Here is a 40776-nt window from a genome sequence, read left to right as displayed (position 1 = left end):
TTCGTTGTCCAAGAAACGGGAGGCAGTTCACTTCTCGGGTACCCGCCGGGGCTTCGCTGTATTCAGGCTTATCCGGCGAACGGGTTCGGCGTGCCGATGTACTGCAGCTCGGTGTACTCCTCCAGTCCCTCGGGGCCGCCCTCGCGGCCCATGCCGGACTGCTTCACGCCACCGAAGGGTGCCGCCGCGTTCGAGATCACGCCGGAGTTGTAACCGATCAGGCCGAATTCCAGCCCAGCAGCCATGCGCGTAAAGCGCGGGTGGTTGCTCGTGTACACATACGCCGCCAGGCCGTACTCGGTGTCGTTGGCGAGCTTCAGGGCGGTGCGTTCGCCCTCCTCGCCGTAGCCGCTGAACGTGGCGATCGGGGCGACGGGGCCGAAGATTTCTTCACGCCACACGCGCATCGAATCGGTCACGCCGGTCAGCACGGTGGGGGTCACGAAGTTGCCCTTGTTCAGGTTTTTGGGCATGCCTCCGGTATCGCTCGGAACGTTCTCCTCAAGCTCGGGAATGTAACCGCCGCAGGCGAGGAGCGCGCCCTTGCCCAGGGCGTCTTCAACCATAAAAAGCATGGATTCAACCGCTGAAGGTTGAATTAGCGGGCCGCATTCGGTTCCGTCGGCTGTTCCGTCACCCACGACGGTCGCCTCCATGCGCTCCACGAAGGCGCGGGTGAACTCTTCAGCAATGTCCTCGTGCACAATGAATCGGTTGGCGGCGGTACACGCCTCGCCCATGTTCCTCATCTTCGCTGCGTAGGCGCCCTCCACGGCGGCGGGGATGTCCGCGTCCTCAAAGACGATGAACGGGGCGTTGCCACCCAGCTCCATGGAGGTGCGCAGAACGTTCTGCGAGGCCTGCGCGAGCAGGGTGCGGCCCACGGCGGTGGAGCCGGTGAACGAGACCTTCCGCAGGCGCTCATCAGCCATCAGCGCTGAGACCACCTCGCTGGTTCGGCTGGTGGTTACGATGTTCAGCACGCCGTCCGGCAGGCCCGCCTCACGCATCAGGGAGGCGAAGTACAGGGAGCTGAGCGGAGTCAGGGAGGCGGGCTTGAGCACCGCGGTGCAGCCCGCCGCGAGCGCTGGGGCGACCTTGCGTGCCGCCATGGCGAGCGGGAAGTTCCAGGGGGTAATCAGCAGGCAGGGGCCCACGGGGCGGCGTACGGTGGTGATCTGTAGCCCGGATTCGGGGGCAACGGCGGTGCGGCCGAAGTTGCGGGCGGCTTCTTCGGCGTACCAGCGCAGGTAGTTCGCGGCGTAGGCGACTTCGCCGCGGGACTGGTCGAGGGGCTTGCCCATTTCGAGGGTCATGAGCCGGGCGATGACTTCGGTGCGCTGCGTCATGAGCGTGTAGGCGCGGTTGAGGATGTCGGCGCGTTCGCGGACGCTGGTTGCCGCCCATGAGGTGCGGGCGTCGCAGGCGGCGTCGAGTGCTTCGATGCCCTGTTCGACGCTGGCGTCGGCGACGTGCGCGAGGATTTGGCCGCAGGAGGGGTTGTGCACGGGGAAGGAGCCGTTGTCGCCGGTGACCCAGCTGCCGCCGATAAGCAGGTCGGTGGGCACGTAGAAGAAGGGGTAGGAGGGCCGCTCGTAGGGGTCGATGGGTTCGCGCTGCGGCATGTTGATGCTTTGCATGTGCGGTTCGGTGCGGCCTCGTAGCTGGGCGGATTTCGCGGCGGGCTTTGCGGCGGGACTCTCGGCGGAGCTTTCGGGTGAGGTGGTCATGGCGTGCCTTTCGGGTTGGGGCGGCCGGTGCGGTCGACTCTGACGCTTTTAATTCTAGTACCGCGCACTCCCCTACCCCTCGAACCGACCCGGCGGCTCTCTCCCCTGCCCCGCTCGCCCTATACACCCTTACGCGCCTACACGTCCCCGCTCGCACTCTCCCCACCCTGAGAAGGCCGCGGGCACGCCGAAGGGGGCCGCATCCGCTGTGGATGCGACCCCCTTCGGGGTGGATTCCCGCTCGGTGCGCGAGGGTCCTAGCTGGAGATTATGGAAGGCGTTGCCCGGAAGGGATGCTCGGTGTTACATCCGCTCTGCCCGGTATCCGTAATCTCACCGCTTAGCGGGCGGTGAGGCGGGCACCCAGGTGGACTAGGCCCACCGGTTCTCTCAGATCCAGGACTGGCGTGCCTCGATTCGAGTCAGCTCCAGAGGACCGCCATCGTTGGTGCCGTGGAAGCGGCCGAAGTGTACGTACGGGCCGCGGTAGGCGCTGTGGTTGATGGGGCTGGAGTATTGGCCGTTGACCGTGTAGTAGAAGCTGTTCTTGTTCACCACAATCTTGCAGTTCAGTGCCTGGCCGGTGGTGACCTTCTGGCGCAGCTTCATGGTGTGCAGCACGCGCGGGCTGGTCTGCTTGGGTTCGAAGCAGAGAATCTGCGCTACGGAGTTGCCGCGGTAGTTGGGGCGGATGGCGAGCACGTAGGTGCCGTCTTCCTGGTTTGCGGCGAACTTCTTGCCGATGCCGAAGGGGCCGTCGTGTTCGCGACCGAAAGCGACGTAGCCGTAGTGGCCGTCCTGCTGCGGCAGTGCACCGGTCCACTTCATGGAGAAGTCGAGGGTGTACTTTTCGCGGGTGGTGTAGTTCGCCAGCGGGCCGAGCAGTACGGATTCGTCGTAGCGCTGGTTGTGCACGATGGCTACGCCGGTCAGGTCGGGCATGTCCGCTGCGACGGAGGGGTCGGCGGGCAGCATGCCGTGGGGACGCTTGCCGGTCTTGATCTTGACGCTGGAGTCGAAGGGGTCACCGATTACCCAGTAGGGGTCGGGGCACATGAAGCCCTTCACGCCCAGTGCCTTGTACTTTTCGTAGGCGGAGCGGCGGTGGATTTCCCAGACGATGACTGCCTTGCCGAGGCCGGTGAGGGCGCGTACGTTCTCTTCGCTCATGGAGCCCTGGGAAGCGCCGGTCGGCTTCTCGTAGTAGGGTACGCCGATGGCGTCCACGTTTTCGTGGCGTGCCATTGCGGAAATCTTATCGATGGGGTCGCCGCCGTCGAAGTAGCACCAGGTGGCACAGCCTGCGGAGTTGGCAAGCTTCAGGTAGCGGGAGGTGGGCTTGAAGCCGCCGCTGCCGTCACGGTACATCTTGATGACGGTGCGGCGCTGCAGGCCGCGTTCGGTGATGAACTTGACGAGGCCTGCCTGTGCGGGGCCGTCCTTCGCTTCGAGGAACAGTACGACCTTCTTGCCGCCGACGGAGGCATATTCGCCGCCTGCGGGTACGGCGTCAACGGCTGCGATGGCTTCTTCGAGGGTGGGGATGTTGTACAGGTCGGTCTTTTCGCCCAGGTTCTTGCGCATGTTGACCTTGTGCTGGCGCAGTTCGGCGAGGGTGTGGCCGCGCACGTCCATGGATGCGCCGGTGGTGCGCTTGATGTTGGTGTCGTGCATGCAGACGAACTGGCCGTCGCTGGTGGTGCGTACGGAAATTTCGACGGCGAGGGCGCCGCGGCGTACGGACTCTGCGTAGGCGTAGGCGGTGTGCTCGGGGCTGATGTTGCCGGCACCGCGGTGGGCGATGAAGAATTCATCGGTCTTGTAGAGCAGCTGATGTGCGGGGGAGCCGCTGTGTACTGCCGCGAGCTGTGCGCGGGTGTTGGCTGCGGCGTGGGCTTCGCCTGCCTGGAGCATGAGGGCGGCGGGCGCCAGAGTGGAGGCGCCAATGAAGCCGCGGCGGCTCAGATTCTTGGAGATCTTCGGGAATGCAGTCACCGTAGTGGTCCTTTTTTCGTTTATGAGTTGAGCGTAATGTGTGTGGTTGGTCATTGAAGTTTTGGTTTATAGCTGAGGGTCCGGATTCTCTCAACTCAAACTGCAACTTCTATGTAGGATAACGATTTTTTATCGGTGATTCACTGCGTTCACAAGCAAATAGGGTATTATGTGCGCCTCATTCTTACCCGCTGTGCAATGCGGGTGAATGTGTTCCTCCTTTTCCGCCGCTTTTAATAGCGGCATTTCATGCGGCGTTAAAAAATTTCTCGTGTAACGAAAAAAGCCGCGCCTGTAGCCCGATTGAGCCTGCAGGACGCGACCTTTTGCGTTAAGTATTTTCGCGGGTTTTCACCGCAGTTGAAGCTGAGCTATTTTTCGCTGGTTCAGCTTACTTCTTGGATGCCTGAGCGACGCGGTCACCGGCTGCGACGGGGCGACGAGACTCAGAGTCCTTGGAGATGTTGAACTTTGCGGTGTTGGTAATCATCACCATGGTTTCCTTGGAGGGGATGCGGCCCTCGATAGCTGCCCAGTCGACCTCGATAATGGGTGCGCCTGCCTCAACCTTGTCACCTACGTTAGCGAGCTTGGTGAAGCCGTCGCCGCCGAGCTCAACGGTGTCGATACCGATGTGGACCAGTACCTCACCGCCGTTTTCAGTGCGGAGCATGAATGCGTGCAGGGTGTCCTGAATCAGTGCAATGGTGCCTGCAACGGGTGCGACGATGGTGCCTGCGGTGGGGTTCACTGCGTAGCCGTCGCCCATAACGCCCTGAGAGAAAACGGGGTCGGAGACTTCGCTCAGCGGCAGGTACTCGCCGGTAGCAGGTGCGACGTAGACGTCTGCGGACGATGCTTCCTGTGCGGCAGCTTCCTTCTTCTTCTTGCCGAAACCGAACATGTATGCTCCTTCTGGTCGTGTTGCGCTATGAATAGCGTGTATTTGTAGCGCTGATGCGTCCGCGTCGGATGCGGGCGTCGTTGCCTTCTTGGTTTCACACCGGGCGGCGCCTGCCTGAATTGCAGGGTTCGCACACTCCGGTGCATATGCACTCAGAATACAACACCTAAACCCGTAGCTCACGAGCTGAGGGTCATTCGACTCGAATTCTGCAAATATTCCGCAAATCTGGAACTTCAACTCACACTTCTGCACTCTTGAGGTCGCGAGTACACTTAGTGAAGGACTGGCACCCCTCCCCCGAGCCGGTGCCCATAAGAGAGAAAAGGCTGAAACTGATGACTGAAGCGGCTGAGACCGTTCTTGAAGTATTTATTCCGGGTCCCGGCGAGAACCCGGAGGATCCGCAGGATATGGAGCGCTCCGAGTTCCTGGGTGCCGCGCAGGAGGCGCTGGATTCGGGCGTGGACATTGAGGTGTACTCCACCGACTCCTACCCTTCCGCATTTGAAGAGTGCGCACCCGTGGCGGAGCAGATTGAGATGAACGGCCGCGAGGTTCTGCCGCTCATGCTCGTCAACGGTGAGGTGAAGGTGTCCTTCGCGTACCCGACTGCCGAGCAGATTAAGCGTTTTGCGCGCGCCCACCTGGTTGCCCAGCCGAAGGCTAATGCGGCAGCGGCTGCGTGCGGTCCCTCCGGCTCCCCGGCGGCGTCGATGATCCCGAACCTGAGCCCCCTGGCGGAGCCCGCCGGTTTCGCGGCGACCCTGGCGGGTAAGGCACCTCAGCCGGTCGGCGGCCCCGAGATTGGTAACCGCGTGAACCTCATGGGTGGCGACACCGGCGACGGTATCCCCACCTCCGGTTCGGTGGCTGTGAAGTCCGGCGGCTGCGGATGCGGTGGTTGCGGCTGCGGCGGTAAGTAAACCCGCCCGACTCTAGCTACATCAACAAAGAAGCGGTGCCCGCCTCCTCATGATGAGGAAGCGGGCACCGCTTTCGCTTAACGAAGCTTAGGTTCACACCCGGCAGCGGCTACAGGAGCCGCGGCGGGCGAACAGTACCTTACTTGATGGAGGTACCGACGGAACCGAGCTGCTGGCAAGCCTCGACCACGCGTGCGGCCATGCCTGCCTCTGCAGCTGCACCCCAAACGCGGGGGTCGTAGGTCTTCTTGTTGCCGACCTCGCCGTCAACCTTCAGCACACCGTCGTAGTTGCTGAACATGTGGCCAGCAACGGGGCGGGTGAATGCATACTGGGTGTCGGTGTCGATGTTCATCTTGATAACACCGTAGGACACTGCGTCTGCAATCTCCTGCTCGGTGGAGCCGGAGCCACCGTGGAAGACCAGGTAGAAGGGCTTGTCGCCCTTGCCGTACTTAGCGCCGACCTCGGTCTGGATTTCCTTGAGCAGCTCGGGGCGCAGGTGAACGTTACCGGGCTTGTACACGCCGTGAACGTTACCGAAGGTCAGAGCAGCCATGTAGGTGCCCTTCTCGCCCAGGCCGATTGCCTCAACGGTCTTGATTGCGTCTGCAACGGTGGTGTACAGGGAGTCGTCGATAGCGCCTTCAACGCCGTCTTCCTCGCCACCAACGGCACCAATCTCAACCTCGAGAACGAGCTTTGCCTTGGAGGTACGCTCGATCAGCTCAGCAGCAATCTTCAGGTTCTCGTCCAGGTCGATTGCGGAGCCGTCCCACATGTGGGAGTTGAAGATGGGGTCTTCACCGCGAGCAACAGCCTTCTCGGACTCTGCCAGCAGGGGCAGGACGAAGCCTTCCAGCTTGTCCTTGGGGCAGTGGTCGGTGTGCAGTGCAATGTTCACGTCGTACTGCTTAGCAACTTCGCGTGCGTATGCTGCGAAGGCCAGGGAGCCAACGACCATGTCCTTCTTGGAAGCGCCGGACCAGTATGCTGCACCACCGGTGGATGCCTGGATGATGCCGTCCGAGCCAGCCTCTGCGAAGCCGCGGATTGCAGCATTCAGGGTCTGGGAGGAGGTCACGTTCACTGCGGGGTACGCGAAGCCCTTTTCCTTCGCGGTCTGCAGCATTTCTGCGTAAACTTCGGGGGTTGCAATAGCCATATGCTGACTCCTTGGATAGATGCGACCGGTTACCGATGCTGGGCCGGTTCACCATATTTTGTTGGCGCGCGAGACGCCTCCTACTCGCACTATTTTACCAAGATACGACTTATTTATCGTTAATTTTTTGTGGGTTTTTTTGGGTTTACTGCAGCGAAATTTCCGCGAATTACCGCGGTAAAGTAGAGGTGTTAATGACTTGATGTCTTCTGTGCGTGCAGGGCAGCGTACACATCACCCGGACGCGATGAAAGGAACCTCCCATGAGCAAGGCGAGCGCTAAAAATAATCCAAAACAGCTCGACGCGAAACGTGAGAAGCGTGCCCGCCAGGCGCAGCGTCGTGCTGAGCGTGAGCATCCGAATGCGGCGGCTATTGCCCCGGTGCGCGCCCAGTTGGATGAGATTCTGGAGCGTAAGAGTCGGCATGTTTTGGGGCATGGCGATATGGCGAAATCCCTTGAGTTGATGGAGAAAATGCGTGATGAGGGTGCGAGTGACCACGAGATTGATGTGGCGCTTGCGGAGGCGAAGCTCCCCTCGGTGGTGCAGGTGGGCCGTAAGTCGTTGATGCGTTGGCCGAGCTGGTGGTGGTTGAATCGTCGCGAGCGTGCATTGCGGGCGAAGATTGATCGCCTGATGGAGGGCTAAGCCCCCGTTTTGAATAGGTTGTGAGAGCACCCCGTTGTGGGTGCTCTTGTGCTGTGTACTGGTGGGGGAATTGATTTTTTGGACTCAGAGTTCAATTAATCTATTTCACACAACAATGAAAACCACACAATACAACATGAACCAAATATATTCATAAGATATGCATTATATGTATATAAATTATTACGTGATGCGGGTTATATTTACCTAAATTACCGTGCTATAGTCGTTACAACCCGCAGACGTGTTCCCAACCACATTTCGTGTAGCACGTGCTTTAGACGTAACTATCCAAGGAGGCATAGCGTGAGCACCTCACCGAACAAGAACCCGCAGACTTCTGCAGCGGATCAATACACTAAGCCCCCCACAGACGACCCGTTCGCACACGAACAGGAAGGCTTCCACAAGGGGCTTGGCGCACGTCAGCTCCAGATGATCGCCATCGGTTCCGCTATTGGTACCGGCCTGTTCCTGGGCACCGGTAGCCGCCTGCAGGACGCAGGCCCCATGCTCGCCGTCATCTACGCCGTCATCGGCTTCTTCGGCTACCTGATCCTTCGAGCCCTCGGCGAGCTGATCCTTCACCGCCCCTCCTCGGGCTCCTTCGTCTCCTACACCCGCGAATTCTACGGCGAAAAGGCCGCATTCGTATCCGGATGGCTGTACTGGCTGAACTGGGCAATGACCGCCGTTGCAGACGCCACCGCTATCGCCATCTACATCAGCTGGTTCGGTCGATACAACCAGTTCTTCGCAGACATTCCCCAGTGGCTTAGCGCATTCATCGTCGTTATCATCACCGTGGCTCTAAACCTCATCTCCGTGAAGCTCTTCGGTGAGCTGGAATTCTGGTTCGCACTCATTAAGATTCTTGCCCTGCTGTCCTTCATGGCGGTAGGTATCTGGTACCTGGTCTTCGGTGAGCCCATCAACGGCGTCACCCCCGGCCTGAGCCTTATTGCAGCCAATGACGGCTTCTTCCCCAACGGCATTCTTCCCGCTCTTATCGTGGTTCAGGGCGTTGTGTTCGCCTACGCCGGTATTGAGCTGGTCGGCACCACCAGTGGTGAAACCAAGAACGTTGAGAAGGTTATCCCCCGCGCTATCAACACCGTGATCTGGCGTATCGCGATCTTCTACGTTGGTTCCGTGGTTCTGCTCTGCCTGCTCATGCCCTACACCGCATACAAGGATGCAGAGTCGCCGTTCGTGACCTTCTTCGACGCTATCGGTATTCAAGGCACCGCACCGATTATGCAGCTGGTCGTTATTACCGCGGCTGCTTCCTCGCTGAACGCTGGCCTGTACTCCACCGGTCGTATCCTCCACTCGATGGGTGTTGCAGGTTCGGCACCGAAGTTCACCACTAAGGTGTCCCGCTCCGGCGTTCCGGTGGCAGGTATTCTGCTGACCGGTGTGATTGGCCTCTTCGGTGTTGTGCTGAACTTCTTCGTTCCCGAGCAGGCGTTCGAGGTCGTGCTGAACATCGCCTCGGTGGGCACCATGGCTAGCTGGGCGGCTATCGCAATGTCGCACCAGAAGTACCTGAAGCTGGTCGGCGAGGGCAAGTACAAGCGCCCCAACTACCGTGCACCCGGCGGTCGTTTCAGCGACTGGGCTGTGATGGTCTTCCTGGCTGTTGTGCTGGTGCTGATGGCACTGGATTACCCGGTCGGCACCTACACCCTGGCATCGCTGTTGCTGGTTATCCCGCTGCTGATTATCGGCTGGTACACGGTTCGTGACCGCGTCAACGAGATTGCTCGCGTCCGTGAAGGCTACACCGGTTCCGTGCCCGTGATTGCTGCCCGCCCCGTGGTGAAGAAGCTCGTTTCGGAGCCTCGTACCCACATTGACCTGGGTGACCTTGAGGACGAGGACAACCCGAAGGGTAGCTAACCCGACCGGTTGCCTGTAATCCCGGTAATATCCCGGCGAAGGCGAATGAGGGGGTTCTAGACCCTAGCCCTAGACTCTAGGAGATCTAGGCTCTAGGAGCTCTAGACTCTAGAACCCCCCTCCCTGCACGTCTTTTCGTGTTCGTTCCGTATTACATCCGTGTAATACATAAAGCAAAGTACATATCTACAGCATTTCTAATACGGTGTGTCCTGCAATATATTTTGAGATAATAGATATCCGCAGTGACCACCAGATGCACAAAGAAGTTTTGTGCAGATATTCAAAGGAGAAAATCATGACTGAACGTCCTAGCGCACACGCGGTGGAATTTGTTGACGTCGCCTCGATGGCGAAGTGGATTCAGAAGGACGGCGTAGGCAACATCATTGCCGGCATGGTCGACTTCCTCGAAGAAGACTTCAAGAAGTGGCAGAGCTTCGACAAGATTCCGCGCGTCGCCTCCCACACCCCCTTCGGTGTGATTGAGCTGATGCCCACCTCCGACAACATCACCTACTCCTTCAAGTACGTGAACGGCCACCCGTCGAACCCGGCACGCGGCTTCCAGACCGTGACCGCATTCGGTCTGCTCGCTGACGTGGACAACGGCTACCCGGTGTTCCTGGCTGAGATGACCCTGCTGACCGCGCTGCGTACCGCTGGCGTGTCCGCCATGGTTGCTAAGCACCTGGCACGCAAGGATTCGAAGAAGATGGCAATGATTGGTACCGGCTCGCAGTCTGAGTTCCAGGCGCTGGGTATGCGCGCTGTGCTCGGCATTGAGGACCTGTCCGTCTACGACGTTGACCCGCACGCGATGGAGAAGTTCCGCCGTAACCTGGAGCCGCTGGGCTTCCGCATCCACCTGGCTAAGGACGTGGATGAGGCTGTTGAGGGTGCCGACATTATTACCACCTGCACCGCCGATAAGCAGCAGGCGAAGGTTCTGCTGGACCGCCAGGTAAAGCCCGGCGTGCACCTGAACGCTATTGGTGGCGACTGCCCCGGCAAGACTGAGCTGGAAAGCGAAATTCTGGACCGCTCCACTGTGTTTGTTGAGTTCCCGCCGCAGACCCGCATTGAGGGCGAGATTCAGCAGAAGGACCCGGACTTCCCGGTGGTGGAGTTCTGGAAGGTTCTGACCGGTGAGGAGCCGGGCCGCGTGTCGGATGAGCAGATTACCCTGTTTGATTCGGTGGGCTTCGCGATTGCTGACTTCTCGGGTCTGCGTTATGCCCGTGCGGCTACGCAGGACACCGACCTGCAGCAGTTCATTGACCTGGTTGCTAGCCCGGATGATCCGAAGGATCTGTACTCGCTGGTGAACGTTAACGTCCCGGTGGGTTAAAGGGCTAAGCAGCCTGACGCTGAGTGGCCTTGAGCTGGCTGGCATGTAGGTGCACCAGCTTAGGCTGCGAGGTTGAGAGTGAATAAAGTGAGGGCCGGGGAGTGGTGACACTCCCCGGCTCCTTCTTGTGCAATTTTTGTGTGGGCAGATTCTCTTGTGCGCAGATTTCATATGGGCAACCCGCGGGCGGTTCACCCGTTCTGCCCTTCAGCGGGTGTGGCTACTGGTGGGTGGCGATAATTTCGCGCGCCTTCGCTATCTTCGCATCACGATAGGCCTTCAAATCATTCAGCAGCGCCTGATTCTTCTCAATCAAAGGACCCTGATAGGACGCCTCAAGATCACCCAAACGCTGAGCCAACCTCACCTTCTCACTACATTGAGCTTCAATGGTTGCCAGGCGGATCTTCTCCTCCAACACTTTGGGATCATCAGCATTCAGATTGGCCGTTTCTTGGCTCGTCCATTCACCGTCCCCGGTGCGAGGCGTCAACCCTTTCTCACGCTGGCAGTCCCACCAATCTGAGCGGGCTTTCTTCCATTCAGGGTCACCCTGCGCACGCATGTACGCTTCACTACGGATACGACCGACAGGGCGGTACTTTTTCTCATCATCCTCATCAAAATAGAGCATATCCAGTTCTTCCCGATGCTCTTCGCGGCAGCTGACCCTGACGTCTTCAGGGATGCTCTTATAAATCCTTTCCTGCTCTTCTCCGACTTTGCTGGACGTAAAATGATTCGCCACATGCTTCACATTCCAGAGGCCATACTCGGAAGCGTTGCCAGAAACCAAGCCGTTTTCTAGAATTTCAAAATCGTATCCCTTTTTCGCGTAGCACTCTTTAAGAATCAACAAATACGCTCTATATGTTATATCTAGGGCCTGGTCACTCATGTCATATTCGTCGAGCGGAAGAGTAATATAGTTATTTTCAAAATCCAGCTGGGCTTTGAGGCTAGTATCTTTAGGCGCAGCGGCACAGGAACTTAAAGCTAAAGCAAAGCAGGCGAACAGAGCAGCAGATTTCTTCATTGTTACCGACTCCTTTCAGGGGAATGACGCCGCGGTCATTCATATCCACAACCCGCAACCATTGGCGAGCCGAAGCCAGGAAATCCATCGTACGCTCCGGCAGAAATCGAGCGTACAATTCTCATATCCTCTGTGACTTGCGTTAACACTAACACGCCTAGATAATTTCATGCGTGGTTTAAGCCGCCCAAACCACAACGAAAAAGGTTCCGACGCGCACACAACGCATCGGAACCTTTAAACACCTCATAAACAGCCGCCAAACTACGACGGAATCTGGCCAAACACATGGCGGCGAACCCACGCATGCATCGCAATACCCGCAGCCGTCGCCGCATTCATCGAACGCGTCGACCCAAACTGCTCAATCGACAGAGTATCCCTAGCCGCCGCATGCAACTCCTCCGACAAACCCGGGCCCTCCTGGCCAAAAACCAGCACACACTTCTTCGGCAGATCATACGTCTCCAGCGGCACCGAATCCGGAAAAATATCAATACCAATAATCTCCAGACCCTCACCCTGCGCCCACGCCACAAAATCCTCAATCGTCGGATGATGACGCACATGCTGATAACGATCCGTCACCATCGCACCACGACGATTCCAGCGGCGACGCCCAATAATATGGACCTCCTTCGCCAACATCGCATTCGCCGTGCGCACCACCGTGCCAATATTCAAATCATGCTGCCAATTCTCAATCGCCACATGAAAATCATGGCGGCGCGTATCCAGGTCAGCAATAATCGCGTCCATCGACCAGTAACGGTACTTATCCATCACGTTACGGCGGTCACCCTCACGCAGCAGCTCCTCATCCCAATGGTCGCCCTCAGGCCACGGGCCCTCCCACGGGCCCACACCCACCTCAAAACGGGCAGTACCCTGCTCAGTACCCTCAACAGCCTCAGCTACAGTCGCCTCCGCAGGCACAGCCTCAGCCGCCTCACGATTCTCAACCATCACAACCACCTTCACGCCAACAACCAGCGCCACACCGGCGCCCACAGAGCCATCTTACAGACAAAAACCCGCACCACCAGCCACACACAGCAGCCAGCGGCACGGGTTCACCCGCCGCAACGGGAACGTCTTAAAAATTCACGAGATCCTAGTCCAAGCCAGTAGAGACTAGTCCAGGCCCAGCTCATCCTTCGAGTACGCGTACAGGCACGGAACGCCCGCAACCTCTTCCACATGCTCCTTAGCGCCGGTCGCACGGTCAACAATCACAGCAACCGCCACAACCTCAGCGCCAGCCTTACGCAGCGCCTCAACAGCGGTCAGCGCAGAACCACCGGTCGTGGAGGTGTCCTCAACAGCAACCACGCGGCGACCCTCAACGCTCGGGCCCTCCACCTGACGGCCCATGCCGTAAGACTTCTGAGCCTTACGCACCACAAACGCGTCAATCGCACGGTCCTGATCGCCAGCGGCACGCATAATCGCGGTACCCACCGGGTCAGCACCCATGGTCAGGCCGCCAGCGGCCTCAAACTCGATGCCGTTCTTATCCAGCAGGTCCAGCATGACCTGACCGACCAGGCGAGAAGCCTCATGGTGCAGGGTGATGCGGCGCAGGTCAACGTAGTAGTCGGCTTCCTTGCCGGAGGCGAGGACCACGTGCCCGCGCACAACAGCCAGCTCCATAATCAGCTGGCGCAGGCGTTCACGGGCTTCTTCAATGGGGAGGTTTTCAGAAAGCTTAGTCATAGTTCAAGTGTAGCGGCTCACGTGCAGGCGGTGCAGGCTATTCCCTGTGCTATTCCAGCGCTAGGCTATTCCACCACGCGACCCACCGACGGCGGCAACGCGGCACGCAGCTTCGTCAGCATCTCCTCATACTCGGCGGTCGGGTCGGAATCAGCCACGATAGCGCCACCCGCGGCAAGAGTCACCGTGCCCTCATCGTGCGCCACGAGCGTGCGAATCACAATCGACAGGTTCGCCGAACCATCCACCGACACAAAGCCCAGAGCACCCGAATACACGCCGCGAGCGCGACCCTCCAGGCCCTCAATAATCTGCATGGTCGAGGGCTTCGGGGCACCCGTCATCGAACCACCCGGGAAGCACGCCCGCGCGGCAGCCACCGCGCTCACACCCTCACGCAGACGCGAGCTGACCGTAGACACCAGCTGGTGCACCGTCGAATAGCTCTCCACGCCCATGAGTACCGGCACGCGCACGGACGCCGGGTCAGACACCGTGGACAGGTCATTACGCAGCAAATCCACGATCATGAGGTTCTCGGCGCGGGTCTTCTCATCGGTACGCAACCAAGCTGCGGCCGCGGCGTCTTCCTCCGGGGTGGCCCCGCGCGGCACCGTGCCCTTAATCGGCTTCGTCTGGGCATTACGCTGCTCATCCACGCTCAAAAAACGCTCCGGCGAGGAAGAAAGCACCGAAAAATCACCGCACCGCAAATACGCCGCATACGGCGCCGAATTGTGGGCGCGCTGGCGGCGGTACAGCTCAAAGAAAAGCTCCGGGCTCGGGTTGGGGATGCGCGCGTTCGTCTGCGCGGTCAGGCACACCTCGTAGCTGTTACCCTCGTAGATTTCGTGCTGACTAGCGCGGACGGCGTCCATGTAGGCTTCCGCGGCGGGTGCCGGGAAGAGCAGGAGCTCGGTAAGCTCAGGGGCGTTGACGGGAGTATTTTCGGAGGCGCACTCCCCCGCCGCATTCAGCGCCGCGCTCAGCAACCGCTCCGCCGCCTCACACCACGGCTCATCGCCCACCAGCCAGCTACGCGCCGCAACCCCCGGGCGGGCATGCTCATGCACCAGGTAGCGGACCGCCGGCAACCACAGAGAATCCGGGGTCGGCGCCTCATGCGCCGGCAGGTAGCCGGGCACCGGGTAACCGTGCTCCAGACCCATGGCGGCACGCGCCTCATAGCCGAAATAGCCCACGTAACCGCCACGCAAACCCGCGGGCAGACCGGTCGCCGCCGCGGCATCCGGGTGCACGCGCGGTGCGCGGGCGAGCGCCGCCTCCAGCTGGGCAAAGGGGTCTTCCGTACCGGATTCAGCCGCCGCACGCGCCGAATCCACGCGCAAAGGCGACAGCTGCGCCGGAACCACACCCACATACGAGGCGACCGACATGGGCGACTCCTCGCGCGCCGAATCCAGCCAGAAGGAATACTCAGCGCCACCGCTCAGCAGCGGGTACGCCTCCTCGCAGTTCACCGCGAAAGGAAGCGGGCGCACGATAAGCTCCCGCGTCTGCGCATCCCACGGGATGCTCTGCAGAATACTCGGCAGGGCATGAGGGGACGCAGAAGCGGGAGCGTTCGGGGTAGAAAAAATACGGTCCGCGGAAGTTTCAGTCACGGACTCCATTGTATGGCGTACAGGCGAACTGGCGGTTTAGTGAACGACTGCGGGTGCTTCGCCGTTTTCGCTGGTCATCGGCAGACCGGCAGCGAACCATGCGCTGGTGCCGCCCGCAATGTTGTGTGCGGCGTAGCCGTGTTCGCGCAGGAAGGTTGCCGCGCGGTTCGAACGGCCGCCACCGTGACAGATGACGTAGAAGTCCTCGCCGGGTGCGGGCAGTTCTTCCAGACGCTCAGCGATGGTGCCGAGGGTGATGTGCTTGGCGCCGGTGGCGTGGCCGCCCTCCCACTCGTAGTCTTCACGCACGTCGATGATGGTTGCGCCGGCAGGAACGTCGCGGGGGTCAACCTGGGGTACAGCAGTCATGGGGTTCTCCTTTGAATTGAATGAGGACGGGCCGGTCGGCACGGTGGGGTGCCGGGTGGGCATAGTCGTGGTTCCACTCTAGCGCGTTGGGGGTGTGTGGCGCATCTAGCCCGGTATTTGGGGGTTTGTGAGATTCGGAAATGATGCATACGAAAAAATCGAAATGGTTTTTCATGCACTGATTGATAGTTCAATCTTTGAAATACAGGCACACACCATGTATACATATGCACCTATAAGGGTATAGACTTAAACACATATTGCCCGGGTCACATAGAACCCCGGGCTTGCACAGAAAAGAATTACCACCATGCCTCACACCATCACAGGTGCCGAACCCAAGGACACCAAGACCTTCTTCGGCCACCCGCGCATGCTCGCGAACCTGTTCACCGTAGAAATGTGGGAGCGCTTCTCCTTCTACGGTATGCAGGGCATCATGATCTACTACCTGTACTACACCGCCGACAAGGGCGGCCTGGGTCTCGACCAGGCCCTCGCCACCGGCGTTATCGGCGCGTACGGTGCAGTCGTGTACCTCATGGCAATTCTTGGCGGCATCCTCGGTGACCGCCTCCTCGGCCCCGAGCGTACCCTCTTCTACTCCGCTATCGGCATCATGGCGGGCCACATCTCCCTCTCCCTCATCCCCGGCATTCCGGGTGTGGTGATTGGTCTGCTGCTGGTCGCTATCGGCTCCGGTGGTCTGAAGAGTAATGCCTCCGTGCTGGTCGGCTCCCTCTACTCGGACAACGACCACCGCCGCGACGCGGGCTTCACCATCTTCTACATCGGCGTGAACACCGGTGCACTCATCGGCCCGATTCTGACCGGTTGGGGCTGGAGCACCGGCGGTTTCCACCTCGGATTTGGCCTGGCTGCTATCGGTATGGCTGCCGGCCTGATTCAGTACTCGCTGACCCGCAAGAACCTGCCCGCCTCCGTACACCACGTGGGCACCCCCTTCACCAGCGCTCAGAAGCGTAACTTCTTCCTGGCACTGGTCGGTATCGTCGTCGTTCTCGGTATCCTGCTGGCAACCGGCCTGATGACCGCAGACAACCTCAAGAACTGGGTCATGGGCTTCATCTTCATCGGCGCTATCGCCCTGTTCGCTCAGCTGCTGACCGCTAAGGACGTCACCGCGGATGAGCGTTCCCGCGTCACCGCATTCATTCCCCTGTGGATTGCAAACGCCGTGTTCTGGGCACTGTACCAGCAGCAGTTCACCGTCATGGCGGTGTACTCGGATGAGCGCCTCAACTGGAACATCCTGGGCATGGAACTGAGCCCGAACCTGGTCAACTCCATCAACCCGATTTTCATCATCGTCTTCGGCATGATGTTCTCCGCCCTGTGGACCAAATGGGGTGAACGTCAGCCGGTGACCACCGTGAAGTTCTCCGCAGCGCTGATTATTATTGGCCTGGCGTTCTGGATCTTCCTCGCTCAGGCGGGCGTTCAGAGCGTGAACGTCGGCTGGATTGTGCTGATTCTATTCGTCTGCACCATCGCTGAACTGATTATTTCCCCGGTGGGCATTTCGCTGGCGACCAAGCTCGCACCGAAGGCGCACCGCGTGAACATGATGGCGCTGTACTTCACCTCCGTGGCAATGGGTACCGTGCTGTCGGGTTGGCTGGCTCAGTTCTACAGCATGGAAACTGAAGTTCCCTACTTCACCTGGATGGGTATTATCACCATCGCGACCGGTGTGCTGCTGTTCCTGGTGCACAAGCCGGTTCAGAAGATGATGCGCGGCGTGAAGTAGCCACAAAGTTGCTTATCTACACTGCCAACTCGCTGCTTCGGGCAGCGTGAGCGTGTAGATGTGAGGGCCCAGAATCCTTGAATTACCAAGGGTTCGGGGCCCTTACTATACGCCCTGGTACATGCTCCAGTGTATGCCCCGGTGTATGCTCCCGGCAGTCGGAGCCCCGGAATGTCGAGGGGGGTTCAGGAGGGGCGTTCGGAGCATGTTCCTTAATGAGACAATCCGCGCAGATTTTCTTATTAAGCGCCTTAATAAGAAAATTGAAGTGTATTGTCTTATTAAGACCCCTCAAGCACGACCAGCATTAACGACACCCAGGAGGAGGAACCATGCCCTCAGCCACCACCTGGCCCGCCCTCACATGGGAGCCGCAAACCCCCTTGGTTCACCGGGACGCCCTCGCCTCCCGACGCGCAACGCGCCGCAACTCCGGCACCTTCTCCAGCGCCGTACCCGCTTCCATTGCCGCACTCAACGTCGAACTCAGCCCCGCACTGCGAGCGCGCCTCCAGGAGAACGCCACCGCAATGACCCGCTTCGATGAGCGGCTCCACCACATCGGCGGCATCCCCTTCTCTGCGGTTCTTCTGCGTGGCGAATCCGCCTCCAGCTCGCAGATCGAAAACCTCACCGTTAGTGCCCGCAAGCTCTCACTGGCTGTCCTGGGTGCAAGCGGGTCGACAGTTGGCGTTAACGCCGAGCTGGTGGCACGCAACGTTCACGCCATGCGTGCAGCCTTGAACACCGCAGAAAACATTAGCGTCGATAACATCCTCGCGATGCACCGCGAACTGACCCGCGGCCTACAGCAGGACTCCGGCGTACTCCGCACCCAGTGGGTGTGGATTAAGGGCGATTCGCCGGTAACCGCCGACTATGTGGCGCCGCATCACGAGAGGGTTCCTGCCGCCCTCGAAGACCTTGTAGCCTTCATGAACCGCCGCGATATTGACCCCCTCGCGCAGGCGGCTATCGCGCACGCCCAATTTGAAACGATTCACCCTTTCACTGACGGCAACGGCAGAACCGGGCGAGCCCTCATCTCCGCGCTCCTGCTCGCCCGCGGCGTCACCCGCCACGTGATTCTGCCCGTCTCCTCCGGGCTGTTGCACGATACCGATGGGTACATTCAGGCGCTCACCGACTACCGTGCAGGCGATGCTGAGCCCATCATCGAGCTCTTCATCGACGCCGCGCAGAAGGCAATCACCAACGCAGAACTCCTGGCGCAAGACATTGAAACCCTGCGCGATGAGGTGCTGTCCATTGCCCAGCGTAAAACCCCTCTCCTGCGTTCCCTCACCGACCTGTGCTGTACCGAGCCCGCCTTCACCGCACGCATGGTGGAGGAACACACGCGGGGGTCCCGGGCTAGTGTGTATCGCCTCCTCAACCGCATGGTGGAGTTGCAAATTCTGCGTGAAGAACGCGTCAAAATTCAGGGGCAAAAAGTGTGGACTGTCCCCGCTCTCAACCGCGCCCTCGACGACTTTGCAGCACGAGCGGGACGGCGCGGATAGATGCGCCTCCGGGTTCGATAACCCACGCGAAAATTCTGCGGCTGTAGGCGGGTTCCCATGCACGGAACTGTGACGATTTATGTCTCCGCATGAACACACATGACGAACATTAGAGTCAAAAAGGACGTATTAAGCCACGAACAGAAATCTACTAGACAGCCCTCAACCACGGGTCTAAGGTGAATCCATAACAAACCGGAAGGCCCCTTCCGGAACAACCCTTCAACCCTAAGCCGAGGAGAACATCATGGCACTTTACCTGGTAGAACTGACCCCCGCACAGCCGTCCAAGGACGAAGCAACCGCACTCATCGAGACCGTCAACTCGTCCCTGAGCCACGGCGCCGAGCTCATCGAAACCCAGGTCTCCGCAGACCACAAGATTGTCTTCGTCATCGTCGAAGCTGAGAGCACCGCATTCGGCCCCGACCTCACCGCAGCCATCGGTGAGCGCGCAGCCGTCGCAGGCCCCGACGCAGTCCGCCTGGTCGGCGCAGAGCTCGAAGACATCAAGAAGCTCAAGAAGGACGCAGACTACCTGGTTGAGTGGGACATCCCCGCAGAGATCACTATGGAACAGTACCTGACCCGCAAGAAGGCAAACGCGCCCAAGTACGCTGAAGTACCTGAGGTTTCCTTCCTGCGCACCTACGTTCGCGAAGACACCGCAAAGTGCCTCTGCTTCTACGACGCACCCGACGAAGAAGCTGTTGTTCGCGCCCGTAAGGCCGTCAGCACCCCCATTGACCGACTGTTCAAGCTGCACGCATAGATGTGACACTCCCCGCTTAGGAGAAACCCCATGTCCGAGTTCACTCTCGAACCCCTCTACGACTACCCCCAGCGCGAGCAGGTGCTCGCACTCGCCCGAACCCACGCTAGCGCGGTTGACCGTGGCGAGCGTTCCCCCTTCGAGAACCTGCGCGAAATCGCTAAGGACGGCCTGATTACCCTGGGCCGTGACGGCGACTCCCTGGTCCCCCAGGTTTCGGTAGCGTTCGACCTTGCCACCGAGGATGCCTCCACGGCGTTCTCCCTGTGGGCTCACCGCTCCACCATCGCGTTCTTTGACGCTGTGGGCCGCGAGCTGCCCGAGGGTCTGGCGGATGCAACCGTCAGCGGCACCACCGCGATGGCGGCAGCGTACAAGGAGGCTTCGGGCCTGGCACCGATTAAGGTTGAGGGCACTCTCGTTGAGGGCGGTCTGAAGCTGAACGGTTCCGTGTCGTGGGCGTCGAACCTGTACCCGGGCGGCGTGATTGTTCTTCCGGTGGCTGTGCAGAACGCCCCGGAGAGCCACCCGAACCGCTACATCGTGACGGTTCGCCAGAACGTTGAGGGTCTGAGCGTTGACTACCACCGCAACCTGCTGGCACTGAACGGCACCGAGTCTGGCACTCTGAAGTTCGAGGACGTTTTCGTTCCGAGCGAGGACATTCTGAGCGATAACATTGAGGCGTTCTTGCACGATGTGACCGCGCCGTTCCTGCTGGTTCAGTCGTCGTTCTGCTTGGGTCTTGCCGCTGGTGCTCTACAGGAGGCTGCTAAGCATCTGGACGTCTCCCAGGGTGTGTTCCGTCCTGAGTTCCCGCTGATTCTGACGGAGTACCAGAGCCTGCGTGAGGAACTGGTTCGCCTGGCGTCTGAGCCGGAGCGTGCTGAGCGTCGTGACCTGCTGAGCTTGCGTTTGGGTGTTTCGCACTTTGCGACCATTGCTACTCACTTTGAGCTGCAGGTTGTTGGAGGCGCCGGTTACGTGGCTACTTCCCCGACTGCTCGTCGCCTGCGTGAGGCGTCGTTCCTGCCGGTTCAGTCGCCGACCGAAGGTCACCTGCGATATGAGTTGGCGCGTTACGATCACCTGGAGAACCTGCGTGACGCTCTCTAAGCTAATGAGCTACGTATAGCGAGTGTTTTTATTCGCTCTTTGCATCAATACCCCGTATATGCTTTGAATTGCATATACGGGGTATTGATGCATTCTGGGCTATATACGGGATATGGAGCCCACAATAAAAGAAGACTATGCCCTAATTAACGTATCCCTGCTCATATTTATAGGCGTTTAGCTGTGACCTACACCCATATGCGCGTAGAATTATGTGGAATTTTATACACCACCACATTCACCTCAGGAGCTCCCTTTGAGCATCTCTAAACTTCTCGGCTTTGACTGGTCGATTCACGGCGACGGTCGAAGCATTCAGCCCGGTTCCTTCGTCGCCCCGAACGAGCGCCTCGCATGGCCGATCACCATCGGTATCGGCGCGCAGCACGTGGTCGCAATGTTCGGCGCGACCTTCCTCGTGCCGATCATTACCGGCTTCCCGCCGGCAACCACCCTGTTCTTCTCGGGTATCGGTACGGTCCTGTTCCTGCTGATTACCCGCGGACGCGTCCCCTCCTACCTGGGTTCCTCGTTCGCATTCATTGCACCCCTGGCGGCTGCTATGAACTCGCACGGCCCGGCTGGTGCCCTCGGCGGTATCGTCATGGCGGGTGCGGCGCTGTTCCTGGTCGGTCTGATTGTTCAGTTCGCTGGCACCGGCTGGCTGACCAAGCTCATGCCCCCGGTCGTAACCGGTTCGATTGTGGCGCTGATTGGCTTCAACCTGGCAAAGAGCGCTAAGGACAACTTCATGGTGGCACCGGTGACCGCGCTGGTGACCCTGTGCTCCATCATCCTGATTTCGGTGCTGTTCAAGGGCATCATTGGCCGCCTGTCCATCCTGCTGGGTGTGGGCATTGGTTACATCACCGCTGTGATTCGCGGCGAGGTAGATTTCTCCAAGATTGACAAGGCAGTTGAGACTCAGGGCATCGTTGGTCTGCCGCAGTTCCAGACCCCCGAGTTCCACTGGGAGCTCGCCGGCCTGTTCATCCCCGTGATTCTGGTGCTGGTGGCTGAGAACATCGGCCACGTGAAGTCTGTTGCTCTGATGAGCGGCAAGAACCTCGACGACTACTCGGGTCGCGCCCTCATGGCGGACGGCCTGGCAACCACCATCGCCGGTATGGGCGGCGGTTCGGGTACCACCACCTACGCTGAAAACATTGGCGTTATGGCTGCAACCAAGGTGTACTCCACCGCGGCGTACTGGGTGGCTGCTATCTTCGCGATTGCGCTGTCCATGTTCCCCGCATTCGGTGCGGCAATTGCGACCGTCCCGGCGGGTGTTCTGGGCGGTGCCGCAACCGTTCTGTACGGCATGATCGGTATGCTCGGCGCACGTATTTGGAGCGAGAACCGTGTGAACTTCTCGAACCAGATCAACCTGACCACCGCCGCTGTGGCGCTGATTGTGGGTATCGCAGACTACACCTGGACCTTCGGCGAGCTGTCCTTCGCCGGTATTGCTCTGGGTACCGCTGCGACCCTGATTATCTTCCACCTGATGACCTTCATTGCGAAGTACACGAAGGCCGCTGGCGACCCGCTGGAGCCCTTCGACCCTGAGAAGAGCACCGAGGTGCACTAGGTTTTAGCTCCTCACGCTTACGCCTGTTGGGAGTGATGCTCCTGAGGCGTAGGCTGTAGAAAAGCGGCCCGGATGGATTGGTTTCCATCCGGGCCGCTTTTGCATGTTAGCCCGATATTCGGTTAGGCCAGGCGGTATGTCGTATTGCGGTTACCTCGACCACCTTCACGCACAATCACGCCCTCTTGAAGGAGCTTCGTGAGGACGTACCGGACCTGCGGCTTCTGCTGCTCAGCAAAAGGCCAGGGAAGAGCACCCATGATGTCCTCGATACCGGCGGGGTGGCGTAGCGAGCGCAGAGCCAGGAGCACCGCCTCCTGACGGTTACCAGGAACCGTAGATGACGATTGGCGCGGGTCTACTTCCGACTTCTGCTGCGGTGAACCAACATCGGCGGCACGAGTACCATCCAGAGGCTCCCTGCTGATAATCGCGGTAAAACGAATGACCCCATCAACGAATTGGATGGGTTTCAGCCCTGCCTGACGCACCGCCTCCTGGGCAGTGTAGATGCCACTACCCTCACCTTCGATGACTCGGTATCCGTCGTCGGGGGTTGTTACATGCGTGCAGACGTCATACAGGCGGTCATTCACGCGGGAGCGTTCGCCGTACTCTTGCAGACGCTGGAGAGTGATTCCGTATAGACCGCCGGGGTTCTCTACAGAGATTCGGTCAGGGAAAATCCTGACGCGCACCTCTTCGGTATCTGCTTTGGGGTTGAGGCTGCGGTGTACGAGTGCATTCGACAGGATCTCGCGAAGGGCAATATCGGGTACTTCCTGCCCGTTGATGAGGTGCCCGTTGGACAGCTCGACAACCGGGTGTGCCAGGTTCCGCTTGACCCATGCCAGAGTCTCTTCGAGCATCGCGGGGATGGGGCCGTCCGCCTCAAACTTGTCGAGGTTGCGGGCTTTACCGCTTGGGTCGATGACGACTCCGGTGACTTTGAGCGAGGGCCTAAACTCCTGAGGGTAAGAACCCAAGGCGTACAGGCCTGCGAGGGAAAGATTATCGGTTCCGAGGGCAATAATTCCCTTACGGCGGAGGACTTCTTCATCGGAACTTCCGGCGAGGCGGCGTGATTTAGCACGGACGTCTCGCAGATAAGCAGTTTTGAGGCCTTCGTCTAGGTCAGCCAGGGAGGTGTATTCTACCGGCTCCTCATCGAATCCGGTGCGTGTCCGCTGAGCTACCATCAGGTCGGTTTCGTGGCGGCTCATTTCGTGGTCACCGTCGCCGGAACGCACGTACGCTTTACCGCCAATGTAGGCGGGGCGTTCATAGGGAGGCAGCGGAGGGATTGCGGCGACAAAGATTTTGGCGTCTTCGTAGAGGATGGTGCCGGATTCCATGGTGTTCGGCGGCTTGAGGCCCCTGCGGAGCTTGTTGCCGAGGGTTTTTTCTAGGTCTGCAGGGTCGTATACGCCTACAGGTGCAAAGTCATTATTCTCGTCGAGGCCGCAGATAATGATTCCGCCCGTGGAACTATTGGAGAAGCTACTCAGGGTTGCGTCTAGGCTTCCGGGGTAGCCTCCGTGGGCTTTTTTAACCTCAATAAACTGCGTATCGCTGCCGTGAGTGCACAGTAGTTTGATGGTTTCAGCAAGCCATTCGGGGGTCCATTCCACGTTGTTCATACAAAAAATTTTAGTCTAGACACAAATCAGATGTAAATCAGACACAAAAATTCGAGTCTAGACATAAATTTTTATGTCTAGACTCAAATTTTTTATGTGTAGACATAAAAGTTTATGTCTGAGTTATGTCTGCGGAGGCTCACCTAGCCGCTAGTGCTGGATAGCTAGTGCTAGGCGGCTAGGACCGTTCGGCGAGCATCGCCTCAATCGTCTGCGCCACACCGTCCTCATGGAAGGCCGGGCAGGTGCGCCCCACCTTCGCAATGAGTGCCGGCTGACCCGACGCCATGGCGAAGCCCTCCCCCGCCCAGCAAAGCATCTCAGCGTCATTCGGCATGTCACCAAACGCCATCACCTCGTGCGCCTCAATGCCGTGGCGTGCCGCGAACTTCTCCAGAATCCGCCCCTTATTCACGGTCTTAGAGCCCATCTCGATGAGCGGCTCACCGACCACGCCGCGGGTCACCGACACCAGCGAACCCACCGCCTGGTGCACGCGCGCCTGCAGAATATCCGGGTCCATGCCGGGCACACGGATCAGGTACTTAATGACCGGGGTTGAGCCAATTCGTTCCAGGGAATCAGCAATACTCGACTCAATAACGCGGGCGCCCTCAAGCACCTCACCGCCGTCGTGAGGCCCCTGAATATAGACGGTGTCTACGGTTTCCAGGGTGTAGGTGGCGTCGGGGAACATGGGTTCTAGGAGTTCGTGGGTGCGGGCAATCACCGCGGGATCTGCGCCGTTGATCTCTTCTACCTCGTTCGCGCCCAGGTGGTACACCACGGCACCGTTAGAGCAGATGGCGTAGGAGTCAAAGTCGGTCTGCTCGCGCAGGGGCGTGAGCCAGCGGCTCGGGCGGCCGGTAACGAAGACGATGTCAATCCCGGCGGCGCGGGCAGCCTCAAGGGCGCGCAGGGTCCGCGGACGGAACCGGAAGTCGTGCCCGATGAGGGTGCCGTCCAGGTCGCTGGCGATGAGTTTAATCATGCAGTGTTTGCCTTCAGTGGTGGGGTGTATCGGTGCTGGGCAGGGTGCAGGGCTGGTTAGGGCGCGGGGCTCGTTAGACTGTGCCAGCGAGCCGGTGTGCCGCTATGCCGCCGGTTCCGCGTAGGTGACGGTCAGGAACGCGCGACCCAGACCGTGGCCGAGCAGGTTAAAGTTCACGACGGCGGGGCTGGCGTTCTCGTCAATATCGAGCTTCTCCACGTCCACGGCGGTGACGCAGAAGATGTAGCGATGCGGGCCGTGACCAGCCGGAGGGGCAGCACCCAGGAAGCCCGCCACACCGGCGTCGTTGCGGTGCGTCAGAGCGCCGGCGGGTGCATCCGCGCCAGTGTCAATGCTGGTCACGTTGGCGGGAATGTTGGAGACAGTCCAGTGCCAGAAGCCGCTAGGGACCGGTGCGTCCGGGTCGAAGCAGGTCAGCACGAAGGACTTGGTGCCCTCGGGGAAGCCGCTCCAGGACAGCTGCGGGGAGCGGTCCTGACCGCCCGCCACGCCGAAAAGGGCGGAGAGCATCCATTCGGGGGCGGTGCCGCCGTCCTGAATGTCGGTGGAGGTCAGGGTGAATTCGGGCAGGTCGGGCAAGCCCGCATAGGGTTCGCGGGGCAGGGGTGCGGTGCCGAGGTTGCTCATTATGCTCCTCAATGGTGGGGTTCGGGTGGATATGGCGACGCCGGCGGACAGAGTGAGCTATCCGCCGGCGAGGCGTAGATTATTTAGCCGTCGAGTACGGCGTCAAGTTCTTCGCGGGTGGGCGGGTTAGCGCCCGCGCGGGAGACGGTGATGCCGGCTGCGGTTGCGGAGAAACGCAGCAGGTCGGCGATGTCTTCGGCGGTCAGTACGGCGACCTTGGCGCGCGCCTCAGCACCGGCGATACCGCGGTCTAGCAGGCCCGCAACGAGTGCCGCCATGAGGGAGTCGCCGGCACCAACAGTGTCCGCAACCTCAACGCGGTGTGCGGGCTGGCTGATGCCCTCGGGGTACTTCTTGGTGAAGGCGATGGGGCCGTCCTCGCCACGGGTGATGACCATCAGCTCGGCGCCGAGGTCAAGCCACGCGCGTGCGGTGTCGTCGAGGGAGCGGTCGGGGTAGAGCCACTGCAGGTCCTCGTCGGATGCCTTCACTACGGTGGAGAGGGACACGAACTTTTCAGCCCATGCGCGGCCCTCGTCGACGTTGTGGATGAGGGTGGGGCGGCAGTTCGGGTCGTAGCTGAGCAGGGCGCTGTCGCGGGCTGCTTCGAAGGCTGCTGCGACCACGTGCGCGCCAGGTTCGAGCATGGCTGCGATGGAGCCGGTGTGCACTGCGTCGGAGCTGCGTGCCAGTTCGGTGAGCTTCTCAGCGACGGAGTCGAGGGACCAGGTGATGTCGAATTCGTACTCTGCTGCGCCGTCGGCACCGATGGTTGCCTGGGCGACGGAGGTGCGCTCAGCACTGTGTTCGAAGGGCAGGGTCACCTGGGATGCTTCCAGGTGTGCGTCAATGCTCTTGCCGTAGGCGTCGGGGCCGTAGTGGCCGACGAAGTTGGTGGGGTGGCCGAGGCGGCGTGCGCCCACGGCTACGTTCATGGGCGATCCGCCGGGGTAGGCGCGGGTTTCTCCGTCGTGCTGGTGGACGACGTCTACGAGTGCTTCACCGATTACAGTCAACATGGTTTCAATTCTACTCATGTTTTCCGGGTCGTGACGTGTGTTTTTGTGGGTATTTAAAGTGGTTTTGCTTTCCCATTTGAGGGCTTATGTTGGCTTGCCGTGTGGGTTCACAAACTGCCTTCTGTCTCTTCTGACTTTTAGCCTCAATATCGCTAATTTTGAGGCTCTGAAGGGGTCCGCACGGGTTAGACTTAAACCGACGCCGGGTCTTAACGCCCGGCACGGTATTGACGCGACAGCATCGTCGCGCCTACCCTCCAACGACGAAGTTAGGAAGAAGGTCATACGTGACGACTGCAACCGCTACCTGGGTTAACCGTGAAGCTACCGCAGAGGAGCTGATCCCCCTCATCGGTAAGCTGCACCGCGAGAACGGCGTGGTGCTGAGCATTCACGGCCGCAGCCTGGTCAACAAGTCTGTCATTGAGCTGCTGAAGCTGCACGATTTCGTATCCCACATCGACGGTGCGCCCCTGAACCCCGCGCACTCCCTCGAGCTGGTTCGCGCCCTGGTTGAGCTGAACCTGGGCGCGTGCTCGATTAACATTGCTGCTCTGCACAAGGCACACCACGAGGCGGGCTCCCCCGAGCTGTCCATGTGGCTGCCCGAGCAGCTGGGTTCCTCCGTGAACCACCAGGGTGACCAGCCGAAGGAGCAGGACGTTGTGCTGTACGGCTTTGGTCGTATTGGTCGCCTGCTGGCTCGTATTCTGCTGGAGCGCTCCTCCTCGCCGCTGGGTTCTGGCCTGAACCTGCGCGCTGTTGTGGTGCGTAAGAACGGCGATAAGGACCTGGTCAAGCGCGCATCCCTGCTGGAGCGCGACTCTGTTCACGGTCCGTTCAAGGGCGTTATTGAGGTGGACGAGGAGAACAGCACCATCATCGCTAACGGTGTTCCGGTTCGCTTCATTTACTCCTCTGACCCGACCACTGTCGACTACACCGAGTACGGCATCAAGGACGCTCTGCTGGTGGACAACACCGGCCGCTGGCGCGACGTTCCGGGCCTTGAGCAGCACCTGAACCGCCCCGGCATTTCTCGTGTTCTGCTGACCGCTCCCGGTAAGGGCGACATGAAGAACATCGTGTTCGGCGTGAACGACAACGTCATCACCGATGAGGACAAGATTGTTTCCGCAGCATCCTGCACCACCAACGCGATTACTCCGGCACTGAAGGTTCTGGATGACGCATACGGTGTTGAGCGCGGCCACGTTGAGACCGTTCACGCATTCACCAACGATCAGAACCTGATTGACAACTTCCACAAGGGTGACCGCCGCGGTCGCTCCGCTGTGCTGAACATGGTCATCACCGAGACCGGTGCTGCAAAGGCTGTTTCTAAGGCTCTGCCGCAGCTGGAAGGCAAGCTGACCGGTAACGCTATCCGCGTTCCCACCCCGGACGTCTCCATGGCAATCCTGAACGTGAAGCTGACCAAGCCCGCAGGTTCCGCTGAGGAACTGAACGAGCTGTTCCGCCGCGAGTCCATCGACGGCGAGCTGCGCCGCCAGGTGGGCTACTCGGATTCCCCCGAGGCTGTTTCCACCGACTTCGTGGGTTCCCGCACCGCAGGTGTTGTGGACTCGCTGGCTACCGTGGTGACCGATGACTCCGCAATTGTCTACGTCTGGTACGACAACGAGTTCGGTTACTCCTGCCAGGTGATTCGCGTTCTGGAGCGTATGGGCGGCTACGACGTGCCCTCCTACCCCGCTAAGTAAGCTACCCCAGCTCATCTAGCACGCATATAACAAACCCACCGGTACATATAGCCATTTGGTTATATTGCCGGTGGGTTTGTTTATGAGGTTATATGCGCAAATAAGGGGTGTCGCACAGAAGCTCAGAAGAGCTACGCGAGCGGTGAATTACGCCTTACGGCGGTACACCACACCCTGATGCGCCCGCAGCGTGAAGCTCGAGGGCACCGGGCGGTTTGCCGCATCCACCTCAGACATGCTTATGAAGGCATGCAGGCTTAAACCCTTACGCCCGACCGAAGACCTCGTTGAGGTGGGCAGTATAGTCAGCGAGATACTGTTCGACCTGCGGATTTTTAATCACGTCATAGCAAATAAAGGTGGGCAACTGGGTAGTCCCCATGAACTCATGGGCCTTATGAAAGTGCATATAGAGGGCATCTACCCCGAGTCCCTCAAAGAAGTCGCCCTCCCGGGTAAAAGCTTCGCGAGGCGCGTTCCACGTCAGCGACAGCATATGACGCCGCCCCTGAAGAAGACCGCCCGTGCCGTATCCTTCAGTGGGGCTGACCCTGTGGCGACCATCATTAGCGTACAGGTTACCCGCACCGGCGGTAAACACCTCGTCCATATATTTTTTCACGGTCCACGGCTCGTGCATCCACCAACCGGGCATCTGCCAGATGACCGCATCCATCCACTGGAATTTTTCTACTTCCTGGTGAATATCGTACCCGTCGTCAATCACAGTTTCTCGCACATGATGACCGAGCGCCGATAACGTATCACGGGCTACTTGATGCAGGGTGTGGTTCAGACGACCCGCCGAGTGGGCGAATGCTTTACCGCCGTCAATCAAAAGAATATTCACTGTAGTTCACTCCTTAAACTCAACACCGCGAGAACGGTTGGCTGTATTCCAGCCGCTTGTTCCACAGTACAGGGCTGTTACGCTGTGAAACAGCCCTTAAAATTACCGCTTACGGTAAATTACGTCTTACGGCGGTACACCACACCCTGATGCGCCCGCAGCGTGAAGCTCAAGGGCACCGGGCGGTTTGCCGCATCCACCAGGCCGGAAGGAACCTTCATGGTCACATCCTTCGAGCCGGTGTTCAGGGCAGCCCAACCGTGCGTAAAGGCACGAGTCTGAGCGGTCTTCTGAGCGATAATACCGCCGACCGGATCCCCCAGGTCGTAGGAAAGCTCCGGGGCGTGCGGAATCTCGTCGTAGGCGTCGTGGTGGGTTGCACTGATGCCGGTGAAGGCACCTCCACCGAACACCCAGAAGCCCGCCAAACCGTAGAGGAAATTCTCATCCGTGCCGGTAATCGGAGCCTTGCGGTCGCTGAGCGGGGTACGCAGAATCGTCACCTTCTTCTGCGAGGCGGCGCTACGGCCACCCAGACCCGCAAAAGTAGCCCCCAGGTTCACGTCGCCCGCCGAGCCGTTCGCAATCTCACGACCCTGCATCACGGCATAGGGCGAAGACAGGTAGTCGTTCGGACCCCAGCCGAGCCACACCTCCTCAAAACCACCACCGTAGGCGCTGTGACGCTCCCACTTGCCGTAACGCAGACGAGACTCAGCAATATTGGGCACCAGAATCTTGCCAATCTTATTCAGCTCAATACCGGCGTACGCAACCAGAAAATCCAGGTGCTCACGGATCTTCGTCATGGACTCCACGCCCTGGATGGGCAGGTCCAGACCGTAGTAATCGTTCTCCACGTCGTTATCCGCCATGACCCCGTCAAAGGGTGAGTCGCGCATTTCGCGCACCACAGCGTCCACCCAGTGCCAACGATAGTCGGCGTTCCACACCTGCATCTGGAAGTGCTTGGGGTAGCCCTTCCACTCGATGCGGTCACCGTTGAGGCGGTGGGCAAAGAAATCCTTACCGGAGTTCGCCATAGACTGCGCCAGCGGGTAAGACACACCCGAAGAATAGATCGGGCCGGGCTCATAAGAGCGGGTGGAGGACAGGCACTTGTACGCCAGTACCACCATTTGAGGTGCACGCTTCTTCAGGTAGCGTGCCGCGTCCAGTTCCCAGGGCTGCAGGATTGCGACAGAGTAGTTCTTGACCGCAAAATCGAGCTGCTGCTGGGTAATGGGCTTACCGCCGTAGCGGACCCAGGCACCAAATTTGCCGGGTCCGCCCAAGCGGGTGAGTTTATTCGCCATCGTACTCCGGGTCGAATTCGGGGGCGCGAGGGGGCAGCTTGCCCAGCTCGCGGTAGATCGTGTTGTAGCGGTCCATGACCAGTCGCAGCTGGAAGAAGCTGACGATACGGTCGTAGGCGTTCACACAGTAGCGTTCGTAGATGCTGGGCTCCTCCATGAGGGTGCGCAGCGCCGCCGCGAAGCCGTGAATATCGCCGGGGATGGTCAAGATACCGCAGTTACCGATTTCGTGGCCGTCGGGGGCGACCAGCACATCATCGATGAGCTGGGACATACCGCCCACGTCGGTGCTGACCAGCGGGATGGACGCGGCCATCGCCTCGAGCGCCACAATCGGCTGACCCTCATTGTAGCTGGGCATGAGCAGCAGGTCGAAGCGGTCGAGCATCGCACGCACGTTCACGGTGCCGTGGAAGGTGATGTACTCGCCCATGTTGAGCTCTTCGATGGTGCGCAGGCACAGCTCGTAGTACTCGGGCAGGTGGTCCTTGGGGCCGAGCACGTCCAGGTGGAAGTTCACCAGACCCTGATCGCGCAGCACCGCGAGGGAGCGAATCAGGTCGGTCAGACCCTTAATGGGCACCACGCGGGCGATGAACACGAAGCGCCACACGTGGCCGCGGCCCTCAGCGAGGATGCGGGCACGCGCCGCCTGGCGGGCGTAGTAGGCTTCCGCCACGGACTCGATGAGCATACCGTTAGGCAGAATGATTGCGCGGTCCTTGTCACCCTCGTTCATCTGGTCGATGGGCGCGCCAATACCGCGTGCCTCTTCCAGTGCCTTGGGGTACAGGTAGGTTGCCATGTCGGCGCTGGGGTAGCAGAAGCGTCCCATTTCAACGAACCAGACGGACCAGGCACGCTCGTCGAGGGTGACCGGGCCCAGGCCGGGGTGCTCACGCTCCTCATTGAGGAAGGCGTAGTCGGTGGTGACGGGCTTCGCCATGTTGCGTTCGAGCTTGGTGTTCACGGTGTCGCGAATGTACAGGTTGTGCTCGGTCAGCAGGAAACTGGTGCCGTGGTCACGTGCGGCTGCGGCGGCGATGAGTGCAGCGTAGCCGGTGGTGTGGGCGTGGTAGACGCGGGCGTGCGGCATCCGCTCGTGCAGGATCGCAAAGAGGATGGAGACGAAGTCGCGCACCTTCCAGAAGAGCTCACCGAAGGGCACCTCGGAGAAGAATCCCAGACCCGCAATCGCCTGCATGAACTCGCGGGTTCCGAAGAGGCCGAAGAGGTTGTAGCTGCGGGTTGCGGGGTTGATGCCCTCGTCGTAGAGCTTCCAGAGGGGGTTCACGTCGCCGGCGATGAGGGCGCTGAAGCCGTCCATGAGGCGGTTGGTGAGTGCCTGACGCTCCGCAAAGTTCATGCGCAGTGCGGAGGGATCGCAGGCTTCTGCGAAGGCCTCACGGTTGACTTCCAGGCTCAGGTACAGCACCTTGACCCACTTGACGTTCTCGGGCATGCCGTAGAGGTCTTCGTGGGGGGAGTTCTTATCCCAGGCGATGTGAATAATGCCGTAGGTCAGATCCGGGTTTTCGCAGACAATATCGTGCACCACCGCGGACACACCACCCTTGAGGTAGGGGTAGGTGGATTCCATGATGATGGCGACGTCAACGTCCGGGTATTCGGGGTCGCTGTAGTGGGGGCCGGGAGCCGGAAGCTGCAGCGGCGCGTAGTGGTTTCGGTACATCTGTTCAGTCATTGTCGTATGTATCTTTCGCGGACCGTGCGGTTCTTACCAGGCGAGGGCTCGACGCCAGAAGAGGGAGTACTCGGGCGCTGCCCACGCCTGACGGTAGACGCGGTAGCAGGCGAAGGCGAGCACTGCCTCGCCCACGATGATGGGCAGGTAGCCGGTCTCGTTGGGCAGAATCATGAAGGAGATGAAGAGCAGCACCAGGTGCGCTGCGGAGAGCAGCTGCACGGTGACGTACATGGTCATGTACTCAATCTGGTAGATCAGCAGTGCCACTGCAACGAAGAGGAACGCCACGACCAGGCCGGAGAGCGCCAGCGGGTAGGACTGCGGCAGGAAGATGTACATCAGGATGCCGGTGACAATGGCGCTGGCGATGTAAATCAGCAGGGAGTTGCGGATAGCGTGGTTGGAGGTGCGCAGAGCCTTCGAAGACTCCGCCTGAACACCCTTGTAGGGCAGGCGGTCGAAGATGGTCCACAGGTGCTGGATGCTTGCGTTGACGCGGTCTGCCTCCACCACGAAGAAGTAGTTGTAGGCGATAACGCAGGGGATCAGGCTCAGGTAGATTGCCACGACGTTAATCTCGCCGCCGGTGACCAGGAAGAGCATGTACTTATCGGCCCAGATGATGGAGCCGGTGAAGAAGCCGCGCAGGGCATCGAGTGCAATGTCCTTGAGCGGGATGCGTGCGAAGTGCAGCAGGTGCACCAGGTCCTTACCGAGGCTCACCAGCAGGATGAGCGAACCAACCAGCGGCGGCAGGAACCAGATGATGGGGTAGCAGAGCAGGGCGAGAGAGTAGCCGAGCCACGCGATGAACCAGATGATGCGGTTCTTCGCGAGGTTCGGGATGACCAGCAGCTGCGCGAACGCAATATTGAGAACACCCAGGACAAAGAACGCACCGAATGCAGTCGGGGACCAGTGGAGGACGAGGGCGACCGGTACGGCGAAGAGCAGTACCAGCGGCATGGTCATGAAGAAGAGGTAGAGCCAGTTGCGGGTGAACGCGGTCAGGTCGGTAATGTCCTGGAACTGCGGCTCGGACATGCGTGCGCGTACGGCGCGTGCTTCGGCGCGCTTGAGCTGGTGCTCAAGGGTTTCAGCGTGAATACGCAGGCCTTCGCGGGCGTCCGCAATCTTCTTGTGCTCCATCTGGATAGCACGGTAAAGGGGCAGGCAGGCTGCCTGGCTGAGCCAAGGAACGGTAATGGATGCTGCCAGGATCACCTGAATCAGGGGTACACCATCGAGGTTGTACCGGTTAATCGTCGGGGTGACGATGGGGAAGATGGTGGTCAGCAGTGCGACCGGAGAGACGTAAAGCAGAAAGTTAATGAGGAGGCGCCATGCGCTGTTGCTTTTTTCCTCAGTACCGTGGTTGGTAGACAATCTTGCAGACTTTCAGTCGATAATCGTAAAGATTAGGGGCAGTGTGTTTTAACAGCACCGTGTGACGTGCCAGGGGAAAGAGTCGTCGTACCGAGAAGTGCCGGGTCCCCATGGTTTGCGCTGATGCCGCCGTGAATCAATATACGGCATATATCAACTAAAACCTTTGGTTTCCTTAACCCTCTACTTGATATTTGAAGGGATTTAGGACACACCCCCATAATGTGCATCACGCCAAAACGCAAAACACCTAGTGAGAGCAGTGTTCTGCGCAATATGTGTAGGGTGCAACAACCCTGAGAAGGGTATTCCCAAGCGATACGCCCACACGCAGGGCGTCAATATGCAGGATGTCACTATGCAGAGTGTCCCCACCCAACATGCTCCTGCGCAAAAGCATCCCGGCCCCTCCGACCGGGAGGGAACCGGGATGCTCTAAGCGGCGACCCTAACGGGTCTTATTTACTTAGGATGCGCTAGCGAGGGTGCGCAGTGCTACGGACACTACAGCCAGTCGCGGGTGACCGGTTGCATCCGGAGCTGCCTCAGCAATCTCCTCGAGGATGCGGTCGATGTTACCCACGCGGGTCGGGTGCTCCTCAATCCAGGTTGCCAGCGCCTGCTGTGCACCATCCACGGTGGAGAAGTCGCCCTTCGCGCCCTCAGCCACGGACAGTGCGAGGCTTGCAGCAGTCTCGTAGAGGCTGCCGCGCATTGCCTGGCGTGCCAGGATCTCCCAGCGGTCGCTGCGGGGCAGGTCGGAGATGAGGCCGAGCAGTTCGTCCACCTTGAAGCGGTCGTAGGTTGCGAAGTAGACCGGTGCCAGCGAGGTTGCCTCGAAGTCGTGATCGGCGGCCGAACGAATCACGTCCAGCAGGGCGTAGCCCTCGAAGCCGCGAATCCAGATGACGATGAGCTCCTCGGGCAGGCCCCATGCCTCGCCTGCGTCACGCTTTGCACGGACGCGAGCGCGGGAGGTGCCGGAGAGGTACTCGGGCAGGTTGCGACGCATCTCGACGACGGAACCGAAGTTCTCGAGCAGCTCGGAGATGGTTGCGCCAGCGACCACGCCACGCTCGGTGATGAACCAGCGGACCGCACGATCCAGAACGCGCTGGTTGTCGCGTAGGACGGTGAACCATGCATCCAGCGGGGTCTTCGGGGGCAGTTCGCGGTGCAGCTTAGCTGCGGTGCCCAGCTCGAAGAGCTCACGAGCGACGATGAAGGCGCGTGCGACGGAATCGATACCGACGTTGAACTCCTCCATGATGCGGTATGCGAAGGTGATACCGCCGATGTTGACCAGCTCGTTGGCGACGCGGGTGCAGATGATTTCCTTACGCAGCGGGTGCGAGTCCAGGTGCTGACCGAAGCGCTCGACGAGTGCTGCCGGGAAGTAGCTGCGCAGAACGCCTTCCAGGTAGGGGTCGTCCGCGAAGTCGGTCTGCTCCAGTGCGTGGGTGAGGTAAATCTTCACGTACGCAGCCAGGACGGACAGCTCGGGGCGGGTCAGACGCTCGCCGGTGTTCTCCAGGCGTGCATCCAGCTCCTCGTCGGTGGGCAGGAACTCGACGGCGCGGTTCAGGCCGGCGTGCTCTTCCAGGTCGTGCATGAGGCGCTTGTACAGGTTGGTGCCCAGGAAGGAACCGTGGAACTCGCCCTGCAGCAGAACGTTCTGCTCAACGTTGGTCTCGAGGACCTTGCCGCCGACCTCGTCCTGCAGGGACTCGATGAAGGAAGCACGCTCTTCAACGGGCAGTTCGCCGCGTGCCACGAGGCGGTCCACCAGAATCTTGATGTTGACCTCGCGGTCACTGGTTTCCACACCTGCGGAGTTGTCGATTGCGTCGGTGTTGAGGATAACACCGTTGAGCGCAGCCTCAATACGGCCCAGCTGGGTGAAGCCGAGGTTACCACCCTCGCCAACAATCTTGGCGCGCAGGTCCTTGCCGTTGACGCGCAGTGCGTCGTTAGCCTTATCGCCAACCTGTGCGTTGGTCTCGGTGGAAGCCTTCACGTAGGTACCGATACCGCCGTTGTAAATCAGGTCGACCGGTGCCTTGAGGATGGCAGAAATCAGCTCGGTCGGTGCCAGCTCGGTGACGGACTCGTCCAGGCCCAGAACCTCGCGCACCTCGGGGGTGATCTCAATGGACTTCAGGCCACGAGAGTACACGCCACCACCGGCGGAAATCAGGTCGCGGTTGTAGTCCTGCCAGGAGGAACGGGGCAGGTTGTACAGGCGCTGACGCTCGTCGAAGGACACTGCCGCGTTGGGGTTCGGATCCAGGAAGATGTCGCGGTGGTCGAATGCTGCGACCAGGCGGGTTGCCTTGGAGCGGAGCAGACCGTTACCGAACACGTCACCGGACATGTCGCCGATGCCGACTGCGGTGAACTCTTCGGTCTGAGCGTCGTGGCCCAGCTCAGCGAAGTGACGCTTGACGGACTCCCATGCACCACGTGCGGTGATGCCCATTGCCTTGTGGTCGTAGCCGACGGAGCCGCCGGATGCGAAGGCGTCGCCCAGCCAGAAGCCGCGCTCCAGGCTGATTGCGTTTGCGGTGTCGGAGAATGCTGCGGTGCCCTTATCCGCTGCAACGACCAGGTAGTAGTCGTCAGCGTCGCGTGCCACAACACCCTCGGGGCGGACAACGGTCTCGGAGCCGTCGGTGCCCACCGCAAGGTTGTCGGTGACGTCCAGCAGGGAGCCGATGAAGACCTTGTAGGACTCGCGACCCTCGGTGATCCATGCGTCACGATCCACTGCGGGGTCGGGCAGCTGCTTGGGGTAGAAGCCACCCTTCGCGCCGGTGGGGATAATGACGGCGTTCTTCACCATCTGTGCCTTGACCAGGCCGAGCACCTCGGTGCGGAAGTCGTCGCGGCGGTCCGACCAGCGCAGGCCACCACGTGCGACGCTACCGAAGCGCAGGTGAACACCCTCAACGCGCGGGGAGTAGACGAAAATCTCGAACTTGGGGCGGGGCAGGGGTGCGAAGTCAATCTCCTGCGGTGCCACCTTGAACGCGAGTGCGGGACGGTCAGCAAGGTATGCGTTGGTGCGCAGGATAGCGCGGATAACCTTGCCGAGGGAGCGCAGGTAGCGGTCAGCGTCCAGGGTGGGAATCTGGTTCAGTTCCTCAACCAGGGCTGCTTCGATTTCGTCACGGCGTGCATTGCGCTGCTCATCGTTGAGACCGTTGTTCGGGTCGAAGCTGACCTCGAAGAACTCGACCAGGTGCTTGGTGATGGCCGGGTTAGCGAGCAGGGTGTTCGACATGAAGGACGGGGTGTAGCCCAGGCCCAGCTGAATCAGGTAGTGGTTCAGGGCACGGAACAGACGTACTTCCTGCCAGGTCAGGCCCTCAGCCAGGATCAGGCGGTCCAGGGTATCGGACTCGCGCTCACCGAGCAGGTAGGCGTTCAGGGCATCCTCGTAAAGGGAAGCCACAGCGTTTGCATCCACGCCCTCGGGGAATTCAACTCCGAAGTCGTAGAGGTAGCCGTAGTCTTCGCCATCCTCAGGCTTGAACTCGTAGGGCTTCTGATCAACAACGACCAGACCCATATTCTGCATAACCGGCAGAAGCTCGGTGAGGGTGTGAGGTGCGGACAGGTAGGTCTTCAGTCGGGTGGTGTTGGCTTCGCCGGCTTCAACCTTGATTGCGGCGGGCTTCTGGCCCGAGAGAGATTCAAGAATCACGATATCCTCGATTGCTTGTTCTACTGTGTAATCGGCTCGGTAGGCTGCGCTAGTCGCATCTGCCCAGGCTGATGCGAGTCGGCGGCCTGCCGCTCCGGGTTTCCATGCCTCAATAGCAGCTGCGGTTGCTTCCACCCAGGAGCGGGCGGCTTCTTGCAGTCGCTTTTCGAGAGCTTGATGATCCGTCTTCGGCACATCGTTGGGGTTGGTGAGCCGAATGCGGAAAAATAGACGCGCCAACGATGAGGAGGACAGGTACACCTCATGGTCGATGGCACTAAGATCAAATTCCTGTTGGAACACCCGCTGGATACGGGAGCACACGTTCGTGTTGTAACGATCCCGAGGCAGGTACACCACGGCGGAAATAAACCGGTTGAACCGGTCAGCGCGCAGGAACAGGCGGGTCTTGCGGCGCTCCTCCAGGCCCATGATGCCGCCGAACGTATCGGTCAGATCATTAGCGGAAGCGTGCAGCAGCTCCAGGCGCGGGTAATCCTCCAAGGCACCCAGAAGCGCCTTGTCAGAGTAAGAACCGGGGTGGTAGCCGAGGCGGCGGCGCACCATCGCGATACGCTCACGCACCAGCGGAGTCTCAATAGCGGGCAGTGCGTACGCCTGGCGGGTGAACAGGCCCAGAATGACGTACTCACCAATCACGCGGCCATTCAGGTCGAAGCGGCGCACACCAATGTAGTCCAGGTAGTCGTTCCGTGCGACAGTGGAGCGGGAATTCGCCTTCGTGATGTACAGGGGGCGCGGGAACAGGGCACGCTCCAAGGTCTCACCCGAAAGGGGGATGCGGCTCCTACCCTCCGTGGTGCGCAGAATACCGAGCGCCGAACCGGGGCGGTCCACCAGCGAAATAGCGCCGGAGGTGCCGTCCAGCACACGCTCCTTAACACCCATAAACACGAAGTTGCCGCGGGCCAGCCAGCGCAGGAAGTCCTGTGCCACCTCCACACGGGATGCAGGCTCCACACCGCGCGGGTTGGCGGCATAGGATTCCTCACCATGACCCAGGGTTGCGCCGCGCAGGTCGTACATGGACTGCGCCAGGTCGAAAACGCGGGCGACCATAGCATCCAGGTCGGTGTGGCAGGCACGAACGTCAGCGAGGACGCGTTCAACTTCCTTCTCGCAGCGGCGCTGCTCTTCCTCAGTGAGGTAGCGGGTCAGGCGAACCGCAATCCAGGCTTCAATAGCGACAGTGGTACCCGCCGGGGCGTTCTCGCTGAGCTTGAGGGAGGGCACGCCAAGAGTGGCGGTATCACCGCTGGCAAGGTTGCCGCGCATGCCGGTGCCACGCAGGCTCAGAAGGGTACCGTCCGGGCCGCGTTCAGCGAGGAAGGTGGGGTGAAGAATGGTGACGAAACCACCAAAGTGTGCGGCAAGGCATGCGGTCAGGGAGCTGACGATGTGCGGCATGTCGTCGGTCGCGACGTATAGGGTGGTGTTGTACTCGTCGTTGCGTGCGGCAACGACAGCGGTCTTAGGCAGGCGGATTTGAGCCAGCGCACGGTGGGTGCGAGCCAAATCCTCTAACTCTGCCGGGGTGAACTCTTCACGCTCATCTTCGGGGCTGTTCAGGAAATACTGCTCGACCCATGCATCGGCGCCAGCGAAGTGTGCCATAGCCTTGTCAGTCATTGACAATCTATCCTCCGAATATCGGTATCACTTCACTGTGACGGTGTCTGTGTGGTCTCATGTGCGCGCCGTGGCGCGCGAGCACTTATACCAAGCTTATACCTTCGAGGTGTTTCTGTCAGACATATCGCTCTTGTGGGCGTAGAAATTATTTTTATCTTCTTCCCAACTCCAGCGCGCATTTGGTACGGGTTCAAGAAAGTAGGTGCATCTTACGAGGCGGACACGTACAGTGAAACTATGAGTTTGCGTACTGAATCTTTCCTAGTGGGCCTCATTGGTGACGGCATCACCTCCTCCCTGACCCCTCCCATGCACGAGGCAGAGGCGGACGCGCACGGGGTGCGCTACCTGTACCGCCCCGTCGACCTGGACGCCCTGAACCTGGATGGCGCCTCCGCACCGGCGCTTCTGGATGCGGCGGCACTGCTCGGCTTTAACGCTTTCAACATCACGCACCCGTGCAAGCAGTCGGTCATGGAGCACCTGCACGAGCTTTCGGATGCGGCACGCGCCCTGGGCGCGGTCAATTGCGTGGTGATTGGCGAGGACGGCAGCTTCTACGGCGATAACACGGACTACTCCGGGTTCATTGCGGGATTGAAGCGCGGTCTGCCGCAGGTGGCGGAGAATCCGGCGCGCCTGGAGCACGTGGTGCAGCTGGGTGCTGGCGGTGCCGGTAGCGCCACGGCGTACGCCCTGTGCCGCCTGGGGGTGCGCCGCCTGAGCCTCTTCGAGCGTGACGCGGCGAAGGCTCAGGGGCTTGCGGAGCAGCTGGGCGGGCTCTTCCCGCAGACCCGGATCGAGGTGCTGAGCGACGATGAGCGCCTCATTGAAGCTCTACTGGAAGCTCAGGGTTTGGTGAATGCGACCCCGGTGGGTATGCACGTGCATCCGGGTATGCCGTTGAGTGAGTCGGCACTGCGCGCCGAGGTGTTGCGTGAGGGCCTGTGGGTTGCGGATGTCATCTACCTGCCGCAAGAGACGCAGCTGGTGCGCGCGGCGCGTGCCGCCGGGTGCGAGGTGCTGACGGGTGGCTATATGGCGGTGGGTCAGGCGGTGGATGCGTTCCGCCTCTTCACCGGACTGGAGCCGAATGCCGAGCGCATGGCGGCGCATTTTGAGGCGCTGATTGCGGCACAGCAGGGGGTTTAGAGAACCAAACGCAGAGAACCACATGCAGGTGGGGCTGGATAGTTATCTATCCAGCCCCACCTGCATTTATTCTGTATGTGGAATATATTCTGTGGGCTACACGTCCAGCTCCGCAAGGGACTTCTTGTACCCCTCACGAGCCGTTAGCGCACCCAACGCCACGAGCGCGCACATAGCGACCGTGAACACGGCGGGCAGCACCGCGTTATGCAGGTCGGCACCGGCGAGGCTGGTCGCTACGGCGGGGGCGACGCCTCCAGAAATTGCGAAGCCAATCTGGGTACCCAGCGCCAGACCGGTCACGCGCACGCGGGTCGGGAACATCTCCGCATAGAAGGCGGGCCACACGCCGTTCGCCATGGAGTAGAGCGCACCGTGCATGAGCACACCGTAGGCGAAGATACCCACCCAGTTACCCTCGGCAATCGCGCCGAGGTACGGGAACATCACCAGGGAAGAAGCAACCGCACCGGTAATAAACACGGGCTTGCGGCCAATCCGGTCGGCAAGCATGGCGGCAAGCGGAATCGCAATCAGACCGAGGGTGTTGGAGGCGACCGGCACCAGCAGCATGGTGCTGCGGTCAAGACCGTAACCCTTGGTTGCGAAGGAGAGCGCAAAGGTCGTAAAGACCATGTTCACGGTGTTGACCATGGCGCACACGGCGATGGTGAGCACGGCACGCTTATGGTGCTTGAAGACCAGCATGAGCGGGGATTCGGTGAGCTTTTCACGCTGCAGGTAGGCGGGCGGCTCGGAGAGGGTGCGGCGAATCAGCCAGGCGGTCACGACCACGAAGGCGGAGAGCCAGAAGGGTACGCGCCAGCCCCAGGTGAGCAGG

General features: G+C 60.1%; 30 protein-coding genes (1 of these 30 only partly in view). 11 read left to right on the top strand and 19 right to left on the bottom strand.

The features are described 5' to 3' along the window. Positions 1 to 68: 68 nt before the first annotated feature. From HMPREF2971_RS00980 to HMPREF2971_RS00970, 3 genes are all read right to left on the bottom strand, one after another. Complete coding sequence (locus tag HMPREF2971_RS00980; RefSeq protein WP_070690653.1) at positions 69 to 1730, bottom strand: NAD-dependent succinate-semialdehyde dehydrogenase; 1662 nt, start codon at positions 1728 to 1730, stop codon at positions 69 to 71. 390 nt (positions 1731 to 2120) lie between these two features. Beyond that, positions 2121 to 3725, bottom strand: a complete 1605-nt coding sequence (locus HMPREF2971_RS00975) for a glycerophosphodiester phosphodiesterase (RefSeq protein WP_044150004.1) — start codon at positions 3723 to 3725, stop codon at positions 2121 to 2123. 391 nt (positions 3726 to 4116) lie between these two features. Further along, positions 4117 to 4629 carry a PTS sugar transporter subunit IIA gene (locus HMPREF2971_RS00970; protein WP_044150002.1) on the bottom strand — a complete coding sequence of 171 codons (513 nt, stop codon included), beginning with the start codon at positions 4627 to 4629 and terminating at the stop codon, positions 4117 to 4119. 338 nt (positions 4630 to 4967) lie between these two features. Here HMPREF2971_RS00970 and HMPREF2971_RS00965 point away from each other — a divergent pair, with 338 nt between their 5' ends. Then, positions 4968 to 5555: an arsenic metallochaperone ArsD family protein gene (locus HMPREF2971_RS00965; protein ID WP_070616255.1), complete on the top strand. Its 588-nt coding sequence runs from the start codon at positions 4968 to 4970 to the stop codon at positions 5553 to 5555. Between the two features lie 139 nt (positions 5556 to 5694). On the opposite strand, the gene fbaA is transcribed toward HMPREF2971_RS00965, so the two are convergent. Next, entirely contained in the window at positions 5695 to 6720 is a 1026-nt protein-coding gene (gene fbaA, locus HMPREF2971_RS00960; protein ID WP_012902702.1) for a class II fructose-bisphosphate aldolase, read from the bottom strand. Between the two features lie 263 nt (positions 6721 to 6983). Between fbaA and HMPREF2971_RS00955 the strand changes: the two genes are divergently transcribed. The 3 genes from HMPREF2971_RS00955 (at position 6984) to HMPREF2971_RS00945 (ending at position 10623) form a co-directional block, all read left to right on the top strand. Then, a complete protein-coding gene (locus HMPREF2971_RS00955; protein ID WP_012902700.1) occupies positions 6984 to 7370 on the top strand; it encodes a hypothetical protein in 387 nt (128 codons plus the stop codon). A gap of 306 nt (positions 7371 to 7676) precedes the next feature. After that, a complete protein-coding gene (locus tag HMPREF2971_RS00950; RefSeq protein ID WP_049338603.1) occupies positions 7677 to 9272 on the top strand; it encodes an amino acid permease in 1596 nt (531 codons plus the stop codon). A 298-nt stretch (positions 9273 to 9570) separates the two neighbouring features. Then, positions 9571 to 10623, top strand: coding sequence for an ornithine cyclodeaminase (locus HMPREF2971_RS00945; protein ID WP_005504242.1), 1053 nt, complete (start codon positions 9571 to 9573; stop codon positions 10621 to 10623). A 220-nt stretch (positions 10624 to 10843) separates the two neighbouring features. Here HMPREF2971_RS00945 and HMPREF2971_RS00940 read toward each other — a convergent pair whose 3' ends face one another. From HMPREF2971_RS00940 to HMPREF2971_RS00920, 5 genes are all read right to left on the bottom strand, one after another. Continuing rightward, positions 10844 to 11659 carry a hypothetical protein gene (locus HMPREF2971_RS00940; protein WP_070690650.1) on the bottom strand — a complete coding sequence of 272 codons (816 nt, stop codon included), beginning with the start codon at positions 11657 to 11659 and terminating at the stop codon, positions 10844 to 10846. 264 nt (positions 11660 to 11923) lie between these two features. Next, positions 11924 to 12670: a TrmH family RNA methyltransferase gene (locus HMPREF2971_RS00935; RefSeq protein WP_246825008.1), complete on the bottom strand. Its 747-nt coding sequence runs from the start codon at positions 12668 to 12670 to the stop codon at positions 11924 to 11926. Between the two features lie 123 nt (positions 12671 to 12793). Next, positions 12794 to 13375 carry an orotate phosphoribosyltransferase gene (pyrE, locus tag HMPREF2971_RS00930; protein WP_005504234.1) on the bottom strand — a complete coding sequence of 194 codons (582 nt, stop codon included), beginning with the start codon at positions 13373 to 13375 and terminating at the stop codon, positions 12794 to 12796. Between the two features lie 65 nt (positions 13376 to 13440). Continuing rightward, positions 13441 to 15009 carry an aminodeoxychorismate synthase component I gene (gene pabB, locus HMPREF2971_RS00925; RefSeq protein WP_070690647.1) on the bottom strand — a complete coding sequence of 523 codons (1569 nt, stop codon included), beginning with the start codon at positions 15007 to 15009 and terminating at the stop codon, positions 13441 to 13443. A gap of 27 nt (positions 15010 to 15036) precedes the next feature. After that, on the bottom strand, positions 15037 to 15369 hold the full coding sequence (locus tag HMPREF2971_RS00920; RefSeq protein ID WP_005504230.1) for a rhodanese-like domain-containing protein: 333 nt from the start codon (positions 15367 to 15369) through the stop codon (positions 15037 to 15039). 310 nt (positions 15370 to 15679) lie between these two features. Here HMPREF2971_RS00920 and HMPREF2971_RS00915 point away from each other — a divergent pair, with 310 nt between their 5' ends. The 5 genes from HMPREF2971_RS00915 (at position 15680) to HMPREF2971_RS00895 (ending at position 22142) form a co-directional block, all read left to right on the top strand. After that, positions 15680 to 17140, top strand: coding sequence for a peptide MFS transporter (locus tag HMPREF2971_RS00915; RefSeq protein WP_070690644.1), 1461 nt, complete (start codon positions 15680 to 15682; stop codon positions 17138 to 17140). 332 nt (positions 17141 to 17472) lie between these two features. Beyond that, the gene (locus HMPREF2971_RS00910) at positions 17473 to 18663 is read left to right on the top strand and encodes a Fic family protein (protein ID WP_070690641.1); all 1191 of its coding nucleotides are present in this window, start codon (positions 17473 to 17475) and stop codon (positions 18661 to 18663) included. A 247-nt stretch (positions 18664 to 18910) separates the two neighbouring features. Then, a complete protein-coding gene (locus HMPREF2971_RS00905; protein ID WP_049326806.1) occupies positions 18911 to 19435 on the top strand; it encodes a DUF4242 domain-containing protein in 525 nt (174 codons plus the stop codon). A gap of 30 nt (positions 19436 to 19465) precedes the next feature. Then, positions 19466 to 20551, top strand: coding sequence for an acyl-CoA dehydrogenase family protein (locus HMPREF2971_RS00900; RefSeq protein WP_070507412.1), 1086 nt, complete (start codon positions 19466 to 19468; stop codon positions 20549 to 20551). A gap of 256 nt (positions 20552 to 20807) precedes the next feature. Next, entirely contained in the window at positions 20808 to 22142 is a 1335-nt protein-coding gene (locus HMPREF2971_RS00895; protein WP_070690638.1) for a uracil-xanthine permease family protein, read from the top strand. Between the two features lie 122 nt (positions 22143 to 22264). Here HMPREF2971_RS00895 and HMPREF2971_RS00890 read toward each other — a convergent pair whose 3' ends face one another. The 4 genes from HMPREF2971_RS00890 to HMPREF2971_RS00875 all read right to left on the bottom strand — a co-directional run bounded on the left by HMPREF2971_RS00890 (position 22265) and on the right by HMPREF2971_RS00875 (position 26440). Continuing rightward, positions 22265 to 23782 (bottom strand): ATP-binding protein, encoded by a 1518-nt coding sequence (locus HMPREF2971_RS00890; protein ID WP_070690635.1) that lies wholly within the window; start codon positions 23780 to 23782, stop codon positions 22265 to 22267. Between the two features lie 178 nt (positions 23783 to 23960). Further along, positions 23961 to 24773: an HAD-IIB family hydrolase gene (locus HMPREF2971_RS00885; protein ID WP_070690632.1), complete on the bottom strand. Its 813-nt coding sequence runs from the start codon at positions 24771 to 24773 to the stop codon at positions 23961 to 23963. Between the two features lie 102 nt (positions 24774 to 24875). Further along, positions 24876 to 25421 (bottom strand): YbhB/YbcL family Raf kinase inhibitor-like protein, encoded by a 546-nt coding sequence (locus HMPREF2971_RS00880; protein WP_049352893.1) that lies wholly within the window; start codon positions 25419 to 25421, stop codon positions 24876 to 24878. 83 nt (positions 25422 to 25504) lie between these two features. Beyond that, on the bottom strand, positions 25505 to 26440 hold the full coding sequence (locus tag HMPREF2971_RS00875) for a carbohydrate kinase family protein (protein ID WP_070690630.1): 936 nt from the start codon (positions 26438 to 26440) through the stop codon (positions 25505 to 25507). Between the two features lie 287 nt (positions 26441 to 26727). Here HMPREF2971_RS00875 and HMPREF2971_RS00870 point away from each other — a divergent pair, with 287 nt between their 5' ends. Beyond that, positions 26728 to 28164: a glyceraldehyde-3-phosphate dehydrogenase gene (locus HMPREF2971_RS00870; protein WP_070690628.1), complete on the top strand. Its 1437-nt coding sequence runs from the start codon at positions 26728 to 26730 to the stop codon at positions 28162 to 28164. A 265-nt stretch (positions 28165 to 28429) separates the two neighbouring features. On the opposite strand, the gene HMPREF2971_RS00865 is transcribed toward HMPREF2971_RS00870, so the two are convergent. The 5 genes from HMPREF2971_RS00865 to HMPREF2971_RS00845 form a co-directional block, all read right to left on the bottom strand. Next, positions 28430 to 29014: an NAD(P)H-dependent oxidoreductase gene (locus HMPREF2971_RS00865; RefSeq protein WP_070690626.1), complete on the bottom strand. Its 585-nt coding sequence runs from the start codon at positions 29012 to 29014 to the stop codon at positions 28430 to 28432. A gap of 119 nt (positions 29015 to 29133) precedes the next feature. Continuing rightward, on the bottom strand, positions 29134 to 30330 hold the full coding sequence (locus HMPREF2971_RS00860) for a putative glycoside hydrolase family 15 protein (protein WP_070690624.1): 1197 nt from the start codon (positions 30328 to 30330) through the stop codon (positions 29134 to 29136). Next, entirely contained in the window at positions 30320 to 32035 is a 1716-nt protein-coding gene (pelF, locus tag HMPREF2971_RS00855) for a GT4 family glycosyltransferase PelF (RefSeq protein WP_070605231.1), read from the bottom strand. The genes HMPREF2971_RS00860 and pelF overlap by 11 nt, the downstream gene beginning before the upstream one ends. A 33-nt stretch (positions 32036 to 32068) precedes the next feature. After that, entirely contained in the window at positions 32069 to 33424 is a 1356-nt protein-coding gene (locus HMPREF2971_RS00850; RefSeq protein ID WP_070690622.1) for a hypothetical protein, read from the bottom strand. 466 nt (positions 33425 to 33890) lie between these two features. Beyond that, positions 33891 to 38780 (bottom strand): NAD-glutamate dehydrogenase, encoded by a 4890-nt coding sequence (locus tag HMPREF2971_RS00845; RefSeq protein ID WP_070690620.1) that lies wholly within the window; start codon positions 38778 to 38780, stop codon positions 33891 to 33893. 240 nt (positions 38781 to 39020) lie between these two features. On the opposite strand from HMPREF2971_RS00845, the gene HMPREF2971_RS00840 reads away from it, so the two are divergent. Beyond that, on the top strand, positions 39021 to 39935 hold the full coding sequence (locus tag HMPREF2971_RS00840) for a shikimate dehydrogenase (RefSeq protein WP_070690618.1): 915 nt from the start codon (positions 39021 to 39023) through the stop codon (positions 39933 to 39935). Between the two features lie 96 nt (positions 39936 to 40031). Here HMPREF2971_RS00840 and HMPREF2971_RS00835 read toward each other — a convergent pair whose 3' ends face one another. Beyond that, a protein-coding gene (locus tag HMPREF2971_RS00835; RefSeq protein WP_070690617.1) for an MFS transporter crosses the window boundary here: on the bottom strand, positions 40032 to 40776 show its 3' portion. 548 nt of this gene lie beyond the right edge of the window; only the last 745 of its 1293 coding nucleotides appear in the window; its start codon lies off the right edge, out of view; its stop codon occupies positions 40032 to 40034.

It is taken from the genome of Rothia sp. HMSC066G07 (assembly GCF_001814485.1).
In the GTDB taxonomy this organism is placed as follows: Bacteria; Actinomycetota; Actinomycetes; order Actinomycetales; family Micrococcaceae; genus Rothia.
The sequence above is the reverse complement of the archived record's forward strand: the minus strand, read 5'-3'. Positions and strand labels throughout refer to the sequence as shown.

Bases quoted from the DNA above. Each gene is read 5' to 3' on its own strand.
- HMPREF2971_RS00905 (WP_049326806.1), top strand. From the start codon at position 18,911: ATGGCACTTTACCTGGTAGAACTGACCCCCGCACAGCCGTCCAAGGAC.
- HMPREF2971_RS00910 (WP_070690641.1), top strand. From the start codon at position 17,473: ATGCCCTCAGCCACCACCTGGCCCGCCCTCACATGGGAGCCGCAAACC.
- HMPREF2971_RS00945 (WP_005504242.1), top strand. From the start codon at position 9,571: ATGACTGAACGTCCTAGCGCACACGCGGTGGAATTTGTTGACGTCGCC.
- HMPREF2971_RS00965 (WP_070616255.1), top strand. From the start codon at position 4,968: ATGACTGAAGCGGCTGAGACCGTTCTTGAAGTATTTATTCCGGGTCCC.
- pabB (WP_070690647.1), bottom strand. From the start codon at position 15,009: ATGGAGTCCGTGACTGAAACTTCCGCGGACCGTATTTTTTCTACCCCG.
- HMPREF2971_RS00845 (WP_070690620.1), bottom strand. From the start codon at position 38,780: ATGACTGACAAGGCTATGGCACACTTCGCTGGCGCCGATGCATGGGTC.
- HMPREF2971_RS00880 (WP_049352893.1), bottom strand. From the start codon at position 25,421: ATGAGCAACCTCGGCACCGCACCCCTGCCCCGCGAACCCTATGCGGGC.
- HMPREF2971_RS00900 (WP_070507412.1), top strand. From the start codon at position 19,466: ATGTCCGAGTTCACTCTCGAACCCCTCTACGACTACCCCCAGCGCGAG.
- HMPREF2971_RS00970 (WP_044150002.1), bottom strand. From the start codon at position 4,629: ATGTTCGGTTTCGGCAAGAAGAAGAAGGAAGCTGCCGCACAGGAAGCA.
- HMPREF2971_RS00875 (WP_070690630.1), bottom strand. From the start codon at position 26,440: ATGTTGACTGTAATCGGTGAAGCACTCGTAGACGTCGTCCACCAGCAC.
- HMPREF2971_RS00955 (WP_012902700.1), top strand. From the start codon at position 6,984: ATGAGCAAGGCGAGCGCTAAAAATAATCCAAAACAGCTCGACGCGAAA.
- fbaA (WP_012902702.1), bottom strand. From the start codon at position 6,720: ATGGCTATTGCAACCCCCGAAGTTTACGCAGAAATGCTGCAGACCGCG.
- HMPREF2971_RS00980 (WP_070690653.1), bottom strand. From the start codon at position 1,730: ATGACCACCTCACCCGAAAGCTCCGCCGAGAGTCCCGCCGCAAAGCCC.
- HMPREF2971_RS00885 (WP_070690632.1), bottom strand. From the start codon at position 24,773: ATGATTAAACTCATCGCCAGCGACCTGGACGGCACCCTCATCGGGCAC.
- HMPREF2971_RS00840 (WP_070690618.1), top strand. From the start codon at position 39,021: ATGAGTTTGCGTACTGAATCTTTCCTAGTGGGCCTCATTGGTGACGGC.
- pelF (WP_070605231.1), bottom strand. From the start codon at position 32,035: ATGACTGAACAGATGTACCGAAACCACTACGCGCCGCTGCAGCTTCCG.
- HMPREF2971_RS00920 (WP_005504230.1), bottom strand. From the start codon at position 15,369: ATGACTGCTGTACCCCAGGTTGACCCCCGCGACGTTCCTGCCGGCGCA.
- HMPREF2971_RS00940 (WP_070690650.1), bottom strand. From the start codon at position 11,659: ATGAAGAAATCTGCTGCTCTGTTCGCCTGCTTTGCTTTAGCTTTAAGT.
- HMPREF2971_RS00890 (WP_070690635.1), bottom strand. From the start codon at position 23,782: ATGAACAACGTGGAATGGACCCCCGAATGGCTTGCTGAAACCATCAAA.
- HMPREF2971_RS00860 (WP_070690624.1), bottom strand. From the start codon at position 30,330: ATGGCGAATAAACTCACCCGCTTGGGCGGACCCGGCAAATTTGGTGCC.
- pyrE (WP_005504234.1), bottom strand. From the start codon at position 13,375: ATGACTAAGCTTTCTGAAAACCTCCCCATTGAAGAAGCCCGTGAACGC.
- HMPREF2971_RS00915 (WP_070690644.1), top strand. From the start codon at position 15,680: ATGCCTCACACCATCACAGGTGCCGAACCCAAGGACACCAAGACCTTC.